At 72.6% G+C, this 56,413-nt stretch carries 51 protein-coding genes, 1 pseudogene and 1 riboswitch (1 of these 53 cut by a window edge); of the genes and pseudogenes, 18 read left to right on the forward strand and 34 right to left on the reverse strand.

Features of this window, described 5'->3' with window-relative positions:
• Nucleotides 1–99 (forward strand): annotated as a pseudogene (locus KME80_RS53600) (IS982 family transposase); the annotation flags it as partial.
• Nucleotides 100–123: 24 nt separating this feature from the next.
• Here the strand turns inward: KME80_RS53600 and KME80_RS28150 are convergent.
• Nucleotides 124–600 (reverse strand): VOC family protein, encoded by a 477-nt coding sequence (locus KME80_RS28150; RefSeq protein ID WP_219509384.1) that lies wholly within the window; start codon nt 598–600, stop codon nt 124–126.
• A 244-nt stretch (nt 601–844) separates the two neighbouring features.
• Here KME80_RS28150 and KME80_RS28155 point away from each other — a divergent pair, with 244 nt between their 5' ends.
• Nucleotides 845–2,086 carry a S1C family serine protease gene (locus tag KME80_RS28155; RefSeq protein WP_219509385.1) on the forward strand — a complete coding sequence of 414 codons (1,242 nt, stop codon included), beginning with the start codon at nt 845–847 and terminating at the stop codon, nt 2,084–2,086.
• 81 nt (nt 2,087–2,167) lie between these two features.
• Here the strand turns inward: KME80_RS28155 and KME80_RS28160 are convergent, their stop codons facing one another.
• The 8 genes from KME80_RS28160 to KME80_RS28195 all read right to left on the reverse strand — a co-directional run bounded on the left by KME80_RS28160 (nt 2,168) and on the right by KME80_RS28195 (nt 10,458).
• Nucleotides 2,168–2,908, reverse strand: coding sequence for an ABC transporter permease (locus tag KME80_RS28160; protein WP_219509386.1), 741 nt, complete (start codon nt 2,906–2,908; stop codon nt 2,168–2,170).
• The gene (locus tag KME80_RS28165) at nt 2,901–3,782 is read right to left on the reverse strand and encodes an ABC transporter ATP-binding protein (protein ID WP_219509387.1); all 882 of its coding nucleotides are present in this window, start codon (nt 3,780–3,782) and stop codon (nt 2,901–2,903) included. The genes KME80_RS28160 and KME80_RS28165 overlap by 8 nt, the downstream gene beginning before the upstream one ends.
• Nucleotides 3,779–4,096, reverse strand: a complete 318-nt coding sequence (locus KME80_RS28170) for a transcriptional regulator (protein WP_308125952.1) — start codon at nt 4,094–4,096, stop codon at nt 3,779–3,781. Before KME80_RS28170 ends, KME80_RS28165 begins: the two co-directional genes overlap by 4 nt.
• A complete protein-coding gene (locus KME80_RS28175) occupies nt 4,093–4,716 on the reverse strand; it encodes a hypothetical protein (protein ID WP_219509388.1) in 624 nt (207 codons plus the stop codon). Before KME80_RS28175 ends, KME80_RS28170 begins: the two co-directional genes overlap by 4 nt.
• Nucleotides 4,717–4,797: 81 nt before the next feature.
• The gene (gene cydC, locus KME80_RS28180; protein WP_308125953.1) at nt 4,798–6,477 is read right to left on the reverse strand and encodes a thiol reductant ABC exporter subunit CydC; all 1,680 of its coding nucleotides are present in this window, start codon (nt 6,475–6,477) and stop codon (nt 4,798–4,800) included.
• Nucleotides 6,474–8,498, reverse strand: coding sequence for a thiol reductant ABC exporter subunit CydD (cydD, locus tag KME80_RS28185; protein ID WP_308125954.1), 2,025 nt, complete (start codon nt 8,496–8,498; stop codon nt 6,474–6,476). Before cydD ends, cydC begins: the two co-directional genes overlap by 4 nt.
• Nucleotides 8,499–8,513: 15 nt before the next feature.
• Nucleotides 8,514–9,278, reverse strand: a complete 765-nt coding sequence (locus tag KME80_RS28190) for a cytochrome d ubiquinol oxidase subunit II (protein ID WP_219509389.1) — start codon at nt 9,276–9,278, stop codon at nt 8,514–8,516.
• Nucleotides 9,279–9,288: 10 nt separating this feature from the next.
• Nucleotides 9,289–10,458 carry a cytochrome ubiquinol oxidase subunit I gene (locus KME80_RS28195; RefSeq protein WP_219509390.1) on the reverse strand — a complete coding sequence of 390 codons (1,170 nt, stop codon included), beginning with the start codon at nt 10,456–10,458 and terminating at the stop codon, nt 9,289–9,291.
• Nucleotides 10,459–10,546: 88 nt separating this feature from the next.
• Here KME80_RS28195 and KME80_RS28200 point away from each other — a divergent pair, with 88 nt between their 5' ends.
• Nucleotides 10,547–10,882 carry a PadR family transcriptional regulator gene (locus KME80_RS28200; protein WP_219509391.1) on the forward strand — a complete coding sequence of 112 codons (336 nt, stop codon included), beginning with the start codon at nt 10,547–10,549 and terminating at the stop codon, nt 10,880–10,882.
• Here KME80_RS28200 and KME80_RS28205 read toward each other — a convergent pair.
• Complete coding sequence (locus KME80_RS28205) at nt 10,854–11,510, reverse strand: permease prefix domain 1-containing protein (RefSeq protein WP_219509392.1); 657 nt, start codon at nt 11,508–11,510, stop codon at nt 10,854–10,856. The two genes, KME80_RS28200 and KME80_RS28205, sit on opposite strands and share 29 nt — an antisense overlap.
• 95 nt (nt 11,511–11,605) lie before the next feature.
• Between KME80_RS28205 and KME80_RS28210 the strand changes: the two genes are divergently transcribed.
• The 3 genes from KME80_RS28210 to KME80_RS28220 are packed head-to-tail and all read left to right on the forward strand — an operon-like array spanning nt 11,606 to nt 12,697.
• On the forward strand, nt 11,606–11,959 hold the full coding sequence (locus tag KME80_RS28210; RefSeq protein ID WP_219509393.1) for a VOC family protein: 354 nt from the start codon (nt 11,606–11,608) through the stop codon (nt 11,957–11,959).
• Nucleotides 11,956–12,282 (forward strand): ArsR/SmtB family transcription factor, encoded by a 327-nt coding sequence (locus tag KME80_RS28215; protein ID WP_219509394.1) that lies wholly within the window; start codon nt 11,956–11,958, stop codon nt 12,280–12,282. The genes KME80_RS28210 and KME80_RS28215 overlap by 4 nt, the downstream gene beginning before the upstream one ends.
• The gene (locus KME80_RS28220; RefSeq protein WP_219509395.1) at nt 12,275–12,697 is read left to right on the forward strand and encodes an SRPBCC family protein; all 423 of its coding nucleotides are present in this window, start codon (nt 12,275–12,277) and stop codon (nt 12,695–12,697) included. The genes KME80_RS28215 and KME80_RS28220 overlap by 8 nt, the downstream gene beginning before the upstream one ends.
• Here the strand turns inward: KME80_RS28220 and KME80_RS28225 are convergent.
• Nucleotides 12,663–13,700, reverse strand: coding sequence for a pentapeptide repeat-containing protein (locus KME80_RS28225; protein ID WP_219509396.1), 1,038 nt, complete (start codon nt 13,698–13,700; stop codon nt 12,663–12,665). The two genes, KME80_RS28220 and KME80_RS28225, sit on opposite strands and share 35 nt — an antisense overlap.
• 106 nt (nt 13,701–13,806) lie before the next feature.
• Between KME80_RS28225 and KME80_RS28230 the strand changes: the two genes are divergently transcribed.
• Complete coding sequence (locus KME80_RS28230) at nt 13,807–15,504, forward strand: ExeM/NucH family extracellular endonuclease (RefSeq protein WP_246645910.1); 1,698 nt, start codon at nt 13,807–13,809, stop codon at nt 15,502–15,504.
• 89 nt (nt 15,505–15,593) lie between these two features.
• Nucleotides 15,594–15,971: a thioredoxin gene (gene trxA / locus KME80_RS28235; protein WP_219509398.1), complete on the forward strand. Its 378-nt coding sequence runs from the start codon at nt 15,594–15,596 to the stop codon at nt 15,969–15,971.
• Between the two features lie 61 nt (nt 15,972–16,032).
• Here the strand turns inward: trxA and KME80_RS28240 are convergent, their stop codons facing one another.
• From KME80_RS28240 to KME80_RS28250, 3 genes are all read right to left on the reverse strand, one after another.
• Nucleotides 16,033–16,806: an SAM-dependent methyltransferase gene (locus KME80_RS28240; protein ID WP_219509399.1), complete on the reverse strand. Its 774-nt coding sequence runs from the start codon at nt 16,804–16,806 to the stop codon at nt 16,033–16,035.
• A gap of 91 nt (nt 16,807–16,897) precedes the next feature.
• On the reverse strand, nt 16,898–18,241 hold the full coding sequence (locus KME80_RS28245; protein ID WP_219509400.1) for a class II 3-deoxy-7-phosphoheptulonate synthase: 1,344 nt from the start codon (nt 18,239–18,241) through the stop codon (nt 16,898–16,900).
• On the reverse strand, nt 18,238–19,512 hold the full coding sequence (locus KME80_RS28250) for an FAD-dependent oxidoreductase (RefSeq protein ID WP_246645911.1): 1,275 nt from the start codon (nt 19,510–19,512) through the stop codon (nt 18,238–18,240). Before KME80_RS28250 ends, KME80_RS28245 begins: the two co-directional genes overlap by 4 nt.
• A 112-nt stretch (nt 19,513–19,624) precedes the next feature.
• Between KME80_RS28250 and KME80_RS28255 the strand changes: the two genes are divergently transcribed.
• Complete coding sequence (locus KME80_RS28255; RefSeq protein ID WP_219509401.1) at nt 19,625–19,960, forward strand: RskA family anti-sigma factor; 336 nt, start codon at nt 19,625–19,627, stop codon at nt 19,958–19,960.
• Between the two features lie 41 nt (nt 19,961–20,001).
• On the opposite strand, the gene KME80_RS28260 is transcribed toward KME80_RS28255, so the two are convergent.
• A complete protein-coding gene (locus KME80_RS28260; RefSeq protein ID WP_219509402.1) occupies nt 20,002–20,931 on the reverse strand; it encodes a LysR family transcriptional regulator in 930 nt (309 codons plus the stop codon).
• 77 nt (nt 20,932–21,008) lie between these two features.
• Here KME80_RS28260 and KME80_RS28265 point away from each other — a divergent pair, with 77 nt between their 5' ends.
• Nucleotides 21,009–23,279, forward strand: a complete 2,271-nt coding sequence (locus KME80_RS28265; protein WP_219509403.1) for a M64 family metallopeptidase — start codon at nt 21,009–21,011, stop codon at nt 23,277–23,279.
• On the opposite strand, the gene KME80_RS28270 is transcribed toward KME80_RS28265, so the two are convergent.
• The 12 genes from KME80_RS28270 to KME80_RS28325 all read right to left on the reverse strand — a co-directional run bounded on the left by KME80_RS28270 (nt 23,223) and on the right by KME80_RS28325 (nt 36,606).
• Complete coding sequence (locus KME80_RS28270; RefSeq protein ID WP_219509404.1) at nt 23,223–24,218, reverse strand: phosphotransferase family protein; 996 nt, start codon at nt 24,216–24,218, stop codon at nt 23,223–23,225. The two genes, KME80_RS28265 and KME80_RS28270, sit on opposite strands and share 57 nt — an antisense overlap.
• A 16-nt stretch (nt 24,219–24,234) precedes the next feature.
• Nucleotides 24,235–25,062: an aldose 1-epimerase family protein gene (locus KME80_RS28275; RefSeq protein ID WP_219509405.1), complete on the reverse strand. Its 828-nt coding sequence runs from the start codon at nt 25,060–25,062 to the stop codon at nt 24,235–24,237.
• 52 nt (nt 25,063–25,114) lie between these two features.
• The gene (locus KME80_RS28280) at nt 25,115–26,116 is read right to left on the reverse strand and encodes a LacI family DNA-binding transcriptional regulator (RefSeq protein WP_219509406.1); all 1,002 of its coding nucleotides are present in this window, start codon (nt 26,114–26,116) and stop codon (nt 25,115–25,117) included.
• A complete protein-coding gene (locus tag KME80_RS28285; protein WP_219509407.1) occupies nt 26,097–27,506 on the reverse strand; it encodes a GH1 family beta-glucosidase in 1,410 nt (469 codons plus the stop codon). The genes KME80_RS28280 and KME80_RS28285 overlap by 20 nt, the downstream gene beginning before the upstream one ends.
• Complete coding sequence (locus KME80_RS28290; RefSeq protein WP_219509408.1) at nt 27,503–28,354, reverse strand: carbohydrate ABC transporter permease; 852 nt, start codon at nt 28,352–28,354, stop codon at nt 27,503–27,505. Before KME80_RS28290 ends, KME80_RS28285 begins: the two co-directional genes overlap by 4 nt.
• Complete coding sequence (locus tag KME80_RS28295; protein ID WP_219509409.1) at nt 28,351–29,304, reverse strand: carbohydrate ABC transporter permease; 954 nt, start codon at nt 29,302–29,304, stop codon at nt 28,351–28,353. The genes KME80_RS28290 and KME80_RS28295 overlap by 4 nt, the downstream gene beginning before the upstream one ends.
• An 81-nt stretch (nt 29,305–29,385) precedes the next feature.
• On the reverse strand, nt 29,386–30,720 hold the full coding sequence (locus tag KME80_RS28300) for an ABC transporter substrate-binding protein (RefSeq protein ID WP_219509410.1): 1,335 nt from the start codon (nt 30,718–30,720) through the stop codon (nt 29,386–29,388).
• Between the two features lie 268 nt (nt 30,721–30,988).
• Complete coding sequence (locus KME80_RS28305) at nt 30,989–32,218, reverse strand: RNA polymerase sigma factor (protein ID WP_219509437.1); 1,230 nt, start codon at nt 32,216–32,218, stop codon at nt 30,989–30,991.
• A 1,003-nt stretch (nt 32,219–33,221) separates the two neighbouring features.
• Nucleotides 33,222–33,659 (reverse strand): YciI family protein, encoded by a 438-nt coding sequence (locus KME80_RS28310; RefSeq protein WP_219509411.1) that lies wholly within the window; start codon nt 33,657–33,659, stop codon nt 33,222–33,224.
• 153 nt (nt 33,660–33,812) lie between these two features.
• Complete coding sequence (locus tag KME80_RS28315) at nt 33,813–34,520, reverse strand: CHAP domain-containing protein (RefSeq protein ID WP_219509412.1); 708 nt, start codon at nt 34,518–34,520, stop codon at nt 33,813–33,815.
• A 12-nt stretch (nt 34,521–34,532) separates the two neighbouring features.
• Nucleotides 34,533–34,670, reverse strand: a riboswitch (cyclic di-AMP (ydaO/yuaA leader).
• 114 nt (nt 34,671–34,784) lie between these two features.
• Nucleotides 34,785–35,738 (reverse strand): Gfo/Idh/MocA family protein, encoded by a 954-nt coding sequence (locus KME80_RS28320; RefSeq protein WP_219509413.1) that lies wholly within the window; start codon nt 35,736–35,738, stop codon nt 34,785–34,787.
• A 52-nt stretch (nt 35,739–35,790) separates the two neighbouring features.
• On the reverse strand, nt 35,791–36,606 hold the full coding sequence (locus KME80_RS28325; protein ID WP_219509414.1) for an aldo/keto reductase: 816 nt from the start codon (nt 36,604–36,606) through the stop codon (nt 35,791–35,793).
• 97 nt (nt 36,607–36,703) lie between these two features.
• Between KME80_RS28325 and KME80_RS28330 the strand changes: the two genes are divergently transcribed.
• Both KME80_RS28330 and KME80_RS28335 read left to right on the forward strand, forming a co-directional pair.
• The gene (locus KME80_RS28330; protein WP_219509415.1) at nt 36,704–37,657 is read left to right on the forward strand and encodes a hypothetical protein; all 954 of its coding nucleotides are present in this window, start codon (nt 36,704–36,706) and stop codon (nt 37,655–37,657) included.
• Nucleotides 37,654–38,820, forward strand: a complete 1,167-nt coding sequence (locus KME80_RS28335; RefSeq protein WP_219509416.1) for a DUF6716 putative glycosyltransferase — start codon at nt 37,654–37,656, stop codon at nt 38,818–38,820. The genes KME80_RS28330 and KME80_RS28335 overlap by 4 nt, the downstream gene beginning before the upstream one ends.
• On the opposite strand, the gene KME80_RS28340 is transcribed toward KME80_RS28335, so the two are convergent.
• From KME80_RS28340 to KME80_RS28360, 5 genes are all read right to left on the reverse strand, one after another.
• Complete coding sequence (locus tag KME80_RS28340) at nt 38,799–40,046, reverse strand: alpha-2,8-polysialyltransferase family protein (protein WP_219509417.1); 1,248 nt, start codon at nt 40,044–40,046, stop codon at nt 38,799–38,801. The two genes, KME80_RS28335 and KME80_RS28340, sit on opposite strands and share 22 nt — an antisense overlap.
• A complete protein-coding gene (locus KME80_RS28345) occupies nt 40,043–41,017 on the reverse strand; it encodes a glycosyltransferase family 2 protein (protein WP_219509418.1) in 975 nt (324 codons plus the stop codon). The genes KME80_RS28340 and KME80_RS28345 overlap by 4 nt, the downstream gene beginning before the upstream one ends.
• Nucleotides 41,018–41,061: 44 nt before the next feature.
• Nucleotides 41,062–43,101, reverse strand: a complete 2,040-nt coding sequence (locus KME80_RS28350) for an N-acetylneuraminate synthase family protein (protein WP_219509419.1) — start codon at nt 43,099–43,101, stop codon at nt 41,062–41,064.
• An 89-nt stretch (nt 43,102–43,190) separates the two neighbouring features.
• Nucleotides 43,191–44,531: a HAMP domain-containing sensor histidine kinase gene (locus tag KME80_RS28355; RefSeq protein WP_219509420.1), complete on the reverse strand. Its 1,341-nt coding sequence runs from the start codon at nt 44,529–44,531 to the stop codon at nt 43,191–43,193.
• Nucleotides 44,532–44,587: 56 nt separating this feature from the next.
• A complete protein-coding gene (locus KME80_RS28360) occupies nt 44,588–46,081 on the reverse strand; it encodes a glycoside hydrolase family 13 protein (RefSeq protein ID WP_219509421.1) in 1,494 nt (497 codons plus the stop codon).
• Between the two features lie 283 nt (nt 46,082–46,364).
• On the opposite strand from KME80_RS28360, the gene KME80_RS28365 reads away from it, so the two are divergent.
• The 5 genes from KME80_RS28365 to KME80_RS28385 are packed head-to-tail and all read left to right on the forward strand — an operon-like array spanning nt 46,365 to nt 53,146.
• Nucleotides 46,365–47,645 carry a sugar ABC transporter substrate-binding protein gene (locus tag KME80_RS28365; protein WP_219509422.1) on the forward strand — a complete coding sequence of 427 codons (1,281 nt, stop codon included), beginning with the start codon at nt 46,365–46,367 and terminating at the stop codon, nt 47,643–47,645.
• A 4-nt stretch (nt 47,646–47,649) separates the two neighbouring features.
• Nucleotides 47,650–49,212, forward strand: coding sequence for an ABC transporter permease subunit (locus KME80_RS28370; protein ID WP_219509423.1), 1,563 nt, complete (start codon nt 47,650–47,652; stop codon nt 49,210–49,212).
• A gap of 2 nt (nt 49,213–49,214) precedes the next feature.
• Nucleotides 49,215–50,048, forward strand: coding sequence for a sugar ABC transporter permease (locus tag KME80_RS28375; RefSeq protein WP_219509438.1), 834 nt, complete (start codon nt 49,215–49,217; stop codon nt 50,046–50,048).
• Between the two features lie 7 nt (nt 50,049–50,055).
• Nucleotides 50,056–51,849 (forward strand): glycoside hydrolase family 13 protein, encoded by a 1,794-nt coding sequence (locus KME80_RS28380; RefSeq protein WP_308125956.1) that lies wholly within the window; start codon nt 50,056–50,058, stop codon nt 51,847–51,849.
• 46 nt (nt 51,850–51,895) lie between these two features.
• Nucleotides 51,896–53,146, forward strand: a complete 1,251-nt coding sequence (locus KME80_RS28385) for a right-handed parallel beta-helix repeat-containing protein (protein WP_219509424.1) — start codon at nt 51,896–51,898, stop codon at nt 53,144–53,146.
• A 15-nt stretch (nt 53,147–53,161) separates the two neighbouring features.
• On the opposite strand, the gene KME80_RS28390 is transcribed toward KME80_RS28385, so the two are convergent.
• Together KME80_RS28390 and KME80_RS28395 are read right to left on the reverse strand one after the other, a co-directional pair.
• Nucleotides 53,162–53,692: a hypothetical protein gene (locus tag KME80_RS28390; protein WP_219509425.1), complete on the reverse strand. Its 531-nt coding sequence runs from the start codon at nt 53,690–53,692 to the stop codon at nt 53,162–53,164.
• 258 nt (nt 53,693–53,950) lie between these two features.
• Nucleotides 53,951–54,502, reverse strand: a complete 552-nt coding sequence (locus KME80_RS28395; protein WP_219509426.1) for a TetR/AcrR family transcriptional regulator — start codon at nt 54,500–54,502, stop codon at nt 53,951–53,953.
• Nucleotides 54,503–54,555: 53 nt separating this feature from the next.
• Between KME80_RS28395 and KME80_RS28400 the strand changes: the two genes are divergently transcribed.
• Nucleotides 54,556–56,413 carry the 5' portion of a bifunctional cytochrome P450/NADPH--P450 reductase gene (locus KME80_RS28400; RefSeq protein WP_219509427.1) on the forward strand. It continues 1,277 nt past the right edge of the window, so only the first 1,858 of its 3,135 coding nucleotides appear in the window; the start codon lies at nt 54,556–54,558; its stop codon lies beyond the right edge, outside the window.

A 56,413-nucleotide genomic window follows, 5' to 3' on the forward strand; every position in this document is an offset into this window, starting at 1 on the left:
CGCGTGATCACCCGCATCCTGGCACTGACCGCCGTGATCTGGCACAACGACAAGACCGGTCAGCCCATCGCCCGCTCACTGACCGCCTACGACCACTGATCCCAACCCCTTGGAATCAATCATCTAGTCGCCCGAGCGGCCGGCGTCCGTGCCGAAGCCGTCGTGCGATGCGCGCTCCTCAAGGGTGCTCAGCTCCTGGAACACCGTGATGTGCAGGCCGCCGGGCGCGTCGAGCCGGGCGTTCAGCGACTCCCACGGGGTGACCGTGGGCGGCGCCACCTCGTCCGCGCCCGCGGCGACCAGTCGCCCGGTGGTCTCGCGAGCGTCGTCCACCTCGAACGCCACCCGGAACTTGGGCGCCACCTGCCGTCCAACCTCGACCTCGTCGATCATCTTCTTCTGCGCCGGGTTGGCGATCTCGAGCGTGGCCCGTCCGGCGTCCAGGATCGCCACCCGTGCCCCGTCGCCGCCGCTGAAGGCCGCCTGCTCGGGCAGGCCGAGAACGTCACGGTAGAAGGCCACGGCGGCCTCGTAGTCCTCCGCCTCCACCACCAGCCTGAGCTGGCGGACGGCCGGGCTGCTCTCCTGGGGGGCGCTCATGGGGGCTCCTTCGGGTACGCGGGGTTCGGTGTCCCTGTGCCCAACCCTCGGCCGCCCCTGTTCATTCCGATCGTCGTGGAACGGCGCGGCATCGATTTCCGCGCGATCTGAGTTGCGTAATCGGGCCCCCACCAGCAGTGATAAGCGCCACGTCAGCGCTCTCAGGCTTCTCTGATCAATGCCTTAACCGGCGCTTACGCCGCTCTTGGCACCCTTGAGTCATCGGGACTTGAGGAGATGTGAGATGAACGCGAACGAGCCTCACGAGCAGGGCGCCGGAGGGTGGAGCCAGTTCGGTGACACGCCGCCCTCCGCCGGGGGCTTCCCCCGGCGCGACGACACCCGGGCGATGGCCCAGCCGGTGCCGCCGCCCCCGCCGCCACCGGCGGGGAAGCCGGGCTTCTCCGCCCGGCAGAAGGCGGTCGCCGGGCTGGCGATGGCGGCCATGGCCATCGTCGGCGGCGTCGTGGGCGGCGCGGTCGTCACCTCCTTCCAGCAGCCGTCCGTCGCCGCGGTGAGCGCGCCGAGCCCGACGTTCAAGCAGGCCTCCAACCCGCTCTCCGTGGCCGAGGTCGCCCGGCGCACGCAGCCGTCCGTGGTGATGATCCAGGGCGCCTCCGGCGAGGGCTCGGGTGTCGTGCTGTCGGCCGACGGGCTGATCCTCACCAACAACCACGTCGTGGTCGGCGCCGCGCAGGGCGGCCAGATGTCGGTCAAGTTCAGTGACGGCAAGACGGCCAAGGCCACCGTGGTCGGCACCGACCCGGCCACCGACCTGGCCGTCATCAGGGCCGAGGGCGTCTCCGGGCTCACCGCGGCGCAGCTCGGCGACAGCGGCCGGCTCCAGGTCGGCGACTCGGTGCTGGCGATGGGCAGCCCGCTCGGCCTCGACGGCTCGGTCACCATGGGCATCATCAGCGCCCTGGACCGCACGCTGACGGTCGGCGGCGGCGGGCAGGAGCAGCTCCCCCCGGGCTGGGGGCGCGAGCAGGGCCAGTCGGGCCAGCCGACGACGATCGGCGGCGCCATCCAGACCGACGCCGCCATTAACCCCGGCAACTCGGGCGGCGCGCTCGTCAACGCCTCCGGCCAGGTCGTCGGCATCAACACCGCGATCGCCACGGCCGGCAGCAACGGCAGCATCGGCGTCGGCTTCGCCATCCCGATCAACACCGCCAAGCACGTGTCCGAGCAGCTCATCAGCACCGGCAAGGTCAGGCACGCGTTCCTCGGCGTGAGCGTCACCGACGCCACCGGCGACGTGGCCGGCGCCCTGGTCAGCCAGGTGAACGCCGGAAGCCCGGCGGAGAAGGCCGGGCTGAAGCAGGGAGACCTGATCACCAAGATCGGCGACAAGCCGGTCGACGGCTCCGAGAACGTTGTCGGGCAGGTCAGAGGTTTCAAACCGGGCCAACAGGTTCAGATCACTTATATGAGGGACGGTCGCCAGAGCACCGCCACCGTGACCCTCGAAGAGAAGAAATAACAGAAGCCCCCTCCCGGACGGGTGTGCCGTTGAGATCGCTGCGGACTCGGCGGCACACCCCCCGTACGCGGGGCCCGTACGTCAGGAGTAGCGGCGGCCCTCGTCGCGCCGGTACGCCCACGCCGCGACCGCTCCGGCCACGACCGTCCACACGGCCATCGCCACCAGAGGCAGCACGTCCGGCGCCACGCCCGTGGTCGCCCACCACACCAGCTCGCCCGCGCCCCGGCTGGGCACGAACTGCGAGATCGTCTTGACCAGCTCCGGCATGATGTCCAGCGGCATGAACAGCCCGCCCAGGATGGCGAACGGGAAGAACAGCAGCTGCGACACGCCGATCGCCGCCTTCGACGGCAGCAGGAAGCCCAGCACCAGGCCGATCAGCATGAACGGCAGCGACGAGACGATCACCGCGCCCACCCCGAGCAGCAGCCGCGGCGGCGTCACCGTCGCCGCGGTGAACAGCGCCGCGATCAGCAGCACCGGGATCATCGACACCAGCATCACCGCCGTCGTGGTGATGATGCGGCCCGCGAAGCGGGGCAGCGGCCCGGCGGGCAGCGTGCGCAGGTAGGGGTCCCAGGGCTGCTCCCGGTCCTGCGCCACCGTGATCGACAGCCCCATCAGCGCCGCCGACATGGTGCCGACCAGCGTCATCGACCCGGTCGACACCGTGGAGGCCAGCGGGTCGTCGCCGACGAACGGCACCGCGAACGCCAGCATCGCGATGGCCGGGAACAGGCTGCTGGCCAGCAGGCCGATCGGCACCCGGATCTGCTCCAGCATCTGGTGCCGGGTGTGGGCCAGGACGAGGCTAGACATGCGCGCTCTCCTTCTCGGTGATGGCGAGGAAGGCCTCCTCGAGCGAACTGGGCCGGATCTCCAGGCCGGAGAACGGCACCCCGCTGCGCACCAGCTCGACGACCAGCTCGTCGGAGTCGGACGTCAGCAGGTGGAAGCGGCCGTCCTCACGGTCGCTGGAGATGAGCCCGGGCAGCTCGGGCAGCCGGTCGGCGACGAGCGAGACCCGTCGCACGCCCACCATGTCGCGCACGGCGCGGACCGTGTCGTCGGCGAGCACCCGGCCCCGGCCGACGACCACGACCCGCTCCGCCAGGGCCTCGATCTCCTCCAGATAGTGGCTGGTCAGCAGGACGGTGCCGCCGGACTCGTGGTAGGCCTTGACGCCGTCCCACAGCGCGCGCCTGGCCTCGACGTCGAGCCCGGTGGTCGGCTCGTCCAGGAACACCATCCGCGGGTTGCCCGCGAACGCCAGCGCCACGGCCAGCCGCCGCTTCTGCCCGCCGGACAGCCCGCCGATCTGCCGCTTGGCCAGGTCCTCCAGCCCGAACCTGGCCAGCAGCTCCGCCTTGCCCGCCGCGTCGGGGAAGTGCGCCGACACCAGGTCCACGATCTCGCCCACCCGCAGCGCCTCGGGCAGGCCGGTCTCCTGCGGCGTGACGCCGATGCCGCGCCGCACCAGCGGGTCGGCGGGGGAGCCGCCGAGCAGCTCCACCAGCCCCGACGACGGGCGGCGCAGCCCCACGAACAGGTTGATCAGCGTCGACTTGCCGGCCCCGTTGGGACCCAGGAGGCCGACGATCTCGCCCGCGCGGATTTCCAGCGACACCCGGTCGAGCGCCACCACCTCGCCGTAACGGCGTGTGGCCTCGACGGCTCTGGCCAGGACGGTCATGCGGTGCCTCCCGCGGTGTCGAGCAGGGCGCGGATCGCCCTGGTGTAGTCCTCCAGGGCCGCTCGGCCCCGTTTCGTCATGGCGACGTACGTGACGGGCGTGCGGCCCTTGTGGGTCTTGACGATGCGCACGTACTCCGCCTCCTCCAGCTTGGACAGGTGCACGGACAGATTCCCGGCGGTCATGCCGAGCAGGTCCTTGAGGGACGGGAAGGCCATCTCGTCGCCTTCCGGCAGCGTGTTGAGCGTGACCATCACCCGCAGCCGGGCCTGGGCGTGGATGACCGGGTCGAGCTCCGGGGCGGAGTCGGTCACGAGCGCCGCCACATCCACAGCCCCGCGGCGATCTGGCCGCCGCCGAGCAGGACCGCCGTCAGCAGCGCGTGCCAGCCCGCCCCGAGCACCACGCCGACCCCGTTGACGGCGGCGATCCACACCCCGATGAAGAACATCGGCCACTGCAGCCAGAGCGCGCCGCCCGCCATGTAGAGGATCGCCACCACGGTCAGCGTGCCGCCCGCCCACAACAGGCCGGACAGGTCCGGAGGCAACAGCGGGGAGACGCGCAACGCGATCAGGACCATCAGCACCATGCCGGCGAACCACGTGTAGCCGTACATGGTGCCCCTGGCCTGGTTGTCGCCGCGGGTGTGGCCGCTCATCCGGACGATCTCGTACGCCGCCACCGACCCGGCCACGATCTGGGCGACCATCAGCACGGCCAGCGCCTGCATCTGGCCGATCGGCGCGTACGACTCGCCGTGCAGGCCGTAGTGCAGGAAGAACGCGGTGAAGCCGACGAGCCAGGCCACGCCCCACGGCACGTACATCCGCAGCGGGTTGGGCTGCAGCGCCCGCGCCGTGGCGGCGCGCTGCTGCTCGATAACCCGCAGCGTCTCCTCGGGGCTCGGGATCCGCTCGCCGTCTTCTGTCATCCCAACTCCTCTTGGCCTCAAACTGGTTTGTACTTTAAACCAGCTTGCCACGCCAACGCAAGGTGAGGGGATTCCGGCGCCTCACCGCCGGGTCAGGACCTCCGACTCCCACAGGTCGCGGTAGTAGCCGGGCGAGCGCACCAGCTCGTCATGGCGGCCGCGCTGCGTCACGCGGCCCTCCTCCAGCACCACGATCTCGTCGACCGACTCCAGGCCCCGCAGCCGGTGCGTGACCAGCAGCGTCGTACGGCCGCGCGTCACGTCCAGCAGGTCCGCCATCAGCGCGTCGGCCGTCTCCTCGTCCAGCGCCTCCGCGGGCTCGTCCAGCAGCATCACCGGCGGGTCGTGCAGCAGCGCCCTGGCCAGGGCCAGCCGCTGCAACTGGCCGCCCGACACCGTCCGGCCGTCCTCGCCCAGCTCGGCGTCCCACCCCGTGCGATCGGCCCACTCCTCCAGCCGCGCGTCCCGTACGGCCCGCCGCAGCTCCTCCTCGCCCGCCTCCGGCCCCGCCAGCCGCAGGTTGTCGCGGAACGTCGTCTGGAAGATGTACGGGTCCTGCGTCAGGCCCGTCATCATCGCCCGCACGTCATCGGAGTCCATTGCGCGGACGTCGGTCCCGTTCACCGTCACGCCGCCCGACTCCGGCTCCACCAGCCGCATCAGCGCCGACAGCACCGTGCTCTTCCCGGCGCCGCTCGGCCCCACCAGCGCCACCCGCCTGCCCGGCGTCAGCGTCAGCGACACCCCGTCCACGGCCGGCCGGTCCGCGCCCGGATGGCGTACCACCAGATCGGCGACCTCCACCGTCAGCGGCGCCGACGGCGGCGCCACCGGCGCGACCGGGTCCGTCACGGCCGGGGGAGCGTCACGCACGGCGCGCAGCCGGCGCAGCGCCGCCAGCACGCCCGCCAGCCGCTCACCCGCCGCCGCCAGCGGCAGCACCGGCTCGAACGACACCAGCGCCGTCAGCGCCAGCACCGCCGTCGCCACCGTGCCCGCGCCCGCCCCCTGCGCGATCAGCACGATCGCCGCCACCGTCAGCCCCTGCACCAGCGTGCCCCCGGCCAGCGCCGCCGCGTGCACCCGCGCCTGACGCCGCTCCAGCGACGCCAGAGCCTCGTCGGCCGCCCGCGCGTCGCCCAGCGCCCGCCCCGCCGCGCCGTACGCGGCCAGGTCCGCCGAACCGTGCACCAGATCCGCCACCCGGCCCGCCAGCTCCGCCCGGGCCGGCGCGATCCTGGCCGCCCAGCGCCGCGCCGCCGCCGCTGTGCCCGCCGGCAGCAGCACCCCCGCCGCCACCAGGCCCGCCACCAGCACCAGCGCCGTCACCGGCAGCACGAACAGGCCCACCGTCACCGCCGCCAGCCCCGCCAGCGCCGCCGCCGCGGCCGGCAGCAGGCAGCGCACCAGCAGATCCTGCACCGCCTCCGTGTCGTCCACCATCCGGCTCAGCAGATCCGCGCCGCCCAGCCCGTCACGGCGCGGCGGGATCAGCGACTCGTACAGCCGCTCCCGCGTCCCCGCCTGCGCCCGCAACGCCACGTCGTGACCCGTCAGCCGCTCGGCGTAACGGAACACGCCCCGGCTCGTCGCGAACGCCCGCGTCGCCACGATGGCCACGCTCAACGCCGCCAGCGGCGGCTGCTCGGCCGCCCTCGTGATGAGCCACGCGGCGGCCGCGATCAGGCCCACGCCGGCCAGATCGGCCGCCCCGCCGGCCAGCACCGCCCCGGCCAGCCGCCACCCCATCCGCCGCCTCACAACGCCCCCTCGACCCGAACCGCGAACCCCTGACCAGAACCCGCCCCACCAGCGGCCACCCCACCGGGAGACGCCGTACCGGTGGGCACCCCACCGCCGGGTGGCGCACCGCCGTAGGCGCCCCTCTCTCCGCCAGTGGGCCCTTCCCCGTCACCGACCCCCGAGCCACCGACGGCCCCGTCGTCGTCCCCAGAGGACGCGCGGGCCGTCCCGCCACCAGAGGTGGCCTCGCCGTCCCCGAAGGGCGCGCCGCTACGGGGCGTCCCGCTGTTGGGCGACGTCTCGCCACCCGAGGGGGCGCCGCCATCCCCGAAGGGCGCGCCACTGCGGGGTGGCTTGCCGCCGTAAGGGGCGTCGCCGTCCACGGGAGGGGGGTCGGGGAGGAGGTGGCCGTCGTGCAGGCGGATGACCCGGTCGGCGAGGTCGATCATGGCGGGCCGGTGGGCGACGACGATGGCGGTGCGGTCCTGGCAGAGGGCGGCGGTGGCGGCCACGACGGCGGCCTCGCTGCGCCCGTCGAGGCGGGCCGTGGGCTCGTCCAGCAGGAGCACCGACGCCGAGGGGCGGCAGAAGGCGCGGGCGAGGGCGACGCGCTGGCGCTGCCCGGCCGACAGGTTGGCGCCCCGCTCGCCGACCGGCGTCTCGTAGCCCTGGGGGAGCGCGTCGATGAACGCGTCGGCCTGGGCGGCCCGGGCGGCGCGGCGTACGTCGTCGAGGGACGCGGCGGGGTCCCCGAGGCGGATGTTGTCCGCGACAGAGGTGGTGAACAGGTGGGGCCGCTGCGGGACGAAGGCCAGCCGGGCCCGCCACGCCTCCAGGTCGAGCTCGCGCAGGTCGGTGCCGTCGACGAGCACCCGGCCGGCGGCCGGCTGGACGAAGCCGAGCACGAGCGCGAGCACGGTGCTCTTGCCGCCTCCGCTCTCGCCGACGAGGGCGACCCGTTCGCCGGGTTCGATGGTGAGGGTGACGTCGCGCAGGGCGGGGTCGTCGCGGCCGGGGTAGCGGACGGTGACGTTCTCGAGCTGGATCCGCGGCGCGGCGCCGCCGCTGGGGGGCGCGGTGCGGGCGCCGGGGGCGGGCCGTTCGCCGGGCTCCTGGTCGAGGACGGCGAAGGCGGCGTCGGCTGCGGCGACGCCTTCCATCGAGGCGTGGAAGCGGGTGCCCATGGCGCGCAGCGGCAGGTACGCCTCGGGCGCGAGCAGCAGCACCAGCAGCGCGGTCGTGAGGTCGAGGCTGCCGCCGAGCAGGCGCAGCCCGATGGGCACGGCGACGAGGGCCAGCGAGAGCGACGCGCACAGTTCCAGCACGAGCGACGACAGGAAGGCCACGCGCAGCGTGCGCATGGTGGCGGCGCGGTGGGCGTCGGCGACCTGCCGGATGACGGTGGCCTGGTAGCGGGCGCGGCCGAAGGCGCGCAGGGTGGGCAGGCCGCGCACCACGTCGAGGAAGTGGCCGCCGAGCCGCGACAGGGCGTGGAACTGCTTCTCGGTGACGGCCTTGGTGGTCAGCCCGACCAGGGCCCCGAAGATCGGGATGAGCGGCAGCGTGACGAGCACGATGACGGCGCTGGCCAGGTCGGCGGCGAGCAGCCGGACGAGCACGGCGACGGGCACGACGGCGGCGACGGCGATGGAGGGCAGGTAGCCGGTCAGGTAGGCGTCGAGGCCGTCGAGCCCGCGCCCGGTGAGGGTGACGAGCTCGCCGGAGCGGTGGCCGGTGAGGCGGGCGGGCCCGAGCTCCTGCAGCCGGGCCAGCAGCCGGTGGCGCAGCGCCGACTTGACGCCGGTGGCGGTGCGCCCGGCGAACACGCCCTGCGTCCAGCCGAGCAGCGCCCGCAGGGCGACCACGCCCGCCACCCCGGCCAGCGCCACGGCGGTGAACCGGCCGGACAGCACGCCGGCCAGCAGCTCGGCCTGGACCAGGACGAGCAGCCCGGCGACCGTGGCCGCGGCGAAGGTGACGGCGAGGTGGCGGCGGACGGCCCGCTCGGCCCGCATGAGCCGCAGAAGATCTTTGTGCACGGTGCCTCGGGTGCCTCAGAAGAACGATGGGATCCGGTCGGCGCCCTTGCCCGGTCGGAAAGTGCGCCATACCCATACTTGCGCGGCGACCATGAGGGGTGCGAACGGGAGCACCATGAGACTGAGCACATTCAGCGTGGCCGGGGGCGCGCTGTGGTCGAGCAGGTAGCCCATGGCGCCCGCGAGCAGGCCGAGCGCGGGCAGCGCGGCGACGGCCCCGGTGAGGGCGAGCACGCGTCCGGACCGGGCGGCGCCGGTGAGCGCGGGGTCGCGCCAGCCGAGGAACGTCCAGCCGTGGAAGGCGAACAGCAGCGTGACCACGACGCCCAGCAGCAGCCCCACGGGGTGCATGGGGGAGGAGGTGAACCCGGTGGCGGCCCCGTACAGGGCCATGCCCCAGCCGGCCGACAGCCACAGTGAGCCGAGGGCGATGAGGGCGTCCCAGAAGCGGCGCCAGCCGGGGCCGCCCACGCGGCGGCGGAACCACAGCCCGGCGTCGCGCACGACCCACGCCAGCAGCATGGCCACGACCAGCGGGTAGAGACCGAACAGCACCTCGCCTTCGAGCATCGGGTAGACGCCGAACAGCGTCCCGGCGACGGCGACCAGCCACACCTCGTTGGCGAGCACGAACGGCGCGATGGCGGCGACCATCCGGTCGCGGCGTTCGACGGTCCGGCCGAGGACGGGCAGCAGCAGCCCCACGCCCAGGTCGAACCCCTCAAGGGCGAAATATCCGGCAAGCAGCACGGCGAAGAGGGCGAACCACAGCAATTCCATGTGCGACTCCCTAGTACGTCAGCGCGGGGGCGCGCCGCTCGCCGGCGGCGCCGAGGGACAGGTCGTCGCCGGGCCCGCGCCGGATGATCCGGGCGATGAGCACGTAGTCGACGACCGCGAGCAGCCCGAGCACCGCGGTGAACCCGGCGAGCGAGGCGGTGACCATGCCCGAGGTGAGCCCGGGCGTCAGGGCGTCGGCGACGGTGAGCCGCTCCCAGATCATCCACGGCTGCCGCCCGATCTCCCTGGCCAGCCAGCCGAGAACGGCCAGCACGAACGGCAGCGGCGTCAGCGCGATCAGCAGCGGGTGCGCCCACCGCCAGCGGGGCAGCAGGCGGATGCACGGCAGCATGAAGAACAGCACGATCAGCGAGAACAGGTGCCCGCCCTCGACCATGAAGCCGAGCGGCACGGCGGCGGCCGCGTTGCCGGAGAACTTCCCGGGCTGGATGCCGACGGCGAACTGCGCGTAGCCGAACATCACGGTCACCGTGATGCCGATCGCGGCGGTGATCACGCCGGTCTTCATCGACCGGGTGAAGAACTCCACCTCGGCGGTGCGGCGCCGCAACTGGTAGGCGCTGGCGCCGACGAGCACCATCCCCCCGGTGAACAGCCCGGCGCCCAGCACGTGCGGGAACGCGTACACCAGGGCGTCGTTGGTGAGCAGCGCGCCGAAGTCGGTCAGCTCCAGCCGCCCGCCGGACAGCACCGCGCCCGCCGGGTTCTGCAGGAACGCGTTCGCGGTCAGGATGAAGAACGCGCTGCCGTACGCGGTGGCGGTGACCATCCAGATGCACGCCACGTGCGCCCACTTGGGCAGCCGCCCCCAGCCGAAGATCCACAGTCCGAGGAAGGTGGATTCGAGGAAGAACGCCACCAGGGTCTCCATGGCCAGCGGCGCGCCGAACACGTCGCCCGCGTAGTGCGACAGCCCGCTCCACGCCAGCCCGAACTGGAACTCCATCACCAGACCGGTCACGATGCCGAGGGCGTAGTTGATCAGGTAGATCTGCCCCCAGAAGCGCGTCATCCGCTCGTGCAGCGGCAGGCCGGTGCGCGCCCAGCGGGTGTGCATGATCGCCACCAGCGGCGCGAGCCCCAGGGTGAGCAGCACGAACAGGAAGTGCAGGCTTCCCGTCACGGCGAACTGGGTGCGCGCCAGGTCGAGTACGTCCAAGGTTCCGCTCCGTCGTTGTGTCTGTCTACATATAGAGAGCCTACATGTAGGCTGGCTACATGAAGAACGGATGCCTAGGATCGATGACATGAATCCCGACGCGCTCCGCGGCCACATGGACGCGCTGCTGCTGTCCGTGCTGGAGCGCGAGCCCCTGCACGGCTACGCCATCATCGAGGCCCTGCAGGAGCGCAGCGAGGGCGCGCTCTCCGTGCCGACCGGCACGGTCTACCCGGCGCTGCGCCGGCTGGAGCGCACCGGCTGCCTGGCCAGTGAGTGGGCCACGGTCGGCGGGCGCAGGCGGCGCACCTACCGGCTGACCGACGCGGGGCGCAAGCAGCTCGCCGCGGAGCGGTCGGCCTGGCGCGAGTTCGCCGGCGTGATCGGCAGCGTGCTCAGGCCCGACCCCGGACCGGCCGGCTGACCCGCAGGCACCGGGTGGCGCAGTAGAGCTGCATGCCCCAGAACGCCCAGGTCACCAGGTTGGCCAGCACCGCGGGCAGGAAGAGCGCGACCCCGGCGGGGGAGGTCTGCGCGAGCACCAGGCTCAGCACCCCGGTGACCGGCAGCATCACCCACACGATCACGCCCAGCGACCGGGTGACCAGGCCGGGCCGCACCAGGCCCCGGGCCAGGGCCAGCAGCGCGGCCCCGCCGTACAGGCCGGTGCCGAGCTGGAGCACGTCGAGCAGCCGCGAGGCGAACACGTGCCAGTCGGCGCGCGGCCCGTAGCCCGCGAAGGAGCCGGGGTGGAAGCGCCAGACCACCGACCACATGACCACGGTCACCGGCACGCTGACGAACAGCAGCAGCCCCAGCCGCCGCCCCGCGACCGCGGTGAGCTCCGACTGGAAGCCGGGCGCGATGTCGCGGACCGGGCCGAACTCCTCGATCGCCAGCCGCTCGGCCTCCTCCCGCCCGGCCCCGCCCGCCTCGTAGGCGTCGGCGGCGTCGACCAGGCTGTCGCGGGCCTCGACGACCATGTCCCGCTTCGGCCCGGACGGCCCGGACAGGGCGCGGCCGAGGTCGGTGACGTAGTCGTCGATGCGCATGCGCACCAGTGTACGAACGGTCCCGCCGGGAGCCCATCAGGGTTTTCCCTGATTCGGGTTGTTACGTAGGAAAAAACCTACGTATAGTGGCTGACATGCTCATCTCGCACATCGTGACCGTGACCGTGCCCGTCTCCGACCAGGACGCCGCGCACGCCTTCTACACCGGCGTCCTCGGCTTCGAGGTCCGCACCGACAACCCGTTCCCGATGGGCCGCTGGCTCACCGTCGCGCCCAAGGGGGCCGAGAGCACGCTGCTGCTCGCCTCCTGGTTCCCGTCGATGGCGCCGATCGGCGGCCTGGTCCTCTCCTCGCCCGGCGTCGACGCCCTCGCCGAGCGGCTGCGCGAGCACGGCGTGGCCGCCGAAGGGCCCACCGACGAGCCGTGGGGCAAGCAGCTGCTGTTCTCCGACCCGTTCGGCAACGGCTTCGTGGTCAGCCAGGAATGACCGCCGACCACGTCTTCACCGCGCTGGCCAGCCCGGCCAGGCGCGAGCTGCTGAGGCTGCTGCGCGAGGAGGGCTCGCAGCCCGCCGGCCGGCTGGCCGACCGCTTCGACATGAGCCGGCCCAGCGTCTCCGAGCACCTCAAGGTGCTCAGGGACGCCGGGCTGGTGGCCGAGACCCGCAAGGGCCGCGAGAGGCACTACCGGCTGGAGGCGGCGCCGCTCATGGAGATCCGCGACTGGCTGACCCCGTACGAGCGCTTCTGGCGCCAGAAGCTGACCGATCTCACCGACCTGCTGGACGACCTGGAGGACGACGATGCCTGACGACAGGAGGGCGATCCGGCTGGACCAGTTCATCGGCCACCCGCCCGCCAAGGTGTGGCGGGCGCTCACCGACCCCGGCCTGGTGACCCGCTGGCTCATGCCCGGCGACTACCGGGCCGAGGTGGGGCACCGGTTCACCTTCACCACGACGCCCAGGCCCGACGTCGGCTTCGACGGCGTGGTGCCCTGCGAGGTGCTGGAGGTCGAGCCGGAGAAACTGGTCAAGCTGGCCTGGGGCCGCGAAGGCTGGATCGTCACCTGGCGGCTCGAACCCGAGGGCCACGGCACCCGGTTCTTCCTCGACCACGAGGGCTTCGACCCGGACGACCCGGCCCAGCAGCTGTCGCGCCGGATCATGGGCGGCGGCTGGCCGCGCATCGTCACCCTGATCGGGCGGATCGCCGGCGAGCTGTGAGCCAGCGCAGCATCGGCCAGAGCGTCCCGCGCCGGCCGAGCGCCAGCGTGCACTCCGTGAGCCGCAGCCCCGACGGGTGGGCCAGCCCGGCGAACCGGCAGGACGACAGGTCCAGCCCGGCCAGCGCCAGGCTGGCCGCGTCCACCTGGCGCAGCGACGTCAGCGTGGCCCGGCCGCGCCCGGTCACCGTCGCCGGGCCGCGCAGCACCGCACCCTCCAGGTCGGCCTGCGAATCGGTCAGCCGCAGCGTGGTCGCGCCCGCCACCCGCACCTGGCGCAGGTCCACCCCGCAGCCGCGCACGGCCACGTCCAGCGTCGCGTCGGCCCGCGCGCGGGCGGCCGACAGCCGGCCGGTCGCCGACAGGTAGGCGTCGGCGGCGAAGTGCGCGGCGTCGAACCCGGCGCTGCCGGCCACCTTGCGGAACGACAGCGTGCGCCCGAACCGCGCGCCCCGGAAGCACGCCGCCTCGCCCAGCCGGGCGCCGTCGAACGTCGCGTACCCGTCGAACCTGGCGCTCTCGCACGACAGCCCGTGCTCGAAGACGGCCTGGCTGAACAGCGCGTCGCGCGACATCACCGCCCGGTCCAGCGACACGTGCCCGCGCGCCCGCACCCCGTGGAAGGACAGCTCCCTGGCGAACCAGGCCCCGGCCAGCGACACGTTGCCGTCGAAGCGGGCGCCGAAGAACGACGCCAGGCGCTCGAACCTGGCCCCGTCGAGCGACACGTCCCCCTGGAAGGCCACGCCCGACAGCCGCACGTCGCCGGTGAACCTGGCCCGGTCCAGCCGCGCCCGGCCCGGCCGGTCGCCCGCCGCCGCCAGCACCCGGCGCAGCAGGTCGCCGCCCACGGTGGTGCCGCGCAGGTCCAGCAGGCGGCCCGGGGCCAGGGCGGCGAGGGCGGCCGACAGCTCCTCGTGGGGCAGATGGGCCAGGCAGCGCCCGGACGGCGGGCGGGCGACTCCGGTGCAGGCGGCCGAGTGCGCGCAGGTGACCCAGTCCATGCAGGGGTCATACCCGGGGCGGGTCCATGTCAAGGTTCGGAGATTTCATGTTCCAGCCTTGTCCATGGAGGAAGATACGGCGGGGACTGCCTCTAAAGTGCGGATTATGCGTGCTTTACCGCTTGCCGCGCTCACCGTGGCAGCCACCCTCACCGCCACCCTCACTGCCGGGGCCGTACCCGCCTCCGCGGCCCCTGCCGGGCCCTGTGACACCCCGGCGGACCGGCAGGTCGCCGAGGTCCAGGGCCGCGGCGCCGCCACCCCGCTCGCCGGGCAGAGCGTCCGGGTGGAGGGCGTCGTCACCGGCGACTTCCAGCGCGGCGACCAGCTCAGCGGCTTCTTCCTCCAGGACCCGACGCCGGACGGCGACCCGGCCACCTCCGACGGCCTGTTCGCCTTCGCCCGCGACACCTTCAAGGACGTCAAGGTCGGCGACCGCGTCCTGGTGACGGGCCGGGCGATCGAGTACAACGGCTGGACCGAGCTGTCACCGGTCACCGCCGTCGACGTGTGCGGCACCGGCTCCGTCGCGCCCCTGCGCCAGAGCCTGCCCGCCGACGGGCTGGAGTCCGTGGAGAACGTGCTGCTCACCTTCCCGCAGCCGCTGACCGTCAGCGACCACTACGACCTGGGCCGCTTCGGCGAGGTGACGCTCTCCTCCGGCGGCCGGCTGTTCCAGCCGACCGACCGGCCCGGCGTCGACCCGGCGCTCAACCAGCGGCGCTCCCTGCTGCTCGACGACGGCTCCTCCCGCCAGAACCCTGCCACCCTCCCGCCCCTGGCCCGCGCCGGCGACACCGTCACCGGCCTCACCGGCGTCCTCGGGTACGGGTTCGGCGCCTACCGCCTGCAGCCCACCGAGCCCGTCGCCTACCGAGCGGCCAACCCGCGCCCGGCCAGGCCCGCCCGGGTGGGCGGCAACGTCAAGGTGGCCTCGTTCAACACGCTCAACTGGTTCACCACGCTCGGCTCGCGCGGCGCCACCGACGCCGCCGAGCAGCAGCGGCAGCTCGCCAAGCTGGTGGCCGCGCTCAAGGGCCTCGACGCCGACGCCGTCGGCCTCATGGAGGTCGAGAACAACGGCCGGACCGCACTCCAGGCGCTGGTCGACGCCGTCAACGCCGAGGTGGGCGCGGGCACGTACGCCGCCCTGGCCCACCCGTACCCGGGCACCGACGCCATCCAGGTCGGCCTCATCTACAAGCCCGCCAAGCTCAAGCCGGTCGGCGAGCCCGCGGCGTCGCGCGACCCGGTCTTCAGCCGGCCGCCGCTCGTCCAGACGTTCCGCCGCACCGGCGGCGGCCAGCCGTTCACCATGATCGTCAACCATCTCAAGTCCAAGGGCTCCTGCCCCGACGACGGCCCCGACGCCGACCAGGGCGACGGCCAGGGCTGCTGGAACGCCACCCGCGTCAAGCAGGCGCAGGCGCTGCTCGGCCTGACCACGGACCTGCCCAACCCGATCGTGCTCGGCGACCTCAACGCCTACGGCGAGGAGGACCCCATCGGCACGCTCGAAGCCGGCGGCCTCACCAGCGTCACCAAGAAGCACGTGCCCGCCTCCCAGCGCTACAGCTACGTCTTCGAGGGCCTGGCCGGGGAGCTCGACCACATGCTGGTCGGCAGGCAGCTCCTCAAGCGCGTCACCGGCGCCGCCATCTGGCACGTGAACGCCGACGAGCCCCGCATCCTCGACTACAACACCGAGTTCAACCCGCCCGGCCTCTACCGGCCGGACGCCTACCGCTCCTCCGACCACGACCCGCTCGTCGTCGGGCTCGCCCTGCCGGGAGGCCGCGGCTGAGGGCTGGAATGCCCGCGCGAGGGTAGGGGTTCTTCCTGTGTAGAGATGTTGACGTACACACGCTGACGGACGAATGCGAGGAGCCACTTGTGGCGACCATCGAAGTAACCGAGAAGAACTTCAACGACATCGCCGACAAGGGGATCGTCCTGCTCGACTTCTGGGCGGACTGGTGCGGCCCCTGCAAGATGTTCGGGCCGATCTTCGAGAAGGCTTCCGAGGAGCACCAGGACATCACGTTCGGCAAGATCGACACCGATCAGGAGCAGGCGCTCTCGCAGGGCTTCGAGATCCGGTCCATCCCGACGCTGATGGCGATCCGCGACGGCATCGTGGTGTTCTCGCAGCCGGGCGCCATCCCGGCCCCCGCCCTGGCCGACCTCATCCGCCAGGTCCGCGCCCTGGACATGGACGAGATCCGCGCCGAGCTCGACAAGGAGCTCAAGGACGCGCAGCGGCAGCAGTGAGACGACAGGGCAGCCCCGCTCGCGGCGGGGCTGCCGTGTTTTCAGTGACGCCCGGTGAGGCTCAGGGGCCGGTCTTGCGGCCCACGCCCGCGTAGCCGATGGCGGTGCCGCCGCCGTAGGTCTCCCCGCCGTCGGGCCGCCAGTCCTTCGGGAAGACCAAACCCGGCTCCAGCAGCTCGTAGCCGTCGAAGAAGCGGACGATCTCCTCGTGCGTGCGCAGGTTCAGCCCGGCCGTGGCCTGGTTGTAGACCTCGATCGCCTGCGGCGTGGTGTCCGGCTTGGCGTCGATCGCGTGGCTGATCACCAGATGGCTGCCGGGCACGCTCACGTCACGCAGCTTGCCGACGATCCCGTACGCGTCGTCGTCCGGGATGAAGTGCAGGATGGCCAGCATCATGAACGCCACCGGCTGCCCGAAGTCCACCATCCCGTCGAGGCGTTCGAGCAGCTCGTCCGGCTTCCTCGCGTCGGCCTGCAAGAAGTCCACCTTCTCGCCCCTGGCCAGCAGGGCACGCCCGTGCGTGCACACCACGGGGTCGTAGTCCACGTACACCACGCGCGCCTCGGGCGCGATCTCGTGCGTGTTGCCCTGGGTGGGCAGGCCCGCCCCCAGGTCGATGATCTGCCGGACGCCGCCCGCGACCACCTCGCGCACGGCCCGGCGCAGGAACGCCCGGTTCTCCCTGGCGGCGTCCTTGGTGACCGGGAAGATCTTCATGATCCGCTCGGCCGCTTCACGGTCGGCCGCGAAGTTGTCCTTGCCGTCGAGGTAGTAGTCGTACATCCTCGCGACGTTGGGCACGTTGGGGTCGACGCCCTCCGGAGCACTGTCCACCAAAACTCCTGATATTTCGCCCTTTACAGCGCGATCCTAGGAGATCACGGGGGTCACCGTGACCGATGACCCCCGGTGTGAGGTGGATCACTCAGCCGCGGTAGAGCTCCGCCACCCGGAACGCCAGATCCAGCGACTGACCACGGTTGAGCCGCGGGTCGCAGGCCGTCTCGTAGCGCGTGGCCAGGTCGCCCTCGGCGATCTCGTGGCCGCCGCCCACGCACTCCGTCACGTCGTCGCCGGTGAACTCGATGTGGATGCCGCCCGGGTGCGTGCCGAGCGAACGGTGCACCTCGAAGAAGCCCGCCACCTCGTTGAGCACGTCGTCGAGCCGCCGCGTCTTGTGGCCGCTCGGCGCCTCGAACGTGTTGCCGTGCATCGGGTCGCAGATCCAGGCGATCTGCGCGCCCGAGGCGGTGACCTCCTTGACCAGCCGCGGCAGGTGCTCGCGGATCTTGGAGGCGCCCATCCGGGTGATGAACGTCAGCCGGCCCGGCACGTTGTCCGGGTTGAGCTTGTCGATCAGCGCCAGCGCCTCGTCCGGCGTGGTCGTCGGGCCCAGCTTGACGCCGATCGGGTTGCGGATGCGGGAGAAGAACTCCACGTGCGCCCCGTCGAGCTGCCGGGTCCGCTCGCCGATCCAGACCATGTGCGCCGACACGTCGTAGGGCAGCCCCGTACGCGAGTCGATGCGGGTGAGCGCCTGGTCGTAGTCGAGGATCAGCGCCTCGTGCGAGGAGTAGAACTCCACCGAGTGGAACTCCTCCGGGTCGGCCCCGCACGCCCGCATGAACGCCAGCGCCTGGTCGATCTCCCGGGCGAGCTGGTCGTAGCGGCGCCCGGCGGGCGACTCGGCCACGAAGTCCTGGTTCCACGCGTGGACCTGCCGCAGGTCGGCGTAGCCGCCCTTGGTGAACGCCCGCGCCAGGTTGAGCGTCACGGCCGAGGAGTGGTAGGCCTTCAGCAGCCGCCACGGGTCGGGGCGGCGCGACTCGGCGGTGAAGTCGAAGCCGTTGACCATGTCGCCCCTGTAGGCGGGCAGCTCGACGCCCTCGCGGGTCTCGGTGCCCTTCGAGCGCGGCTTGGCGAACTGCCCCGCCAGCCGGCCGATCTTCACGACCGGCACCTTGCCCGCGTAGGTGAGCACGATCGCCATCTGCAGCAGCGTCTTGAGCTTGTTGCGGACGTTGTCGGCGGTCGCCGCCGCGAACGTCTCGGCGCAGTCGCCGCCCTGCAGCACGAAGGCCTCGCCCCGCGCCACGGCGGCGAGCTCGTCCTTGAGCTGGTCGCACTCTCCGGCGAAGACCAGCGGGGGGAGGCCGCCGAGCTCGGCGACGACCTTCTTGAGCTCGCCGTGATCGGGCCAGTCGGGTTGCTGGGCCGCGGGGAGGGCTCGCCACGAATCGAGATTCAGCGAATTGGTCAGTGCGCTCACGACATACGAGGGTATTCCACCGGGTCCTCCCCACCGACCGCCGTGTCCACGTTGTGAGAAGACGGTGTCAAAATAGGGGTCGCCCGCACGTGCTCGGGGCGCACCCCGAGACCGACGAAGCGGCGGACCAGCCGGTTGAGCACCGGCACCCGCGCCAGGTCCGGGCGCACCCGCGGCGGCCCGAATTTCCTGGTCAGCGCCGGTTTGATGAGCTGGTTCTGCACCAGCCGCTGCACCGCCTGCGTCACCAGGGTCGGCGGCATGCGCCGCCGCTGCACCCGGCGCAGCGCCGCCTCCGGGACCGGCCCGCGCCCGGGGGAGCGCAGCGCGCCCGCCAGCAGGCCGGCCGTGGCGACCGCGTCCTGCACCGCCAGGTTGATGCCGACGCCGAACACCGGCGACATCGCGTGCGCCGCGTCGCCGATGCACAGGAACCCCGGCCGGTGCCAGCGGCGCAGCCGGTTGAGCCGCACCGTCAGCATGCTCACGTCGTCGAAGCCGCCGATCACGCCCAGCCGCCCGGCCGCGAACGGCAGCATCCGCGCCACCGGCTCGCGCAGCGCCTCGATGCCCCGGCCTGCCAGCTCCTCGTAGCCGCCCTTGCGGATCACGTACGCGAGCTGCCAGTAGGTCTCGCGGTTGATCGCGACGACCACGTGGCCGCTGGAGACCCGCAGGAACGGCTGGTCCGGGTCGGACTCCTCGCGTGGCACCCGGAACCACAGCACGTCCATCGGCGCGCCCAGCTCCTGCGGCGCCAGCCCGGCCCGCCCGCGCAGCACCGAGCCGCGCCCGTCGGCGGCGACCGTCAGCGCCGCCCGGACCTCGTGCTCGCCCGACGGGTCGCGGTAGCGCAGCCCGCGCACCGCCCCGCCCTCGCGGATCAGGTCGTACGCCTCGGCCCGCATCAGCAGGCGGAAGTTCGGGTAGCGGGCCGCCTCGGACGTGATGAGGTCCAGGAAGTCCCACTGCGGGACGAACGCGATGTAGTCGTAGCGGCCGGGCAGCCCCCGCAGGCTCGCCAGCCGGATCGGCCCGCTGTCGGTCACGACGCTCAGCTCGTGGGCCTTGCGGTGCGGCAGCGCCAGGAAGCGGCCGGCCAGCCCCAGCTCGTCGAGCACCTGCAGCGTGGACGGATGGATGGTGTCGCCGCGGAAGTCGCGCAGGAAGTCGGCGTGCTTCTCCAGCAGCGTCACCTCGACGCCGGTCCGGGCCAGCAGCAGGGCGAGCATCGCGCCCGCCGGGCCGCCGCCCGCGATCACACAGCTCATAATTCATCACCTGATGAGATTGTCTCACGGGCCGGGAAAGGGAGCAATACTCGCATCCGGAAAGGCGGAAGGACCGAATCAGGTGATGCAGCCGCCTCTCCCGGGAGTGGACATGAACGACGACCTCCACCTCCTCACCGGCGCCTACGCCGTGCACGCGCTGCCCGCCGCCGACCTGGCCCCCTTCGAACGCCACCTGACCCGCTGCCCCTCCTGCCGGGCCGAGGTCCGCCGCCTGCGCGAGACCGCCGCCCGCCTCGCCGCCCCCGTCCCGCCGCCGCCCGCCCTGCGCACCCGCCTGCTCGGCTCCCTCCACCCCCACGGCGGAGCCCTCCGGGAGCAGGAGGAGCCCCCCGGCGAGCCGGCCCCGCCCTCCGCCCGCCGAGGCTGCGGCCCCCCACCCCTGCTGCGGGGCCCGCATCCCTCCCGGGGAAGGCCCCCGCCGTGACGGCGCGGACGGGCCCCGGCGCCCGCGGGCCGGGTGGCGGGTCAGGGCTGGCGGGTGAGCCAGGTGGTGTACGGGGGGCGGCGGGCGGCGACGGCGGCGTGGGCGGCGCGGGCGCTGTCCAGCAGGGCCGGTACGTGGGCCGCGAACCCCGGGCGCCACACGAGCACCTGCCGCATCCACAGCGGGTTGCCCGCCAGCGGCCGCACGACGACGCCGGGCCCGGGGTCGTGCAGCGCCTGGCAGGCGGAGACCGCGTGCCCGGCGCCGATGAGCTCGCCGCGTACCCCGGCCCCGATGAGCTGGTAGCGGGCGCGGGGCGTGAAGCCGGCGCGCCCGCACGCGTCCAGCAGGTGCTCGGGCCACCCGAGCCCGTCCGGCGGCGGCAGCACCCACGGCTCGCCGGCCAGGTCGGCGAGCTCGACCTCCTCCCGCGAGGCGAGCGGGTGGGCGGCGGGCAGGGCGACGAACACCGGCTCGACGGCCACGGCCTCCAGCCCGAGCGAGGGCTGGGGGCGCAGTTCGTGCCCCGGGTAGTCGGCCACGAGGGCGACGTCGAGCCGGCCGTTGGCGACCATGTCGACCAGGACGCGGACGAAGTGCTCGGTCTGCAGGGTGATGCGCGCCTCGGGGAAGGCGCGCATCAGGTTGGCGACGAGCGGCACGACGACGGGGTGCTCGAAGCTGCCGACGCGCACGGCCTGCCCGGCGAGCTCGTACGGCCCGGCGGCGAGCAGGTCGTCCACGCCGGCGAGCACCACCCGGGCCCTGGCCAGCACGAACTCGCCGAACGGGGTGGCGGTGACGCCGCGGTGGTCGCGGGCGAAGACGAGCCCGCCGAGCACCCCCTCGATGCGGCGGAGCTGGGCGGTGAGCGCGGGCTGGGAGACGCCGAGCGCGGCGGCGGCCCTGGTGACGCTGCCTTGGTCGGCGATGGTCCGGAGCGTCTCCAGATGCCGCAGCTCCAGCTTCATCCGGCAGAAGGTATCACGCCGGGGTTATGCCCTTATGGGATGAGACGTCCGGCGTGGCCGGGCCGATAGTGCTGGGCATGCGCACAATCGCGGCCCTCGTGCTGGCCGCCGCAGTCGTGTACGTCCCCTCCCAGGCTGTCGCCACCACCGCCACGGTGGCGGCCACGGTGTCCGCCGCCGAGCCCGGCGCCGCCACCGTCGTGCCCGTGCAGGTCACCGGCGCGCCGGAGAAGCGTTTCAACCTGATCGTCATGGGCGACGGCTACACCGAGTCAGAGCAGGCGAAGTTCGGCCAGGACGTCGACCGTCACCTCAACGTGATGTGGTCGATCGAGCCGTTCAAGTCCTACCGCAACTACATCAACGTCTACCGGGTCGACATCGTGTCCGGCGAATCGGGCATCAGCTGTGACCCCGACCTGACCTCGCCGCGCAGGACGACCCCGCTGAGCATGGGCTTCTGGGGCCGCTGCAACCCCGGCAGCGTGCAGCGGCTCATCACCATGGACAACGGCGCCGCCAACCGCTACGCCAACCTGGTCGCCGGCACCACGTCCGGCAACCGGCAGATCCTCGCCCTGGGCAACAGCGGCACGTACGGCGGCGCGGGCGGCTCGTACGCCACCGCGTCGGGCAGCAACGCCATGTCCGCCCTGATCAGCCCGCACGAGCTGGGCCACTCACTGGGCGGGCTGCAGGACGAGTACGACTACTACCAGCGCGGCGAACCCGGCGGCGCCTACAGCGGCGGCGAGCCGTCGTCGGCGCACCACACGCTGCTGACCGAGCAGCAGATGCGCGAGCAGCAGCGCAAGTGGTGGCGCTGGCTGGGCGAGCCCAGCGAGTCGGGCGGCCCGATCGCCCGCTACGAGGGCGGCCTGTACGCCACGACGGGCGTGTGGCGGCCGAGTCAGCACTCGATGATGAAGACCCTCGGCTACTACTTCGACCAGGTCAGCCGCGAGGTCATGGTCCGGCGCATCACCGCGAAGACCGCGGTCGTGCAGGACGCCACCCCGTCCGGGCAGCCGGTCGGCGCGGACCGCGTGCTGTGGGTCGAGCCGATGCGCCCGGTCAGCCACAGCCTGACCACCACCTGGAACGTCGACGGCAAGGACCTGCCGGGTGACGCCGACACGCTCGACCTGCGCACGCTCGGCCTCAGCCCCGGCACCCACACGGTCAAGGCCACGGTGACCGACCCGACGGAGTTCGTCCGCGACCCGGCCGTGCGCGCCGCGCTGACGGCGAGCAGGACGTGGACCGTCGACACGACGCTCACCACCCCGCCCGACGGCGTCGAGCCGGGCTTCACCTCCTCCACCCCGACCGGCCGCCCGGCGGGCGCCGAGGACGTCATATACGTTGAGACCACGCACCCGGCGCACACCGTGCCGAAGGTCGCCTGGGAGCTCGACGGCGAGCGCGTCGGCGACGGCGGCACCGACCTCGACCTGGGCGAGCTTGACCTGAGCCCCGGCACGCACCGGCTCACCGCGAGCCTCGGCGGCGACACGCTGACCTGGACGGTCGACGCCGTCGCCCCCGCGACCGGCTACGAGCTGTCGGAGCCGCTGGTCAGGTCCGGCGACACCTACGTCTACAACGGCCCGTTCTCGATGCGGCTGACCGGCGACGACGACCGCGACGGGTACGTGGTCTCGGAGTCGCGGGTCGACGGCGACGGCTGGTTCAACTACTTCGGCTGGCCGACCTCCTCGGAGCTGCCGTGGACGTTCACCGAGGAGGGCACGGTCATCGACCACCTCGTGTACGGCAAGCTGCCCCGGGGCCGGCACACGGTCGAGTACCGCTCGATCGACGCGGCGGGCAACGCGGGCAAGGCGAAGTCGTTCACCGTCACGACGATCGCGCCGCCCCCCGCCTGCACCCGCACGGTCACCGGCGCCCACCGCGGCCCGCTCACCGTGACCGGCGGCGTGACCTGCCTCGACGGCGCCACCGTCACCGGGCCGGTCCAGGTGCGGGCAGGGGCGTCGCTGGTGGCCGACGGCGGCCGGATCTCCGGCACGCTCACCGCCTCCGGCGCCGCCGAGCTGCACCTGCTGGGCACCCGCGTGGACGGCGCGCTGACCGCCGACCGGACCGGGACGCTCACCGTCGTGGGCGCCGAGCTGCGCGGCGCGGCCTCGCTGACCCGCAACACGGCCCCGGCCGTGTCCGGCACCACGGTCAAGGGCGCGCTCTCCTGCACCGGCAACACCCCCGCCCCGGCGGACCTGGGCGTGCCGAACCGGGTCACCGGCGCGGGCGGCGGCCAGTGCCGCGACCTACGCGAGGGCCCCAGGGGCGGGAGCTACGAGGCGATCCAGCAGCTCGCCCAGTGAGCTGAACGCCGCGTCGCGGATCCGGGCGTACTCCTCCTCGGGGTACTGCCTGGGTCCGTTCTCCACCAGCAGGATCAGCGACAGGTAGGCGCGGTAGAGGTCGAGCCGGGTACGCGCGGACGCGGTGAGCTCCAGCGGGCGCACCTCGCGGTACCCGGCCAGCATCGGATCGTCCTCGCGCAGCTCCCCGAAGATCGTCGGGGTGACGAACTCGGCCAGCGGATCGCCCCAGAACGCCCGCTCGTGGTCGATGATCGCCTGGATGCGCGGCGTGCCCGACACGTCGAGGAACACGTTCCCCTTCCAGATGTCGAAGTGCACCAGCCGCGGCGTCGTCACCTCGTCCAGCACCGGCGAGGCCGCCTCCAGCACCTCCATGATCCGGCCGGGCGGCGCGGGCAGCGGCGTCGGGTAGCGCCCGGTGTCGCCGAGCAGCGCCCCCGCCATCGCCAGGAACGCCTCCCGCCAGGTCGCGCCGGTGATCCCGGCGTGCGGGTAGCCGAACACCTCGCCGGTCACCGAGTTGAAGCGGGCCATCAGCCGGCCCAGCTCGCGCCGCAGCTCGTCCTCGTTGCCCGGCCGCGCGTCGTTCCACGACACGCCGTCGAGCGCGGACAGCATCAGGTAGTCGCCGCCCAGCACCGGATCGTCGAACCCGGCCCGCAGCAGCGCCGCCACCGGCACCCCGGCCGCCGCCACCAGCTCGTACGCGGCCGCCTCCATGCGCAGCAGGTTGCGTTCGTAGCTGAGCTGGTCGAGCTCGGGCGGCGGCGCCAGCTTGCACACCACCTCGCGGCCGTCGTCCAGCCGCAGCCGCCACACGGCGTTGGCGTAGCCGTCGGTCAGCTCGGTGTGCCCCACGACCCCGGCGCCCAGCGCGCGGCGGGCCAGGGCGTCGAGCTCGGCGGGGGATAAGCGGCGTTTCGTCCTGCTGTCCACGCGAGCAAGTGTGGCCTCAGGCCGCGCCGATCGTCCAGCGCGCCTCGTGCTCGCCGCCCGGCTTCAGCACCACCAGGTCGGTGCCCGAGTTGAACGCGTCGGGCGGGCACGTCATCGGCTCCACCGCCACGCCCTCGTAGCCGAGCTGACGGCTGGTGCACACCTGCACCCACGGCAGCACCGCCGGGTCCCACGTCAGCCGCACCCCGCCGACCCGCACCTCGCCCCGCGCCAGGCCGGTGAACGCGTGGTCGACCACCGCGCCGTCCACCGCCCGGACGCGCGTGAAGTCGTACGGGGTGCCGGAGACGTCCGCCAGCTCGCGGGGGAGCAGCGCGTCGTCGGGCAGCAGCACCTTGGCCGCCGGCACCTCCAGCTCGTCGCCGAGCAGCCACGGGTGCGGCCCGCACCCGTAGGGCGCGTCGTGCTCGCCCGCGTTGCGGGCCAGCACCGTCGTGGTCAGCCCCCGCTCGCCCAGCTCGTGCGTCACCGCCAGCTCCAGCGTGAACGGATAGCCGGGCGCGCCGTCGATCCGGTACGTGAGCCGCACCCGGGAGCCGCCCGCCTCGGCGATCTCCCAGTCGTCACGCGCCACCAGCCCGTGGATGGCGTGGCCGCGCTCCGGCTCGGTCACCGCCAGCTCGTGCGTGCGGCCCTCGAAGGTGTAGCGGGCGCCGCCCACCCGGTTGGGCCACGGCGCCAGGATCGTGCCCGCGAAGTAGGGCACCGGCCCGCCCTCGGGCCAGGAGGTGACCAGGTCGCGCTCGCCGTGCCTGAGTGTCCTGAGCGCGGCTCCGCGGCGGCTCACCTGAGCGGTGTAGCCCCCGCCGACAAGCTGAGGCACGACAGACGTCCTCTCGACTGGTGTAAACGGTTTCGGAAATGATATCGGCAGGTCAGGCGGATTCGCGGCGCACCAGGTGAGTGTCGAGGATGACGACCGGCTGGCGCAGCTCCTCGCCGTTGATGCGGGCCACCAGCAGCAGCGCCATCTGCCGGCCCATCGCCTCCATCGGCTGGTGCACGGTGGTCAGCGGCGGGTCGGCGTGCAGCGCGGCCTTGGAGTCGTCGAACCCGATCACCGCCACGTCCTCCGGGATCGCCCGGCCCGCCGCCTTGAGCACCCGCATCGCGCCCAGCGCCATCGGGTCGGAGGCGGCGAACACCGCGTCGACGTCGGGATGGGCGGCCAGCAGCTCGGCCATGGCCGACTCGCCGCTCTCCTCGGAGAAGTCGCCGTAGGCCACCAGCTCCGGCAGGCCCGTCGGCAGCACCGCGTCGCGGTAGCCCGACAGACGGTCGACGCCCACGCCCATGTCCTGCGGCCCGGCGATGGCGGCGATCCGGCCGCGGCCGAGGCCCAGCAGGTGCTTGACCGCCTGCCGGGCCCCCGCCCTGTTGTCCATGTCGACGTAGCTGTAGGGGGTCGCAGGACCGACCGGCCGGCCGCCCAGCACGGTCGGCACGCCCATCGCCTCCAGGCGGCCCGGCAGCGGGTCGTCGCCGTGCAGCGACAGCAGCAGCACGCCGTCGACGTGCTGGCCGGTCAGGTAGTGCTCCAGCCGGGCGTGCTCCTGCCGCGAGCGGGCCATCGCCAGGATGAGCTGCAGCCCCGTCTCGGTCAGCGCCGAGCCGATGCCCCGGATGGTGCCGGCGAAGTAGGGCTCGTCGAACACCCGGAACTCCGACTCCGACACCACCAGGGCCACCGTGTCGGTGCGCCGCGTCACCAGCGCGCGGGCCGCCCGGTTGGGCACGTAACCCAGCTCCTGGATGGCCTGCTGGACCGCCTCGCGGGCCTTCTCGCTGACGTTGGGTGAGCCGTTGATGACTCTCGACACGGTGCCCCGGCCGACGCCGGCCCGAGCTGCGACTGCCTCAAGAGTCGGTCGGTTCATGGGCCCTATTCTGCCGGATGATCTCGGCATACCAGATCGCGCTGTCCTTCAGCACCCGCTGCTGCGTCTCGTAGTCGACGCGGACCAGCCCGAACCGCTTGCCGTACCCCCAGGCCCACTCGAAGTTGTCCATCAGCGACCAGGCGAAGTAGCCCTCGAGCGGCACGCCGGAGTCGATCGCCGTGCGGCAGGCGCGCAGGTGCGCCTCGATGTAGTCACGGCGCTCGGTGTCGCGCACCCGGCCGTCCTCCAGCACGTCGTCGAAGGCCGCGCCGTTCTCCGAGACCACCAGCGGAACCGGCGGATAGTCGCGCGCCACCCGCTGCAGCACCTCGACCAGGCCGTCCTCGTCGATCTCCCAGCCCATCGAGGTGACGGGCCGGCCGCCGTTGACGAACGACACGTGCTCGCTGCCGATCCACGGCGAGCCCGTCTCGGTCGGCGCGGCCGAGGCCGACGCCTTCCCGCCGGCCTCACCGGAGACGGTGAAGCGGCTGTAGTAGTTGACCAGCAGCACGTCGATGGGCGCGTTGATGGTCTTGAGGTCGCCGTCCTCGATGAAGGACAGGTCCATCCCCAGGTCGTCCAGGACGTCCTGGGGATAGCGGCCCGTCAGCAGCGCGTCGAGGAAGAACCGGTTCTGCAGCCCGTCGATGCGGCGGGCGGCGTCCTGGTCAGCCTCACTGGCCGTGGCCGGGGTGATCGCGTACAGGTTGACGCAACCCCCCACCCGCCTGGCGCCCATGGCCTGGACCCCTAGTCCATGGGCGAGGTTGAGGTGGTGCGCGGCCCGGATCGCGTTCTCGGGCTCGCGGCGTCCCGGAGCGTGCTCGCCCGAGGCGTAACCCAGGAAGGCCGCGCACCACGGCTCGTTGACGGTGCTCCACGTGTGCACGTGATCCTTCAGCGCGTCGTGCACCGCCGCCGCGTACTCGGCGAAGCGCAGCGCGGTGTCGCGCTCCGGCCAGCCGCCCTTGTCCTCCAGGGCCTGGGGCAGGTCCCAGTGGTAGAGCGTCAGCCAGGGATCGATGCCGTGCGAGCGGAGCTCGTCCGTCAGTCGCTTGTAGAAGTCGAGACCCTTGTGGTTGACGGGTCCCGAACCGTACGGCTGGACGCGCGGCCACGACACGGAGAACCTGTAGGAGCTCAGCCCCAGGTCCGCCATGATCCGCACGTCGTCGCGGTAACGGTGGTAATGGTCGATGGCCACGTCCGCGTGCTGGCCGCCGACCACCCTGCCCGGCGTCCTGGTGAACGTGTCCCAGATGGAGACGCCGCGGCCGTCGGCCGTCACCGCGCCCTCGATCTGGTAGGCAGAGGTGGCCGCACCCCACGCGAACCCGGTGGGGAATCGCAGCTCGGAGCGGGTCTGCTCCTCCTGAGTCGTCACGCCTTGACCGCACCTTCCATCAGGCCGCCGACGATCTGCCGGCCGAACAGCACGAAAACCACGAAGAGAGGGAGGACCGAGGCCGCGGTGCCGGCGAACAGCATCACGTAGTCGGTGCCGTGCGCCTGGTTGAGCGCCGCGATCGAGGTCTGCACCACCGGGTTCTCCGGCAGCAGCACGATGAGCGGCCACATGAACTCGTTCCACGTCTGCATGAAGACCAGCAGCGCGAGCACCGCCATGCCCGGCCGCAGCGCCGGCAGGATGACCTTGCGGTAGATGCCCATCGTGGACGCCCCGTCGACCCGGGCCGCCTCGACCAGCTCGTCGGGCACCGCCTGGGAGGCGTACTGCGTCATCATGAACACGCCGAACCCGTTCACCAGGAACGGCAGGATCACCGCCTGGAGCTTGCCGGTCCAGCCGAGCGTCACCATGAGCTCGTAGAGCGGGACGATGCCCATCTGCTGCAGCGGCACCATCATCGTCACCAGGATCACGCCGAGCAGCACCTTCGAGCCGCGGAAGCGCAGCTTGGAGAAGGCGAACCCGGCCAGCGTCGAGATGAGCACCACCGACACTGTGACGGTCGTGGCCACGATCGCCGAGTTGACCAGGCCGGTGATGAAGTACGCGTCCTCGGTGGTGAGCAGGCGTTCGACGTTCTCGCCCAGGTGGCCGCCGGGCAGGAGCGGCGGCGGCACGTCGAGCGCGTCGTCGTTCGTCCGCGTCGCCATGATGAACATGTAGTAGATGGGGAAGGCGGACAGCAGCAGGGCCACGGCCAGCACGACCTTGGTGAGAGCCCCCGCTTCCCACAGGCGGCCGGTCGGTTGTCCGGCGGTCATCGCGCACCCCCGATGCGGCGAGTGAAGAAGTAGTTGATCATCGTGCCGATGAGGATCAGCACGAACAGCAGCCAGGCCGCCGCGGAGGCGTAGCCGATCTCGAAGCTGCCCCGGAAGGCCTGCTCCACGATGAACATCGCCACCGTCTGGTACTGGCCGGTGGTGCCGCCGGTCATCATCTGCTCGCCCTCGAACGTCACCGGCTCGGTGAACAGCGTCAGGCCGCCGATGGTGGAGATGAAGACCACGAACACGATCGTCGGGCGCAGCATCGGCAGCGTGATCTGCCAGAACTGCCGCCGGGCCGACGCGCCGTCGATGGCGGCGGCCTCGTACAGGTCCTTGGGGATCGTCTGCATCGCGGCGAGCAGGATGATCGCGTTGTAGCCGGTCCAGCGCCAGTCGACCATCGTGGCGATGGCGATCCAGGACGACCACTTCTCGTTCTGCCAGGCGATCGGCTCGATGCCCACCAGGCCGAGGGCCCAGTTGAACAGGCCGTAGTCACGGCTGTAGAGCTGGCTGAAGATGACGGCCACCGCGACCACCGAGGTGATCATCGGCAGCAGCACGCCGAGGCGCAGCAGCAGCCGGCCGCGCAGTCTCTTGTTCAGCGCGTTGGCCAGCACCAGCGACAGGATCAGCTGCGGGACGGTGGCCAGCACGAACATGCCGACCGTGTTGAACACCGCGTTCCAGAACTCGGCGTCGGCGATCAGCTCGGCGTAGTTGCCGAGGCCGGCGAAGGTCCGGTCCCCGGCCAGCTCGGCGTCGTGCAGCGACAGCCAGAGCGTGTAGACCAGGGGGAAGATCCCGAATACGGCGAAGAGCAGGAAGTAAGGGGACACCAGGAGATACGGCATCCCCTTGATGTCGAAGCGGGCCATACGCCGCCTGGGCGCCGCCCGCCTGCCGGACGCGTGCCGCGGCGGCGCGAGTTGGAGAGTCATGAAGGGCCTTTCGAGCCGGGGCGGGAGTGAGGTGGCGTCCGCCGCGGGGGAGGACGCCACCCGTTTCCTTCAGGCGAGCCGTCAGCCGGCTGCCTTGACGCCCGCTTCGACGAACTTGGTCCAGGCCTCGTCGTAGCCGATGGCGCCCTGGTCCATGCCCTCGAGCACCTTCTCCACCGAGGTCTTGACCTGGGCGTGCTTCTCGCCGAGGAACACCGGCTGCAGGTCCTTGACCGAGGCCGCGAAGATCTCGCCCGTCGGCACGTCGTTGAAGTACTCGTTCTTCAGACCCGCCACCTCAGGGTCCTGCTGGGCCGGGATGGAGCTCGGGAACGCGCCCGCCTCCTTGAAGGCCGCCACGTGGCCCTCCTTGCCCGTCAGGTAGTTGAGCACCTGCGCGGCTTCCTTCGGGTGCTTGGTCTGCTTGGGGATGGCCAGCCAGGAGCCGCCCCAGTTGCCCGACCCGCCCGGCACGGCCGCGACGTCCCAGTTGCCCTTGTTCTCGTCACCGGCCGCGCCGGAGATCACGCCGAGCATCCACGACGGGCAGCCCATGGTGGCGAAGTCGCCGCCCTTGATGGCCTTGTTCCACGGCGGGCTGAACGCCTGCAGCTTGGCCGTCAGGCCCTGCTGGCTGAACTTCTGCACCCAGTCGAAGGACGTCTTGACCGCCGGGTTCGTCTCCAGCACGAGCTGGTTGCTCTTGTCGAAGTAGGAGACGTTGCCGTTCTTCGGCGCCTCCTGCGACAGGATCACGTTGTAGATGGTGTTCGGGCCGTCCATCCACTTGGCGTCCTTGTTGGCGGCCTGGAACTTCTTGCCGGCCTCCAGGTACGCGTCCCAGGTCGGCCAGAGCTTGGCGACCTCCTCACGGTCGGTCGGCAGCCCCGCCTTCTCGAACAGGTCCTTGCGGTAGCACATGGTCATGCCGCCGATGTCGGTGCCGAGCGCGAACAGCTTGCCGTCGGCGTTGACGCCCGCCTCCCACTTGGCCGCCGGGAAGTCGGCCTTGCGGTCCTGCAGCCCGTGCTCGCCCAGGTCGGTGAAGAACTGCGGCCGGGCGGCCATCAGGCCCATCGCGCCCTCGTCGATGCCGACGATGTCGCCGGCGCCGCTGCCCGCCTGCAGGCGCTGGAGCAGCTGCGGCAGGTAGACGTCCTCGAACCGGTCGGTCAGGTTCGTGTACTTGATCTGGATGTTCGGGTGCTCGGCGTTCCACTTCTCGACGGCGGCGTCGTAACCGAAGTTCTCGCCACCGCCGAAGGTGTGCACATTGATCGTGACAGGCTCTGCCGCCGCCGTCGTCTCACCGGCCCCGGCCGGCGTCGTCGTGCCGCCGCCGCCACACGCGGCCGTCGCGACGGCCAGCGCCGCGACCATGACACCGGAAACAGCAAAGCGCTTGTGGTTCGTCATTCCGTACCCCTTTTGGGTGTGGATCGTGGGAGGTGCATCGCGGGGTGAGCCGCGAGAGGAAGGTCTTTGGGAGCGCTCCCACAAAGAGTGCCCGTACGGCGTGCGGACGTCAACGTCCCGAAACTCAACCGTTACCTATGGGGTGTTTCGGGCCACTAGAAGCGGATTTTTCACCTTAAAGGGCTCATATAGCCCTTTGGGAGCGCTCCCATCTCATGCGCACCTATTCCACACCACTCCGGGCAGCCCACCCCGGCGGCGGCGCGGATCAGCCGCAGGCCAGGGCACGCTCCTCCAGCAGCCGCCGCTCCCGGCCGTTGCGCGTCAGCCCCGCCGCCCGCACGAACTCCGCCCGCGCCTCCGCCAGCCGGCCCAGCCGGAACAGCAGATCCCCGCGCACGCTCGGCAGCAGGTGGTAGCCGCGCATCGCAGGCTCCCCTGCGATCTGGTCCACCAGCTCCAGCCCCACCGCCGGGCCGTACGCCATCGCCAGCGCCACCGCCCGGTTCAGCTCCACCACCGGCGAGCGCGACAGGCGCGCCAGCTCCTCGTACAGCGCCGCGATCCGCGCCCAGTCGGTCTCCTCCGCCGTCAGCGCGCGCGCGTGACAGGCGGCGATCGCCGCCTGCAACGTGTACGGCCCCATCCCCCCGCCCGCATCCCCGCCCGCATCCCCGCCCGCATCCCCGCCCGCAGCCTCGCCCAGGTCCCCGCCCCGGTCCCCGCTCAGCTCCTCGGCCCGCGCCAGCGCCGCCAGGCCGCGGCCGATGAGCAGCCGGTCCCAGCGCGCCCGGTTCTGCTCCAGCAGCAGCACCGGCTCGCCCGACGGCCCCACCCGCGCCGCCGCCCGCGACGCCTGGATCTCCATCAGCGCCACCAGCCCGTGCACCTCCGCCTCCTTCGGCATCAGCCCGGCCAGCACCCGCCCCAGCCGCAGCGCGTCCTCGCACAGCCCCGGCCGCATCCAGTCGTCACCCGCCGTCGCCGAGTAGCCCTCGTTGAAGATCAGGTAGATGACCTCCAGCACCGACGACAGCCGATCCGCCAGCTCAGCGCCCTCCGGCACCTCGAACGGCACCCCGCGCTCCGCCAGCGTCCGCTTGGCCCGCACCACCCGCTGCGCCATCGTCGCCTCCGGCACCAGGAACGCCCGCGCGATCTCGTCCGTCGACAGCCCGCCCAGCACCCGCAACGTCAGCGCCACCCGCGCCTCCGTCGACAGCACCGGATGGCACGCCGTGAACACCAGCCGCAGCAGGTCGTCCTCGATCTCCTCGACGCCCGGCAGCTCCGTCTCGTCGTCCAGCTCCCGGCCCAGCTCGACCAGCTTGCGCTCGAACCGCTCCCGCCGCCGGATCATGTCCACCGCCCGGCGCTTGCCCACGGTCATCAGCCAGGCGCCCGGATTGCGCGGCACCCCCTCCCGCGGCCACTGCTCCAGCGCCGCCACCAGCGCGTCCTGCGCCAGCTCCTCCGCCAGGCCGACGTCACGCACCATCCCGGCCAGCCCGGCGATCACCCGGGCCGCCTCGATCCGCCACACCGCCTCAATGGCCCGATGAGTCTCCGACGCCGTCACCCGCCCATGACAACAGCCCCACCCGCTTACTCGCAACCCAAGCGCTCTCTCGTGGGACGCACCCCTTTCGCCACACGGCCCCTGCCGATCCGTGGGGGGCACGCCTCCCTGAGGCGGCGGCTTCCCACGAGGCGGCGGCTGTTCCCACGAGGCGGCGGCTGCGCCGCACCACGCGGGCCCACAACCCACCAGCACCGCCCAGCCCAGCAACGGGGTCGGACCGTCCGGGGTACGGGCGGCCGGTGGGGCCGCGCCCCCGGGAGCCGGGCACCGGAGGGGCTGGGTCCGGCCTGCCGATGGGGCCGGGCCGTCCGGGGTGCGCGCCGCCGGTGGGGCCGCGCCCCCGGGCCGAGCCCAACTGAGGGGGCGGGCCCGGGAGCCGGTGAGGGTGGGCCGTCCGGGGCGTGGGCCGCCGGTGCGGTCGGGCCGCCCCGGCGGAGGCCGCCAGCCTGGGGCACCGGTGCGGGTGGGTCGTCCGGGCGTGGGCTGCCAGTGCGGTCGGGCCGCTCCGCCGGGGGTCGCCGGTGGGGTGGGGCCGCCTCGGCGGAGCCCGCCAGAGGGCCGGACTGCCTGGGGCACCGGTGGGTTGGGCCGTCCGGGGCGTGGGCCGCCGGTGCGGTCGGGCCGCTCCGCGGGGGGCCTCTGGTGGGGTGGGGCCGCCTCGGCGGAGGCCGCCAGAGGGCCGGACTGCCCGGGGTGCCCCTTCCGAGGGGCCGCCCCCTCCCGGGGTTGCCGCCATCCTGGGGCTTCCCGCCTGGCCGGCGGGAGCGCGGCCTTCGGGGCGGGGGCGCCCCTTCCGGCGGTCACCCTTCCGGGGCTGCCGCCATCTGGGGCTTCCGCCTCTGCCCCGGCGGGGTGCGGCCTTCGGGGAGGAGGCCGCCGCAGCGGGGTCGCCTCCCGCTGGGGCGTCGCTATCGGATGGTCAGGGCTCAGGTGGGGAGTCGAGGGTGGCGCGGATGACGGCGTGGCGTTGGGCGGTTTCGGGGGTCAGGGAGGTCTCGGGCATGTCCGAGGGGTCGAAGACCTGCCAGACGTCCAGGCCGATGCCGTCGTGGCCGGGCGGGACGGGGACGCGCAGGGCCCATTCGAGCGCCTCCTCCCGCGACTTGACCTGGATGAGCCAGAAGCCGGCGATGAGCTCCTTGGCCTCGGCGAACGGCCCGTCGATGACGCGGGCCTTGCCGCCGCTGTAGGCGATGCGGGCGCCGCGCGAGCTGGGGTGGAGCCCTTCGGCGGCGAGCAGGACGCCCGCTTTCACGAGCGACTCGTTGAAGGCCGTCATGTTGTCGACGAGCTCCTGGCTCGGCAGGGCGCCGGCCTCGGTCTCCTCGCTGGCCTTGCCGACGATCAGGAATTTCACGGTGCGTTCTCCTCGTCCAGGCGGTGAAGCGGGCTCCCGGCGAGCCTGCCACACCTGTGCGTCGTCCCGGAGGGGGCCGGATCGACACGGGGAGGGGAGAAAGCGCGGAAGCGCGCGCCCGGGGGAGGGGCGCGCGCTTCGCCAGGGGGAGGGTCAGGCGGCGTACGAGGGGTAGCCGTAGCCGACGACCTGGGACTTGGGCCGGACGCGCTCCTCGACCTTGCCGTTGCCGGTGTTGCCCTCGATCGTGGAGATCGTGCCGTCGCCGTTGTCCTTGACGACGAAGCCGACGTGCTGGATGGCGCTGATGCTCTTGCTGCCGTTCCAGGCGAAGAAGACGACGGCGCCGGGCTTGGCCTCGGTGCCCCAGCGGCCGTTGGCGGCGAACCACTTGGCGTGGGTGACGGTGTAGGCGTCCCAGCCGACCTGCGGGCGGGCGCCGGTCTGCTCGCCGACCCAGGAGACGAACATGGAGCACCAGGGGGCGTTGAGGTAGGCGCTGGGGTTGCCGCCGTCGCGGGCGACGGTCTCGAGGGCGCGCTTGGAGCTGGCGTACCACTCCTGGAACTTGGTGCCGCCGCCGTAGGCGTTCTCGGAGGTGCCGACCTGGGCCTTGGCCAGGGCCAGGACCTGGGAGGCGGTGACGTTGACCTGGTTGGCGCCGGCCCTGGTCTGCGTGGACTCGGACATGGTCTGGGTCTCGACCTGGTGGCCGGGCTCGGCGGCCTGGGCGGGGAGTGCGGTGGTCATCCCGGCGCCGAGTCCGGCGGCCAGGACGGTTGCGCCGAGGGTGGCGCTGAGGGAGGCGCCGGCGCGGGGGTGAAGCTTCTTCGGGGCACGGGTAAGACGGTGCTTCGCCATCGAGGGGATTACTCCTTGCTTCCATGCCGCTTACCGGGTTAGCTGACGGGTTCGGGCGTGGAAGCTGCCCTACGGCACACAAGGTGCCGATTCACCCCAAAGGACATGGGTCCCCGGCTCCGCGCAAGGCGGATTCAGCGGTCACAGGACGATCCTGTGAGTGTTGTGCGATGGTTGGCAACGACCGGACAAACCGGACGTAAGCCGCGAATGCGCCATAAGGTAATACATCCGCCAAGGCATTACAAGTCGATAAAGTTGCAGCTAGGCGAGTTGCCCGCGCGCGTCGGCCAGGAGCCCCATCATGGCAAGGGATTCGTCAAGAGGCATGATCGCGCTCTCGGTCCGGTTCTCGGCCAGCGCGTCCCGCACCTCGCGCAGCTCCCCGGCGTAGCCGTTGTCGGCCGGGTCCAGCTCGTGCTCCTCGGTCTCCATCGACGGCCCGCTGAGCACCACCCGCCGGGGCGCCCAGAACGGCGCGTCCAGGTCGGCGCGCATCCCGGTGCCCACGATGCTGGCCGAGTTGGGGAAGTGCGCGAGCAGCGAGGTGTCGACCAGCGCCCGCCGGCCGCCCGGGTAGACGAGCACCCCGCCCGCCTCCGCGTCGACCCCGTTGGGCGCCAGCGCGCCCGTCAGGTGCATGGACTCGGGCATGCCGAGGAACAGCTGGGCCAGCCCCAGGGGATAGATGCCCAGGTCGAGCAGTGCGCCCCCGCCCAGCTCGGGCGCCCACAGCCGGTGCGCGGGATCGTACGGCAGCGCGAACCCGAACGAGGCCCGCACCGAGCGGATCTCCCCGAAGCGCGGGTCGTCCTTGAGCATGCGCACCAGCGGGTTGAACCGCATCCACATGGCCTCCATCAGGAAGACCCCGGCCTCGCGGGCCAGGCGGACCATGCGCTCGGCGTCGGCCAGGCTCGCCGCCAGCGGCTTCTCGCACAGCACCGCCTTGCCCGCCGCGATCGCGGCCTCGGCCACCTCCAGGTGCTGGGCGTGCGGGGTCGCCACGTAGACGGCGTCGACGGCCGGGTCGGCGCACAGCTCGGCGTAGGAGCCGTGGGCGGACTCGGCGCCCAGCGTCGCCGCCAGCGCCTTGGCCCGGCCCAGGTCGCGGGAGCCGACGGCGGCCACCCGCATGCCCGGCTCCGCCGCGATGACCGCCCCCACGGTCCTGGCGATGCCGCCCGTCGCCGCGATGCCCCACGCTAGATCTCGCACGCGGAAGATCGTACTGATTCATCCGCGGACGCGAAACCTGACCGGTTTCACCTCACGGGAACACGTCCGGGTCCGGGCCCAGCCGGCGGCCCGCGTTCAGGGCGCCGATGGCGGCCATGTCCTCCCGGTCGAGCGTGAAGTCGAAGACCGCGATGTTCTCCTTGATCCGCGCCGGCGTGACGGACTTGGGGATGACGATGTTGCCGAGCTGGATGTGCCAGCGCAGCACGATCTGCGCGGGCGTGCGGCCGTGCTTGTCGGCCAGCACCGCCAGCGCGGGCTCCGACAGCAGCCCCTTGCCCTGCCCGAGCGGGCTCCAGGCCTGCGTGAGGATGCCGTTCTTGTCGTGGAACTCGCGCAGCTCGCGCTGCTGGAAGTACGGGTGCAGCTCGATCTGGTTGATGCACGGCGGCACGTCGGCCTCGTCGAGCAGCCGCTCCAGCGTCTCGACGGTGAAGTTGGACACGCCGATGGCCTTGGCACGGCCGTCCCGGTAGACCTTCTCCAGCGCGCGCCACGCCTGGACGTACTTGTCCTGCCGCTGCGCCGGCCAGTGGATCAGGTAGAGGTCGACGTAGTCGAGGCCGAGCCTGCCCAGGCTCTCCTCGAAGGCCTGCTCGGCGCGGTCGTGGTCGTTGTTCCACAGCTTCGTGGTGACGAACAGCTTCTCCCGCGGGATGCCGGAGGCGCGCACCGCCCGCCCGACGCCGGCCTCGTTGCGGTAGAGCTTGGCGGTGTCGATGTGGCGGTAGCCGCATGCGAGCGCGGTCGTGACCGCCTGCTCCGCCTCGTCGTCGGGCACCTGCCAGACGCCGAGCCCCAGCTGCGGGATCTCCACGCCGTCTCTGTATAGCCGTAGCGAGTTCATACCCTCCATTGTTCACGTGCCGTTCCGAGCGGCTTAAGCCGCCCGGGCTAGCTTGAAGCGGTCGTGAACGGGCCATCACCTGGCTGGGAGAACATCAGTGGTCAAACGGGCGTCGGCCTGGGTGGAGTCGCCGCTCCAGATGCTGTGCGCCGTCGAGGCCCACCATGCCGGGCTGCTGGGGCCGTCGGCCGAGGTCGTGCCGCGCGCGGGGCTGCGCGCGCTGCGGGTGACGCGGCGCGAGCTGCGCCGCCTGCCGCTGCCCGACGGCCTGGAGCTGGCCGAGCCGCGCGAGCGCATGCCGCGCCGGCCGTCGGCCGTCGGTGACGCGTTCTCCGGCAAGGTGCAGCTGCGCTGGCTGACGGCCCATCCGGGCCGCGTCGTCGTGGTCGACGACGGGCTGGCCACGATCCGGCTGCTGGAGCTGCTGGCGGCGGGCCCGTACCGGCCCCTGCTGCGGGCGCGCGCCCACCCCGGGCTGCTGCGCACGGCGCTCGGGCTGGCCGCGGCCCTCAGGCTGCGCGCCGGCCGGGTGACGGTGTTCACCGCGCTGCCGGTCTCCCGCGAGCTGGACAAGGCGGTCACCGAGGCGGGCGTCGACCTGGTGCGCCACGACTTCGCCTGGCTGCGCGGCCAGCCGCCGAGCGACCCCGGCCCGGCGGAGCGCACCGTGGTGCTCGGCACCTCGCTGGTGCGCAACGGGCTGGTGCGCCGCGACCGCTACCTGACCTGGCTGACCGAGCTGGCCGCGCGCGAGCCGCTCGCCTACTACCCGCACCGCCGCGAGGACCCGGTGGACGTGGCGCTGATCCGGGAGCGTCCCGGCATCACCGTGCACGAGGCCGGGCTGCCCGCCGAGCTGCGGCTGCGCGGCCTCGACCCGGGGCAGCGGGTGCTCAGCCTGCCGTCCACCGCGATCTCCTCGCTGCGCGTGCTGCTGAGCCCGCGCGGGGTGGCGGTGGAGCCCGTCGAGGTGCCCGACGACTGGTGGACCAGCAGAGCGGCCCCCGCTCTGCGCACGCATCTGACGGAAGTGACAGGAGTGACCGGGTGAGGGTGCTGGCGATAGCCGACTCCGACTCGTATCTGAAATGGGCGGCCTGCCTGCTCGGCGACCTGCCGGCGGGCTGCGCGAGCGAGCTCGTCGTGGTGCGCACGCCGATCGCGCCGTCCGCCGACCAGATCGCCGCGGCGGTGGGCGAGCTGCCCGCGCCGCCGGTGCTGACGGCCAGGGCGGTGCGCCGGCTGGCGGAACGGTCCAGGCCGGACGCGATCCTCGTGGCGTGCACCGGGCCGGTGGTGGACGTGCTCGTCTCGGGCGTGCTCGACGGGCTGCGGCCCCGGCCGGTGTTCGTCACCGGGCTGCCGGGCATCTCGGTGCCGGCCACGGACAAGGCGTGGATCTACCGCAGCGGCTGCGACCTGTTCGTGGTGCACAGCGAGCGGGAGGTGGCCGAGTTCGCCGCCGTGGCCGCCCGGCTGGGCGGGGGAGGGGCGGTCGGGCTGGCCAGGCTGCCGTTCCTGCGCCCGGCCCCCGGGCGCGGCGGCGGCGACCGGGTGGTGTTCGCCACCCAGGCCAAGGTGCCGCGCGCCCGCGAGGAGCGCGAGCGGGTGCTGCGCGGGCTGGCCGAGCTGGCCGCGGCGCGGCCCGACCTGGACGTGGTGGTGAAGCTGCGCGCCCTGGAGGACGAGCAGCAGACACACCGCGAGCGCCACCACTACCAGCGGCTCTGGCGGGAGCTCGGCGAGCCGGGCCGGCTGCGGTTCGAGGCGGGCTCGATGCGCGAGCACCTGGCGCACGCGGCCGGGTTCGTCACCGTCAGCTCGACGGCCGCGCTGGAGGCGATCGCGCAGGACGTGCCGCTCATCGTGCTCAGCGACTTCGGCGTGAACGCCGAGATGATCAACCTGGTGTTCGAGGGCAGCGGCCTGCTCGGCACCCTGGACGACCTGGCGCGCGGCGACTTCCGGCGGGCCGAGCCGCGCTGGACCGCCGCCAACTACTTCCACCCGGCCGGGCGCGACGACTGGACGGGCCTGCTGACCGGGCTGGTCGTCTCCCGGCCGAGGGTGCCGGCCAGGTCGCTGCTCGACGGGCCGGAGCACGCCGCGGCCCGCCGCCGCGCCCGGCTGCGGGTCGAGGTGCCGCCGAACATGCTGCGCGCGGGCCGGCGGGCCGAGCGGCGGGTGCGCCGCTACCTGAAGGCTCTCACCTGAGACAGCTTCCTGCGGAAGCGGCCCATCGCGCTGGGCCGTTCGGCCAGGCCGAGACTCTCCAGCCGCTTCCTCTTGAAGTAGCGCGGATCGAACTCCAGCGTCTCCGGCCGCAGCTCCGGGTAAGCGTCGGCCTGCATGCAGTAGCCCACCGCGCGCACCAGCGCGGTCACGTCCAGCCGGGGCGGCGCTTCCACGCTCCCGTCGGCCGACAGCCGGGGCAGCAGCGCGTCGGCGATCGTCGCCGGGACCCGGTTGCTGTTCTCGTACGGGGCCAGCCGCTCCAGCACCAGGCCGGTGCCGTACGTGGCCACCGGCAGGCTGAAGTAGCGCCGCGCGGTCATCAGCGCGGTCGAGAAGCAGCCGACGACCAGCTCCGGCCGCAGCGCGGCGAAGCACACCTCGGCCGGCACGCTCTCGCCGGCCACGATCAGCCGCACGCCGAGCGGCTCGGCCGCGGCCCGCAGGAGCTGGGCGTGCCGGCGGCCCGCCGCCGGGTGCGGCTTGAACGCGACCGTGGTGTGGCCACGCGCCACCAGGCCCCGCAGCATCGCCTCGTGCAGCTCCGCCTCCTCCTGCGGGGTGACGATGTCCAGCGCCGACAGGTACTGGCCGAGGATCAGCGCCCCGGCCGCCATCATGTCCGGCGCCGTCGCCGCCACCTCCCGCACCACGGCCAGGAACGCCTCCTGCGGCAGCGTCTCGGCGGGCACGCCGTACTCGCTGAGCAGCAGCGGCTCCAGGCCGGGCACCAGGTCCAGGTGGAGCAGCCGGGTGACGCGGCGGAAGATCTCGGCGGGCAGCGGGTCGCGGGTCGGGCCGTAGCTCATCAGCCCGTCGGAGTAGACGGTGATGGGGCAGTCGCGCACCAGCCCGGCGATCGTGCGGGCCGGCGGCACCGCGATCGACTCCAGCACCAGCTCGTCGACCCGCTCCAGCCCGAGCCGGGCGCCGATGAGCCGCTCCAGCATGGGCACCTCGATCACCCGGGCCCGCCAGTCCGACGGGTGCAGCGGCGCGATCAGCTCGTTCCACGAGTGCACCTCGTCGAAGCGGGAGCGCAGCGCGGCGAAGCCCGGCGTGGCGTCGAGCGGCGTGGCCGCCTCCGGCACGGCGCCGTTCGACGACACCAGCAGGACGGCGCGCCCGCCGCCGAACCGGCCGTCGTCGATCGCCGCCGCCAGCGACATCGCGCCGAACAGGGTCGAGGCGTAGAACACCGTGGTCATGGGTCCTCCCGATCGCGGCGATGGCGGGAACCGGCGGGCAGGCCGGGCAGCAGGGTCCGCAGCGTGGCCTCGCGCGAGGCGGACATGCCGGAGGCGGCCTCGGCCACCAGCTCGACCGGCAGCGAGCCGGCGAGCTGCGCGCCGCGCTCCTCGAAGCGGGCCCGCAGCGCGGGGGTGAACCGGTCGGCGATCTCCAGATGGTGGGCGAGCAGGGCGCAGAAGTTCCGCACCGCCTTGGGCAGGAACTCCTCCTCCAGGTCCTTGAACACCAGCTCGAAGGCGTCGAAGAAGTGCAGTTGCCGCTCGTCGCCGACCTGGGTGAGCGATCCGGCCACCTGCCGCCGGTAGAACACCCCGGCCAGCGACACCACGGCGAACGTCGCCGCCTCCCGGTGCAGCCGCCAGATCCACGGCCGGTCCTCGGCCGTGTGCAGCGATCCGGGGAAGTGCAGCAGGTCGCGCAGTGAGCGGCGGTAGACGCCCGCCCACGCGTACGGGTAGTCCACCATGGTGCGCACCCCGGCGGGCAGGATCGCGTCGCGAGGGTCGAGCACCGCGCCGCGCCGCGCCAGCGGGGCGCGGTGCACGACCCGCTTGCGGCCCTCCACCTGGACGTGGTCGGCGCGTACGAAGTCGCAGCCGAGCCCCTCGATGGCCTCGACGAGCCGTGCCAGGTAGCCGGGGGCCAGCCAGTCGTCGCCGTCCATGAACGTGACGTACCGGCCGGAGGCGGCCGACAGCCCGGCGTTGCGCGCGTCCGCGAGCCCGAGCGGAGCCGGGTTGCGGATCACGGACAGGCCGGGCAGGTCGGCGCTGAAGTCGTCGACGATCGCGCCGGTGGCGTCCACCGACCCGTCGTCGACCACGATGAACTCGAAGTCGCGCCGGGCGTTGCGGCACAGCGAGGCGAGCGCGTCGGCGATGAAGCGCTCGCCGTCGCGGATCGGCACGACGACCGAGAGTGTGATCAATGCGGTCTCCAGGTACGGCCGCGCGGCCGTACGGGCCAGAAGGGTCAGACGGTGACGCGGCGCAGCCGGGCCTTGGGGGCCTCCTCGCCGGGGAAGACGCGCTTGACGCCGTCGCCCAGGGCCTGCTCGATGACGCGGATGTCGCGCACCAGGTGCTCCAGCCCGGCCGGCTCCAGGGAGGCGGCGTGGTCGGAGCCCCACATGGTGCGGTCGAGCGTGATGTGGCGCTCGACGCAGACCGCGCCGAGCGTGACCGCGGCCAGCGAGATCTGCAGGCCGCGCTCGTGCCCCGAGTAGCCGACCGGCACGCCGTAGCGCTCCTTGAGCGTGGTGATCGTGCGCAGGTTGGCCTCCTCCGGCGGCAGCGGGTAGGTGGAGGTGGCGTGCATCATGATCAGCCGGTCGGTGCCGAGGATCTCCACGGCCCGGTCGATCTCCTGGAGGGTGGACATGCCGGTCGACAGGATGACGGGCTTGCCGGTGGCGGCCAGGGCGCGCAGCAGCTCGTGGTCGGCGACGCCGGCCGAGGCCACCTTGTGCACCAGGACGTCCATCTCCTCCAGGAACTCCACCGACGGCACGTCCCACGGAGAGGCGAACCAGTGCAGGCCCCGCTCGTCGCAGTACTTGGCGATCTGCCGGTACTCGTCGCGGCCGAACTCGGTGCGCTCCTTGTACTCCAGGTACGTCATCTCGCCCCACGGCGTCTGCCTGATCTGCCCCTTCTGCTCCTCGGGCACGCAGATCGCCGGGGTGCGCTTCTGGAACTTGACCGCCTGGCAGCCGGCGTCGGCGGCCACGTCGATGAGGCGGCGGGCCACGTCCAGGTCGCCGTTGTGGTTGATGCCGATCTCGCCGATCACGTACACCGGCTCGCCGTCGCCGACCAGCACGTCGCCGATCGCGACCGGGCCGAACGTGCGGCGGGGCGCGGGGGAGGGGGCGGGCTCGGGCTCCGGCCGGGCGGCCACCACCCGGTCGCACAGCTCGCGCACCGCGCCGTCGCCGCCGACCTTGGTGAGGACGACGCGGGCGGCGGCGCGCACGCGCGGGTGCGCGTCCGGCACCGCGACCGGCCAGCCCACCTCGGCCATCGGGCCCAGGTCGTTGACGTCGTTGCCGACGTAGGCGACGCGGGCCGGGTCGAGCCCCTCGATGGCCAGCCAGTCGCGCAGCACCGTGCGCTTGTCGGCCAGGCCCTGCAGCACCGGCACGCCGAGCTTGCGCGCCCGCGCGGCCACCACCGGGTTGTGCTCGGTCGACATGACGAGCACCTTGACCCCGGCGCGGCGCAGCAGCGACACGCCCATCCCGTCGGAGCGGCTGACCAGCACCATCTCGCGCCCGTCGGAGTCGACGTAGGCGCGGTCGTCGGTGTGCACGCCGTCGAAGTCGGTGATGACGGCGTCGACGTCGATCGGCTCGGGCGCGTCGACGAACGGCGCGAGCGCCCGGACGAGCTCCAGGTCCTCGGGGTTGTCGACCTCGATCGCGTGCTGCGGCGGCACCGGCTGGACGGCGATGGCGCCGAAGAAGCGGTGCCCGTGCTCGCGCAGCCCCTCGGTGCGCATCGCGTAGAAGGCGCCGTTCTCGCGGTACTGCGGCTCCAGGTCCTGGCGGCGGCGGCGCACGGCCGGGTCGTGGTTGATGCCGGAACCGTTGCCGGTCCACAGGAACTCGTGCGTCGGCAGCCCCGACACGACGGAGTCGGCCTCGCCGTCGAGGACCCGCCGCACCGCGGCCGACAGGTCCTCGGGGTCGATGAACGCGCTGGTGCACTGCACGAGCACGACCACCTCGGGGTCCTCGCCGAGCGTGTCGAGCGCGTGCAGCACCGCCGACTCGCTGGAGGCGGTCGCGCCGCTCAGCTCCTCGGGCCGGTCGACGACGCGCGCGCCGGCCCGGCGGGCGGCCTCCGCGATCCCGGCATGGTCGGTGGACACCACGACCTCGTCCACGAGCTCGGCCCGCAGGCAGGCGCGCACCGCGCGGGCCACCAGCGGGACCCCGCCGACCGGCGCGAGGTTCTTCAGGGGTACGCCCGCCGAACCTCCGCGGGCGGGAACTACGGCCAGGACTCGCAACGTGACTCCTCCATGCTTACGGGTTGCACCCAGAAGCTAGAGGGACCGATTGAACTGGCAGCGTCCCCGTCCTGAACTTTCCGTGTGCCTCAGACGGCGGGCAGCCGGAGCACGAAACGGGCGCCGTCGGGGTGGTCCTCGACCCGGATCTCGCCGCCGTGCGCCATGGCCACGTCGCGGGCGATGGCCAGGCCGAGGCCGGTGCCGCCGGCGTCGCGGCTGCGGGCGGCGTCCAGGCGGGTGAAGCGCTCGAAGATGCGCTCGCGGTCCTCCTCGGCGATCTGCGCGCCGTCGTTCTCCACGGCCAGCACCGCCTGGCCGTTCTCCCGCGAGACCGTGACGCGCACCCGGCTCTCTGCGTGGCGCTGGGCGTTGTCCAGCAGGTTCGTCAGCACCCTGACGAGTTGCAGGCGCACGCCCTGCACGGCGACGCCCTCCTCCAGCTCGGCCCGTACCGGGATCTTGTCCTTGCGGGTGGCGAGCTCCTGGCGGACCAGTTCGGCCAGGTCGGTGCGCTCCTTGGCGACGTCGACGCGGGAGCCGATCCTGGCCAGCAGGAGCAGGTCGGTGATGATGGCCTCCAGCCGGTCGGTGTCGCGCAGGCAGCTCTTGACCAGCGCCTGCACGTCGGTCTCCTCCGGGTAGAGCTCGGCGCTCTCGAGCTGGGCGCGCAGCCCGGCGATGGGGGTGCGCAGCTCGTGGGAGGCGTCGGAGGCGAACTGCCGCTGCTGCAGCGCCGAGCGCTCCAGCCGGGCCAGAGTGCCGTTGACGGCCCTGGCGAGCTGCGCCACCTCGTCCTCGCCGCGCGGCTGCGTCACCCGGCTGCTCAGGTCGCCGACGTTGACCTCGTCCAGCTCGGCCCGCATCGCCGCCACCGGGCGCAGCGCCCAGCCGGTGACGGCCCAGGTGGCCCAGGAGGCGAGCGCGACCAGGGCGCCGAGCTGGGCGGCCACGGTGACCTCCAGCGTCCGGGTGGCCAGCACCGACGGGGTGCGGCGGCCGGCGTAGACGACGGCCGCGCCGGGGTCGTGGGAGACCCGCATGGCCGTCAGGTGCAGGCACTCGCCGGAGCGGCAGCTCGTCGTGTCGATGGCGCCCGCGTCGGGCGGCGGGCGCACGCCGCTGATCGGCGGCCGGTTGCGGGCGGCGTCGCTGGCCGCCACGACGGTCCCGTCGGGGGCGACGACCTGGATGAGGTCGATGGACGGGTCCGGCACCGGCACCGTCGCCCCGGGCCTGAGCGCGCCGGTGCGGACCTCGGTGACGGTGCGGCCCGCGCTGTCGCGGGTGTCGGACCACACGGCGTCGGCGACCAGCGACCTGGCGATGATCACGCTGCCGACGGCCACGGGCGTGAGCACCAGGGCGGCGACCGCCGTGGCGACGAGGGTGACGCGTCCGCGCAGAGAGCGGGCCCACAGGCGTGACACCCACCGAGGCTACAAACCGCAGTCACTCGCGCATGCCGCCTGCGGGCAAAGTATGGTCAATGCTGCAGCCAAACGGCGGTGTCCGGCGGGATCGCGCCGCCGGCAGGCAGCGGGCCGCTCGCCAGCAGCACCCGCCCGCCCAGGCCCGGGTCGACCGGCTCCTCGCCGGTGTTGAGCACCACGGTCAGGCCGGGCTCGCGCCTGATCGCCAGCACGTCCCTGGGGGAGTCGAGCCAGGTCAGCGTGCCGCCGCCGAGCGCCGGGTGCTCCCTGCGCAGCCGCAGGGCCGCCCTGTAGAGGTTGAGCGTGGAGGCGGGGTCGTCCTCCTGCGCCTCGGCCGACAGCGCCGTCCACTCCGCCGGGATCGGCAGCCACGGGTCGCGCCAGCCGCAGCCGGGCCCGGCCGTCCACGGCAGCGGCACCCGGCAGCCGTCGCGGCTCTCGCCGGTGCGCCGGAAGGCCGGGTCCTGCCGCAGCTCGTCGGGCAGGTCCAGCACCTCGGGCAGGCCCAGCTCCTCGCCGTTGTAGAGGTAGGCCGAGCCGGGCAGCGCCAGCATGAGCAGGGTGGCCGCGCGGGCGCGGGCCAGGCCGCCGTGCCGGGTGACGTGCCGGGGCTTGTCGTGGTTCGACAGCACCCAGGTGGTCGGCGCGCCCACCAGCTCCGCCTCCGCCAGCGACTTCTCGATCACCGTACGGAACGACTTGGCGTGGAAGTCGGCCATCATGAACTCGAAGTTGAACGCCTGGTGCAGCTCGTCCGGCCCGATGTAGCGGGCCAGCCGCTCCGGCGACGACACCCACGCCTCGGCCACCGCCATCCGGCCGCCGGGGTAGGAGTCGAGGATCGGCCGCCACTCGCGGTAGATGTCGTGCACCCCGTCCTGGTCGAAGTACGGCACCCGCTCGTCGCCCAGCATCTCGGCCTGGCGGCCCTCCTTGGGGCCGACGTCGGGCAGCCCCTCGGCCTTGATCATGCCGTGCGCCACGTCGACCCGGAAGCCGTCGACGCCCCGGTCCAGCCAGAACCGCAGGATGTCGCGGAACTCGGCGCGCACCTCCGGGTTCTCCCAGTTGAGGTCCGGCTGCTCGGGGGCGAACAGGTGCAGGTACCACTGCCCGTCGTCCACCTGGGTCCAGGCGGGGCCGCCGAAGATCGACTCCCAGTCGTTGGGCGCGTCGCGGAAGATGTAGCGGTCGCGCAGCCCTGCCCGGAACCACGGGTGGCGGTCGGAGGAGTGGTTGGGCACCAGGTCCACGACGACCCGCAGGCCCAGTTCGTGCGCGTCGCCGATCAGCGCGTCGAAGTCGGCCAGCGTGCCGAACATCGGGTCGACGTCGCGGTAGTCGGCCACGTCGTAGCCGCCGTCGGCCATCGGGGAGGTGTAGAACGGGCTCAGCCAGATCGCGTCCACGCCGAGCCTCTTGAGGTAGCCCAGCCGCAGGCGCACCCCTTCCAGGTCGCCGACGCCGTCCCCGTTCGCGTCGGCGAAGCTGCGGGGGTAGACCTGGTACACGACGGCGTCGCGCCACCAGTCGTCGTTGTCGGGCATGGCTGTCCTCCCCGGGGTGTCCGTGATGTCTGGTGCAGGATGGCGTGCTCGATCGGCTGAGCGCAAGTTGCCGAAAGTTGCAGATCGCCTCTGCGCTGGGCCGGGCGCGTTTCTCTCGGCCCGTACGGTGTGGATCGGGTAACGCTCGATTGCAAGTTCTTCCAATTCTTGCAAAGAGCCGCTAACGTCCCGGTCACATAAGCCGCGAAAGCGGTCCTGTTAACGATCTTTGGTGGCGGCCCCGCTCAGGTGTCGCCCATCCTCCGTGACCTCAGGAGGTCTCATGAGCAAGCGAGCTCTGGGTGTGGCCGCTTTCGCGTCCCTGGCCTTCGCCACCGCGGCGTGCGGCGGCTCCGACCCGGCCGCGCCGTCGGCCGCGCCCACGGCCGGGGCGAGCGGATCGGCGTCGGCCCCCGCCGCGGCGGGGGGCACGCTCGTCATCTGGGCCGACCCCAACCGGGTCAAGGCGCTCAAGCCGTTCGCCGACCAGTTCGGCACCGAGAACGGCGTGACCGTCGAGGTCAAGGAGATCAGCAAGGACAACCAGACCGTCTTCCTGACCGCCTCCCAGCAGGGCAGCGGCCCCGACGTGATGGTCGGCGCGCACGACTGGATCGGCAACCTGGTGCAGAACGGCGCCATCGACCCGGTCAACCTGACCGAGGAGCAGAAGAGCGCGTTCTCCCCGATCGCGATGAAGGCCGTCACCTTCGACGGCCAGGTGTACGGCGCCCCGTACGCCGTCGAGAACATCGCGCTGATCCGCAACACCGACCTGGCCCCCGACGCGCCCGCCAGCATCGAGGAGATGGTGAAGACGGGCAAGAAGCTGAAGGACGACGGCAAGGTCGAGGAGATCCTCTGCCTTCCGGTCGCGCAGAAGGGCGACGCCTTCCACGCCTACCCGATCTTCGCCTCCGGCGGCGGCGCGCTGTTCGGCACCACCGCCTCCGGCGACCCCGACCCCAAGAAGGTGCTGCTCGGCTCCGAGGGCTCGGTCAAGGCGTTCGGCAAGTTCAAGGAGCTCGGCGAGAAGGGCGACGGCGCGCTCAAGACGTCGATCACCAACGAGAACTACATCACCAGCTTCGCCGGCAAGAAGTGCGCCTACCTCATCTCCGGCCCGTGGGCGATGACCGACGTGAAGAAGGGCGGCTTCGGCTACGACATCACGCCCGTCCCGTCGTTCGAGGACGGCGAGCCGGCCACCCCGTTCGTCGGCGTGCAGAGCTTCTTCGTCGCCTCCAAGGGCAAGAGCAAGACCCTCGCCCAGGAGTTCGTCACCAACTACGTCACCAACAAGGACGTGGCCAAGGCGCTGTACGAGGCCGACCCGCGGCCCCCGGCGCTGGCCGAGACCCTCGAAGAGGTCAAGGCCGCCGATCCCGACGCCGGCAAGTTCATGGACGCCGGCAAGGACGGCATGCCGATGCCCGCCATCCCCGAGATGGCCGCGATCTGGGAGCCGTTCGGCATCGCCGAGGCGGCGGTCGTCAAGGGCGGCGACCCGGCCAAGGCGGCCGCGGCCGCGCAGAAGGCCATCGACGGCGCGCTCAAGAACTGACGTCATGGCTCCGGACGTGCCCGGGGCCGCGGAGCGCGCTCCGCGGCCCCGCCGCAACATCACCACCGCCTTCGTGGTGAGCCGGATCGCGGTGCTCGCCGTGGCGGCCGCGATCCTGCTCTACGCCGTGCCGCCGCTCGTCGCCGCCGAGTCCTGGCTCGGGCTCGGCGTGCTCGGCGCGGCCACGGCGCTGATCGGCTACCTCTACCTGACGCCCCGCCTCGTCCCGGCCAAGTACCTGGTCCCGGGCACCGTCTTCCTCATCGCGTTCCAGGTCGTGCCCGTCGTCTACACGGTGACGACCGCGTTCACGAACTTCGGCGACGGCCACCGGGGCAGCAAGCAGGACGCGGTCGTGGCCATCGAGACCGGCTCGGTCCGCCAGGCGCCCGGCTCGCCGGAGTACGCGCTGACCGCCGCGCTGCGCGACGGCGAGCTGGTGTTCCTGCTCGTCGACCCCGACACCAAGCAGGCCGGGCTGGGCACCGCCGAAGGGCTGGAGCCGCTGGCCGGCGCCCGGGTGGGCGTCACCGGCAAGGTGCTGAGCGCCCCGGGGCTCACCGTGCTGAAGGCGCCCGAGGCCGCCGCCCGCGCCAAGGAGATCTCCGCGCTGTCCGTGCCCACCCCCGGCGGGGCGATCAAGGCCAACGGGCTCAGCCGCGCCGTCGAGGGCAGGGCCGCGCTCGTGTACGACGCCGCCTGCGACTGCGTGCGCGGCGAGGGCGGGCCGTGGACCGCCGACGAGAGCCAGGGCTACTTCGTCAACGCCGCCGGCGACCACCTGGCGCAGGGCTGGCAGGTCGGCGTCGGCCTCGACAACTTCGCCCGGGTGCTGACCAACCCCACCATCTCCGGCTACTTCGCCGGGGTGTTCGGCTGGAACGTGGTGTTCGCGCTGGCCTCCGTCGCCGGCACGTTCGCCCTCGGCATGTCGGTCGCGCTGGCGCTGCACCATCCCCGGATGCGCGGCACCAAAATCTACCGGATCGCGATCGTCCTGCCGTACGCCATGCCCGCCTTCGCCATGCTGATGGTCTGGCGCGACATGTTCAACCGCGACTTCGGCCTGATCAACCAGCTGTTCGGGCTGGACGTCGACTGGCTGGGCGAACCGCTCACCGCCAGGCTCGCGGTGATCCTGGTCAATCTGTGGCTCGGCTTCCCGTACATGTTCCTGGTCACCACCGGCGCGCTCCAGGCGATCCCGCGCGAGCTGACCGAGGCCGCCTCCATCGACGGCGCGACGCCGTGGAAGGGCTTCCGCAAGGTCACGCTGCCGCTGCTGCTGGTGGCGCTGACGCCGCTGCTCATCTCGTCGTTCGCGTTCAACTTCAACAACTTCAACGCCATCGCGCTCACCACCGACGGCGGGCCGTTCCCGGCGGAGAACCCGCAGGTGGGAGCCACCGACCTGCTCATCACCTACACCTTCCGGCTGGCGTTCGGCGCGGGCGGGGCGCAGTTCGGCTTCGCCGCCGCGGTGTCGGTGTTCATCTTCGCCATCGTGGCGATCATCTCGGCGACGGCGTTCCGGCGCACCCGCAAGCAGGAGGAGGTGTACGCGTGAAGATGGCGCTCAGGCACGCGTTCGCGCTGGCGGTGTGCGCGTTCGCGCTGTTCCCGATCGTGTTCGTGCTCTCGGCCGCGATCAACCCGCTGGGCACGCTGGCCTCCACCGACCTGCTGCCGACCGGGTTCGGGCTCGGCAACTTCGCCGACCTGTTCGGCTCGGACGTCTACCCGTTCGGCCGGTGGTTCTTCAACTCGGTGTTCATCGCGCTGACCGCCTCGTTCGCCAGCCTGCTGCTGTCGATGTTCGCCGCCTACGCCTTCAGCCGGATGCGCTTCGCCGGCCGCCGGGCCGGGCTGCTGGCGTTGCTGCTCATCCAGATGTTCCCGCAGTTCCTGGCCATCGTGACGATCTTCATGATCTTCACCAGGGTGACCGAGCTCTACCCGGCGTTCGGCTTCGACACCGTGTGGGGGCTGCTGCTGCTCTACCTCGGCGGCGCGCTCGGCGTGAACACCTGGCTGATGAAGGGCTTCCTCGACACCATCCCCAAGGAGCTCGACGAGGCCGCCACGGTCGACGGCGCCACGCACGCGCAGATCTTCTGGCGGGTCATCATGCCGCTGGTCACGCCGATCCTCGCGGTCACCGCGCTGCTGGCGTTCATCGGCACGATGAGCGAGTTCCTCATGGCCAGCGTCTTCCTGCGCGACCCGGAGAGCAAGACGCTCGCCGTGGGCATGTTCGGGATGATCGCGGGCGACAACCGCAACGCCAACTTCGGCATGTTCGCCGCCGGCACGCTGCTCACCGCGATCCCCACCGTGGGGGTGTTCCTCTGGCTGCAGAAGTACATCGTCTCCGGCCTGACCGCCGGAGCCGTCAAGGGATAGGAATCACGTGCGCCTGATCGACGAGCCGCATCACGACGGCTCCGCACTCTACGTCTCCGCCCAGGCGCCCGAGCTCGGCTCCACGGTGACCCTGTGGCTGCGCGCCCCGCGCGCCGCGGGCGTCACCGGCGTCCACGTACGCGCCGTGCACGACGGCGAGCCCCGCTACGCGCCCGCGTCCGTCGACGCCGCCAGGACCGCCCGCGCGGTCGGCGGCTACGGCGCGGGCGACGTGTGGTGGCGGGCCGAGGTCACCGCGGTCAACCCGGTGACCCGCTACCGCTTCCTGCTGGAGACCGCGCGCGGGCAGCGCTGGCTGACCGCCGCCGGGCTCGTCCGGCACGACCTGCCCGACTCGGGCGACTTCCGGCTGGTCTGCCACGCGCCGCCGCCCGCCTGGATGGCCGGCTCGATCGTCTACCAGATCTTCCCCGACCGCTTCGCCGCCTCCCGGCCGATGCGCGAGCTGCCCGGCTGGGCGCTGCCGCGCGACTGGGACCGCGACCCCGTCATCCCGCACGGCCCCGGTACCGCCGAGCAGTTCTACGGCGGCGACCTCGACGGCATCACCGAGCGCCTGGACCACATCGAGGCGCTGGGCGCCGACACCGTCTACCTGACGCCGATCTTCCCGGCCCGCTCCAACCACCGCTACGACGCGGCCACGTTCGACCGGGTCGACCCGCTGCTCGGCGGCGACGAGGCGCTGCACCGGCTGTCGGACGCCCTGCACGCGCGCGGCATGCGGCTGCTCGGCGACATCACCACCAACCACACCGGCGACTCCCACGAGTGGTTCACCGCCGCCGTGTCCGACGTGCGCGCGCCCGAGCGCGAGATGTACTTCTTCGACCCGGACACCGGCGACTACGCGTCGTGGTGGGGCTTCAAGTCGCTGCCCAAGCTCGACTGGAGCAGCGAGCTGGTCCGCGCCCGCATGCGCGAGGTGCTCACCCGCTGGATCGGGCCGTTCGACGGCTGGCGCGTCGACGTGGCCAACATGACCGGCCGGCTCGGCGCCGCCGACCACGCCCACGAGGTGGCCGCGATGCTGCGCCGCGCCCTGCCGCCGCAGGCCGCGTTCATCGCCGAGCACAACCACGACGCCTCCGCCGACCTGGACCGCGACGGCTGGCACGGCACCATGAACTACGGCGGCTTCACCCGGCCCGTGTGGGCCTGGCTGCGCGGCGACGACCCCGGCCTGGAGCACTTCCTCGGCGTGCCCGGCGGCGTGCCCCGCCGCGACGGGACCGACGCGCTCGCCACGTTCCGCGCGTTCGCCTCGCACCTGTCGTGGCGCTCGCTCGTGCACTCCTGGCAGCTCCTCGACTCCCACGACTCGCCGCGCATCCGCACCGTGACCGGCTCGCGCGAGCGCCACCTGGTGGCGCTCGGCCTGCAGGCCACGCTGCCGGGCACGCCCATGGTCTTCGCCGGCAGCGAGTACGGGCTCACCGGCGTCAACGGAGAGCACGCGCGCACCCCCATGCCCTGGAACCGCCCGGCCGACCAGGATCTCGTCACCCTGGCCGGCTACCGCACCCTGCTGGGCCTGCGCCGCGCCGAGCCCGCCCTGCGCCACGGCGGCCTGCGCTGGCTGCACGCCGACGCCGACTGCCTGGTGTTCGCGCGGGAGACGTACGAGGAGACGCTGGTGGTGTGCGCGCGCCGCGCGCCCGGCCCGGAGCTGCGGCTGGGCACGCACGCCGAGGGGGTGCACGACGCGCCCGACGGCGACGTGCTGCCCGGGGACGGGCCGTCGTTCCGCGTCTGGCGCCTCGCCCCGCGATCACGCTAAGTTGGCACATCTCCGTGCAACGTTCAATTAGATAGTGGTGTCACGTATGAGGTTACTGTCCGTGGCGGTCCTGGCCACGCTCCTGCCCGCCGTCCCCTTGCAGGCCGCGGCCCAGGCCGGCACGACCTACTACGTCGACTCCAAGGCGGGCGACGACTCGGCCGCGGGCACGTCCGAGTCGGCCGCCTGGAAGTCGCTGGACGCGGTCAACGCCACCTCGCTCCAGCCGGGCGACACCGTCGCGATCCGGCGCGGCAGCACGTTCAGCGGCTCGCTCACCCTCACCGCCAGCGGCACCGCGGCCGGCCCCATCACCGTCAAGGCGTACGGCAAGGGGCCGCTGGCCAGGATCAGCGGCCGCGACGCCGACTGCGTCGTCATCTCCGGCAACCACTGGAAGGTCAGCGGCCTGCGCGCCTCCGGCTGCCGCTGGGCCGGCTTCCGCGTCGAGGGCGACCACAACACGCTGTCCGGCGTCGAGGCCGACCGCAACATCGCCGGCGCCGTCATCGCGCCCACCGGCGCCCGCAACACCGTCCGCGACAGCACCTTCACCGCCAACAACCGGATGAGCATCGCCGACAAGGGCGGCGACAACGACTCCGGCGCGTTCGGCATCCTGCTCAACGGCGACGACAACCTCGTCACCGGCAACACCATCACCGGCAGCTACGCCAAGAGCCCCGACTACGGCTACGACGGCGCCGCCATCGAGGTGTTCGGCGGCAACCGCAACCGCGTCACCCACAACCGGGCGCACGACAACAACACCTTCAGCGAGCTCGGCGCCAAGAAGGGCGACACCGCCACCGGCAACGTGATCGCCTTCAACGTCGTCACCTCCACGCTCAGGAGCGGCTCGTTCCTGGTCACGCGCGGCCCCCGGCACATCGTCGGCCCGGTCAAGGGCACGATCGCGGTGCACAACTCGGTCTACATGCCGGCCAGGAAGACCATCGGCTGGTCCTGCCACGACGGCTGCTCCCCGTCGATCCTCAAGCTCCGCAACAACGTCGTCGTCGTCGGCGGCCAGGCGGGCTTCGAGGACGGCTCCGGCGCCGACGAGGCGGGCAGCGTCTACCGGGCGCGCAGCGCCCGCTTCAAGCTCGGCGCCGGCTCGGTCATGGCCGACCCGAGATTCGTCTCCGCGACGAACCTGCGGCTGCGGCCCGGCTCCCCGGCACGCGGCCGGGCCGTCCGCCTGCCGGCCGCCTGGTACGGGGGCGCCGAGCTGGCCAGGGACTTCACCGGCAGGCCCATCCCGGCCGACCCGCACGCCGGCGCCTACCAGCGCTGACCCGCCCCGGGCGGCTCAGCCGATCCCGTAGCGATCGGCCATCCACGCGTAGACCTGCCGGGCGGCCCGCTCGTCGCCCAGCAGGTGGATCAGCCGCGACGTGCGGCGGGTCAGCACGCAGGCGAAGCTCTCGGCGAACAGCTCCGAGACGTCCTCCCGGTACGGCGGGGCCAGGTGGGCGCGGCGCAGCGCGTGCAGCACCACCCACCACGGCTCCGCCGACGGGCGCCCGTCGGAGTCGTCCAGCGCGTGACCGAGCTCGTGGCCGCACACGTTCACCGAGGGCGAGGGGACGCTGCCGACCGCGATGCGGCGCAGCGCCGGGTCGTAGACTCCGGCGCTGCGCTCCCACGTGCCCTCCTGCTGGGGGAGCGGCAGCGCGCGCAGCTTCTCGAAGGCCGGCAGGTCGGGAACGGCTCCCGGGCCGACGACCAGGCCGCCGCTCAGGTGCTCGGCCAGCCGCCCCGCCAGCCGCCGGGGGACCGCCGCCAGCGTCATGACGGCCAGCAGCGACTCGGCCGGCGGGAAGGCGCCGGGCACCCACATCCGGGTCAGGCGGTGTTCCAGGACACCGACATGGAGCCACCCGGGCCATGCTCTGCTGGGCCTCACCACACCGCGCTCTCTCCGCGCTCTCAGCACGTCTTTCCGGTGGCCGCCCTCCGCGGCCGGATTCCATGATTGCCTATTTACCGGTGAGGAGCGGCTGATCGCGCCAACGACATGCTTGGCCCGAAAAATGACCTCATCTTTCAGCGGCCCCGGGCCGCCTGAGCGAGAGCGCCCAGGAGGTCAGGCCGGGGGTCAGGCCGGGCGGTGGGCCAGCCCGTGGACGATCAGGTCGAGGACGGTGTCGAACGCCGGGCCCGGCTCGGCGATCAGGCCCTTCGTCTCGGCCAGCACGAACCCCGACATGAAGGCGTGCAGCACGTCGCCGGTGCGCTCGACGTCGGGCCCGGGCACGCCGGCCGCGCGCAGGATGCGGTGCAGCACGCCCCAGATGCCGCCCTCGTGGGCGATGCCCGGCTGCTGGTGGGCGTAGGCGTAGGCGAACAGGGCCGGGTAGGCGCGGGCGAGCGCATGGTAGGCCAGCGCCAGCGCGCGCAGCTGCTCCTGCCACGGGGTGCCGTCGTCGGGCGGCAGCTCCAGCCGGTTGGCCATGCCGACGCAGATCTGCTGGATGAGCGCTTCCTTGCTCGGCACGTGGTGGTAGAGCGACATCGGGTTCACGTCGAGCTCGGCGGCCAGCTTGCGCATCGACAGGGCGTCGACGCCGCCCTCGTCCACCATGCGCAGGGCGGCGGCGTGGATCTCGCCGAGGGTCAGAGGAGCGCCCCTTCGCGCACTGGTAGCCATACGGTGTATGGTAGCAGCCATACGGTGTATGGCAACAAGCATTGGGAGTGCTCATGACGGAGATCCCGGCCCCCAAGGGCCTGCCGATCCTCGGCAACGCGCTGCAGATCCCCTCACACTCGCCGTCGGCCTACTTCGAGGAGCTGGCCGGCCGCTACGACCAGGGGCTCTACCAGGTGGACCTGGCCGGCCGGAAGGTCCTGTTTGTCTACGACCCCGACCTGGTGGCCGAGGCGTGCGACGAGAGCAGGTTCGTCAAGCGGATCGACCCGCCGCTGTCGATCGTGCGCGACTTCGGCGGCGACGGCCTGTTCACCGCCGAGCAGGACGAGCCCCTGTGGGGCCAGGCGCACCGCATCCTCATGCCGGCCTTCAGCCAGCGCTCGATGAAGGCGTACTTCCCGCAGATGCTGGAGGTCGCCGAGCAGCTCGTCGCCTCGTGGGCCCGCCGCCAGGGCGAGGACCTGCCCGTCGCCGACGACATGACCCGGCTCACGCTCGACACGATCTCGCTGACCGGCTTCGGCTACCGGTTCGGCTCCTTCGACACCCCGGAGCTGCATCCCTTCCTGCGGGCGATGGGCGGCGCGCTGACCGAGGCCATGCACCGCAACCAGCAGCTCCCGCTCCTCACGCGGCTCAAGTGGCGCGAGGAGGAGGCATACCGGCGCGACATCGCCGTCATGCGCGAGCTCGTCGACGAGGTGATCAAGCAGCGCCGGGGCGGCACGGAGAAGTCGCAGGACCTGCTCGGCCTCATGCTGGAGGCCGCCGACCCGCGCACCGGCGAGCGCCTGCCCGACGACAACATTCGCGACCAGGTGCTCACCTTCCTCATCGCCGGCCACGAGACCACCAGCGGGCTGCTCTCCTTCGCGCTGTACAACCTGCTGCGCGAGCCGCACGTGCTCGCCCGCGCCTACGACGAGGTCGACAGGCTGCTGCCGGGCGACGAGCCGCCCACGTACGAGACGATCATGAAGCTGGACGTGATCCCGCGCATCCTCGACGAGACGCTGCGGCTGTGGTCGCCCATCCCGGCCTTCGGCGTCAACGCCGTCGCCGACACCACGATCGGCGGCCACCCCATCCCGGCGGGCACCCGGATCGGCGTCCTGCTGGGCCCGCTGCACCGCAGCCCCAAGGCGTGGGAGCGGCCCGAGGAGTTCGACATCGACCGCTGGCTGCCCGAGGGCAGGAAGAGCCACCACCCGGCCGCCTACAAGCCGTTCGGCAACGGCGAGCGGGCCTGCATCGGCCGCCAGTTCGCGCTCACCGAGGCCCGGCTCGCGCTGGCCATGATCCTGCGCCGCTTCGCCGTGTCCGACCCGGCCGTCTACCGGATGCGGATCAAGCAGACCCTCACCGTCAAGCCCGACGGCTTCACCGTGCGGGTGCGCGAGCGCCGGCCGCACGAGCGCAGCGTCGCCGTGCCCGAGCGGCCGGCCGAGCACGGAGACGTGCACGGCGACGAGCGGCAGGACGTCACCGTGAGCGGCGTCCCCCTCACCGTCGCCTACGGCTCCAACCTCGGCACCTGCGCCGACATCGCCGAGCGGCTGGCCGAGCGGGCCGGCCGGGCCGGCTTCGCCACCACGCTCGTCACGCTCGACGAGCTGGAGCCGCCCGAGGGCGGGCTGCTCGTCGTGGTCGCCTCCTCTTACAACGGCAAGGCGCCCGACAACGCCCAGCGCTTCGACGCGCTGGAGAGCCTGCCGCCGCTGACCGGCGTGCGGCTCGCGGTGCTCGGCGTCGGCAACACCCAGTGGCCCACCTACCAGGACTTCCCGCGCCGCGCGTACGCCAAGCTCACGGCGGCGGGCGCGGAGCCGCTGGTCGAGCGGGGCGAGGCGGACGCCGACGGCGACCTCGACGGCGACGTCACCGCCTGGACCGGCAAGCTGTGGGCGG

The organism is Nonomuraea ceibae (genome assembly GCF_019396325.1).
Lineage (GTDB): Bacteria > Actinomycetota > Actinomycetes > Streptosporangiales > Streptosporangiaceae > Nonomuraea > Nonomuraea ceibae.

What these genes read in the sequence shown, in the direction of transcription:
- KME80_RS28385 (WP_219509424.1), top strand. Translation starts at nt 51,896, where the DNA reads ATGAGGTTACTGTCCGTGGCGGTCCTGGCCACGCTCCTGCCCGCCGTC.
- KME80_RS28375 (WP_219509438.1), top strand. Translation starts at nt 49,215, where the DNA reads ATGGCGCTCAGGCACGCGTTCGCGCTGGCGGTGTGCGCGTTCGCGCTG.
- KME80_RS28205 (WP_219509392.1), bottom strand. Translation starts at nt 11,510, where the DNA reads ATGCGCATCGACGACTACGTCACCGACCTCGGCCGCGCCCTGTCCGGG.
- KME80_RS28280 (WP_219509406.1), bottom strand. Translation starts at nt 26,116, where the DNA reads ATGAACCGACCGACTCTTGAGGCAGTCGCAGCTCGGGCCGGCGTCGGC.
- KME80_RS28160 (WP_219509386.1), bottom strand. Translation starts at nt 2,908, where the DNA reads ATGTCTAGCCTCGTCCTGGCCCACACCCGGCACCAGATGCTGGAGCAG.
- KME80_RS28360 (WP_219509421.1), bottom strand. Translation starts at nt 46,081, where the DNA reads ATGCCCGACAACGACGACTGGTGGCGCGACGCCGTCGTGTACCAGGTC.
- KME80_RS28250 (WP_246645911.1), bottom strand. Translation starts at nt 19,512, where the DNA reads ATGAGCTGTGTGATCGCGGGCGGCGGCCCGGCGGGCGCGATGCTCGCC.
- KME80_RS28300 (WP_219509410.1), bottom strand. Translation starts at nt 30,720, where the DNA reads ATGACGAACCACAAGCGCTTTGCTGTTTCCGGTGTCATGGTCGCGGCG.
- KME80_RS28340 (WP_219509417.1), bottom strand. Translation starts at nt 40,046, where the DNA reads ATGACCACGGTGTTCTACGCCTCGACCCTGTTCGGCGCGATGTCGCTG.
- KME80_RS28175 (WP_219509388.1), bottom strand. Translation starts at nt 4,716, where the DNA reads ATGACAGAAGACGGCGAGCGGATCCCGAGCCCCGAGGAGACGCTGCGG.
- KME80_RS28210 (WP_219509393.1), top strand. Translation starts at nt 11,606, where the DNA reads ATGCTCATCTCGCACATCGTGACCGTGACCGTGCCCGTCTCCGACCAG.
- KME80_RS28315 (WP_219509412.1), bottom strand. Translation starts at nt 34,520, where the DNA reads ATGGCGAAGCACCGTCTTACCCGTGCCCCGAAGAAGCTTCACCCCCGC.
- KME80_RS28290 (WP_219509408.1), bottom strand. Translation starts at nt 28,354, where the DNA reads ATGACCGCCGGACAACCGACCGGCCGCCTGTGGGAAGCGGGGGCTCTC.
- KME80_RS28165 (WP_219509387.1), bottom strand. Translation starts at nt 3,782, where the DNA reads ATGACCGTCCTGGCCAGAGCCGTCGAGGCCACACGCCGTTACGGCGAG.
- KME80_RS28155 (WP_219509385.1), top strand. Translation starts at nt 845, where the DNA reads ATGAACGCGAACGAGCCTCACGAGCAGGGCGCCGGAGGGTGGAGCCAG.
- KME80_RS28395 (WP_219509426.1), bottom strand. Translation starts at nt 54,502, where the DNA reads ATGGCTACCAGTGCGCGAAGGGGCGCTCCTCTGACCCTCGGCGAGATC.
- KME80_RS28365 (WP_219509422.1), top strand. Translation starts at nt 46,365, where the DNA reads ATGAGCAAGCGAGCTCTGGGTGTGGCCGCTTTCGCGTCCCTGGCCTTC.
- KME80_RS28260 (WP_219509402.1), bottom strand. Translation starts at nt 20,931, where the DNA reads ATGAAGCTGGAGCTGCGGCATCTGGAGACGCTCCGGACCATCGCCGAC.
- KME80_RS28295 (WP_219509409.1), bottom strand. Translation starts at nt 29,304, where the DNA reads ATGACTCTCCAACTCGCGCCGCCGCGGCACGCGTCCGGCAGGCGGGCG.
- KME80_RS28390 (WP_219509425.1), bottom strand. Translation starts at nt 53,692, where the DNA reads ATGTGGGTGCCCGGCGCCTTCCCGCCGGCCGAGTCGCTGCTGGCCGTC.
- KME80_RS28230 (WP_246645910.1), top strand. Translation starts at nt 13,807, where the DNA reads ATGCGTGCTTTACCGCTTGCCGCGCTCACCGTGGCAGCCACCCTCACC.
- KME80_RS28220 (WP_219509395.1), top strand. Translation starts at nt 12,275, where the DNA reads ATGCCTGACGACAGGAGGGCGATCCGGCTGGACCAGTTCATCGGCCAC.
- KME80_RS28370 (WP_219509423.1), top strand. Translation starts at nt 47,650, where the DNA reads ATGGCTCCGGACGTGCCCGGGGCCGCGGAGCGCGCTCCGCGGCCCCGC.
- KME80_RS28215 (WP_219509394.1), top strand. Translation starts at nt 11,956, where the DNA reads ATGACCGCCGACCACGTCTTCACCGCGCTGGCCAGCCCGGCCAGGCGC.
- KME80_RS28255 (WP_219509401.1), top strand. Translation starts at nt 19,625, where the DNA reads ATGAACGACGACCTCCACCTCCTCACCGGCGCCTACGCCGTGCACGCG.
- KME80_RS28225 (WP_219509396.1), bottom strand. Translation starts at nt 13,700, where the DNA reads ATGGACTGGGTCACCTGCGCGCACTCGGCCGCCTGCACCGGAGTCGCC.
- KME80_RS28325 (WP_219509414.1), bottom strand. Translation starts at nt 36,606, where the DNA reads ATGAACTCGCTACGGCTATACAGAGACGGCGTGGAGATCCCGCAGCTG.
- KME80_RS28150 (WP_219509384.1), bottom strand. Translation starts at nt 600, where the DNA reads ATGAGCGCCCCCCAGGAGAGCAGCCCGGCCGTCCGCCAGCTCAGGCTG.
- KME80_RS28190 (WP_219509389.1), bottom strand. Translation starts at nt 9,278, where the DNA reads ATGGAATTGCTGTGGTTCGCCCTCTTCGCCGTGCTGCTTGCCGGATAT.
- KME80_RS28305 (WP_219509437.1), bottom strand. Translation starts at nt 32,218, where the DNA reads ATGGTGCGTGACGTCGGCCTGGCGGAGGAGCTGGCGCAGGACGCGCTG.
- KME80_RS28200 (WP_219509391.1), top strand. Translation starts at nt 10,547, where the DNA reads ATGAATCCCGACGCGCTCCGCGGCCACATGGACGCGCTGCTGCTGTCC.
- KME80_RS28265 (WP_219509403.1), top strand. Translation starts at nt 21,009, where the DNA reads ATGCGCACAATCGCGGCCCTCGTGCTGGCCGCCGCAGTCGTGTACGTC.